This is a genomic window from Microbispora siamensis, from assembly GCF_016863095.1.
In the GTDB taxonomy this organism is placed as follows: domain Bacteria; phylum Actinomycetota; class Actinomycetes; order Streptosporangiales; family Streptosporangiaceae; genus Microbispora; species Microbispora siamensis.
In genome coordinates this window covers 168,781-225,352 of the sequence record NZ_BOOF01000002.1, presented here as the reverse complement: position 1 = coordinate 225,352, position 56,572 = coordinate 168,781, and the positions used below count along the sequence as shown (strand labels likewise).

48 protein-coding genes (2 of these 48 running past the window's edge) are annotated in these 56,572 nt (G+C 72.1%); 28 read left to right on the top strand and 20 right to left on the bottom strand.

Annotated elements, in window-relative coordinates; translation table 11 throughout:
- Both Msi02_RS42930 and Msi02_RS02785 read right to left on the bottom strand, forming a co-directional pair.
- Positions 1-237, bottom strand: partial view of a serine/threonine-protein kinase gene (locus tag Msi02_RS42930; RefSeq protein ID WP_239108061.1) — the 5' portion only. The gene continues 1,635 nt to the left of window position 1, outside the view; only the first 237 of its 1,872 coding nucleotides appear in the window; it begins with the start codon at positions 235-237; the stop codon falls past the left edge of the window.
- Positions 238-265: 28 nt separating this feature from the next.
- The gene (locus tag Msi02_RS02785) at positions 266-1,942 is read right to left on the bottom strand and encodes a zinc ribbon domain-containing protein (RefSeq protein WP_204046900.1); all 1,677 of its coding nucleotides are present in this window, start codon (positions 1,940-1,942) and stop codon (positions 266-268) included.
- Between the two features lie 193 nt (positions 1,943-2,135).
- Here Msi02_RS02785 and Msi02_RS02780 point away from each other — a divergent pair, with 193 nt between their 5' ends.
- Together Msi02_RS02780 and Msi02_RS02775 are read left to right on the top strand one after the other, a co-directional pair.
- The gene (locus tag Msi02_RS02780) at positions 2,136-3,320 is read left to right on the top strand and encodes a sensor histidine kinase (RefSeq protein WP_204046899.1); all 1,185 of its coding nucleotides are present in this window, start codon (positions 2,136-2,138) and stop codon (positions 3,318-3,320) included.
- On the top strand, positions 3,317-3,979 hold the full coding sequence (locus Msi02_RS02775; RefSeq protein ID WP_079314277.1) for a response regulator: 663 nt from the start codon (positions 3,317-3,319) through the stop codon (positions 3,977-3,979). The genes Msi02_RS02780 and Msi02_RS02775 overlap by 4 nt, the downstream gene beginning before the upstream one ends.
- Here Msi02_RS02775 and Msi02_RS02770 read toward each other — a convergent pair.
- On the bottom strand, positions 3,919-4,629 hold the full coding sequence (locus Msi02_RS02770; protein ID WP_204046898.1) for a hypothetical protein: 711 nt from the start codon (positions 4,627-4,629) through the stop codon (positions 3,919-3,921). The two genes, Msi02_RS02775 and Msi02_RS02770, sit on opposite strands and share 61 nt — an antisense overlap.
- A gap of 173 nt (positions 4,630-4,802) precedes the next feature.
- Here Msi02_RS02770 and Msi02_RS02765 point away from each other — a divergent pair, with 173 nt between their 5' ends.
- From Msi02_RS02765 to Msi02_RS02755, 3 genes are all read left to right on the top strand, one after another.
- Positions 4,803-6,893: a DUF6421 family protein gene (locus Msi02_RS02765; protein ID WP_204046897.1), complete on the top strand. Its 2,091-nt coding sequence runs from the start codon at positions 4,803-4,805 to the stop codon at positions 6,891-6,893.
- A 23-nt stretch (positions 6,894-6,916) separates the two neighbouring features.
- Entirely contained in the window at positions 6,917-7,570 is a 654-nt protein-coding gene (locus Msi02_RS02760; protein ID WP_079314274.1) for an SDR family NAD(P)-dependent oxidoreductase, read from the top strand.
- Positions 7,571-7,634: 64 nt separating this feature from the next.
- Positions 7,635-8,723: a threonine aldolase family protein gene (locus Msi02_RS02755; RefSeq protein ID WP_204046896.1), complete on the top strand. Its 1,089-nt coding sequence runs from the start codon at positions 7,635-7,637 to the stop codon at positions 8,721-8,723.
- A 63-nt stretch (positions 8,724-8,786) separates the two neighbouring features.
- Here the strand turns inward: Msi02_RS02755 and Msi02_RS02750 are convergent, their stop codons facing one another.
- Entirely contained in the window at positions 8,787-9,665 is an 879-nt protein-coding gene (locus Msi02_RS02750; protein WP_239108060.1) for a helix-turn-helix domain-containing protein, read from the bottom strand.
- Positions 9,666-9,754: 89 nt separating this feature from the next.
- Between Msi02_RS02750 and Msi02_RS02745 the strand changes: the two genes are divergently transcribed.
- The gene (locus tag Msi02_RS02745; RefSeq protein ID WP_204046895.1) at positions 9,755-10,606 is read left to right on the top strand and encodes an alpha/beta fold hydrolase; all 852 of its coding nucleotides are present in this window, start codon (positions 9,755-9,757) and stop codon (positions 10,604-10,606) included.
- A gap of 27 nt (positions 10,607-10,633) precedes the next feature.
- Here the strand turns inward: Msi02_RS02745 and Msi02_RS02740 are convergent, their stop codons facing one another.
- Complete coding sequence (locus tag Msi02_RS02740; RefSeq protein WP_204046894.1) at positions 10,634-11,323, bottom strand: DUF305 domain-containing protein; 690 nt, start codon at positions 11,321-11,323, stop codon at positions 10,634-10,636.
- Between the two features lie 107 nt (positions 11,324-11,430).
- On the opposite strand from Msi02_RS02740, the gene Msi02_RS02735 reads away from it, so the two are divergent.
- Complete coding sequence (locus Msi02_RS02735; protein WP_079314271.1) at positions 11,431-12,114, top strand: thioredoxin-like domain-containing protein; 684 nt, start codon at positions 11,431-11,433, stop codon at positions 12,112-12,114.
- A gap of 21 nt (positions 12,115-12,135) precedes the next feature.
- Here Msi02_RS02735 and ald read toward each other — a convergent pair whose 3' ends face one another.
- The gene (gene ald / locus Msi02_RS02730) at positions 12,136-13,254 is read right to left on the bottom strand and encodes an alanine dehydrogenase (RefSeq protein WP_204046893.1); all 1,119 of its coding nucleotides are present in this window, start codon (positions 13,252-13,254) and stop codon (positions 12,136-12,138) included.
- 177 nt (positions 13,255-13,431) lie between these two features.
- Between ald and Msi02_RS02725 the strand changes: the two genes are divergently transcribed.
- From Msi02_RS02725 to Msi02_RS02715, 3 genes are all read left to right on the top strand, one after another.
- Positions 13,432-15,060 carry a SecDF P1 head subdomain-containing protein gene (locus Msi02_RS02725; RefSeq protein WP_373308233.1) on the top strand — a complete coding sequence of 543 codons (1,629 nt, stop codon included), beginning with the start codon at positions 13,432-13,434 and terminating at the stop codon, positions 15,058-15,060.
- 226 nt (positions 15,061-15,286) lie between these two features.
- The gene (locus Msi02_RS02720; RefSeq protein ID WP_204046891.1) at positions 15,287-15,868 is read left to right on the top strand and encodes a hypothetical protein; all 582 of its coding nucleotides are present in this window, start codon (positions 15,287-15,289) and stop codon (positions 15,866-15,868) included.
- Between the two features lie 92 nt (positions 15,869-15,960).
- Entirely contained in the window at positions 15,961-16,659 is a 699-nt protein-coding gene (locus Msi02_RS02715) for a hypothetical protein (protein ID WP_204046890.1), read from the top strand.
- Between the two features lie 11 nt (positions 16,660-16,670).
- Here the strand turns inward: Msi02_RS02715 and Msi02_RS02710 are convergent, their stop codons facing one another.
- The gene (locus Msi02_RS02710) at positions 16,671-18,923 is read right to left on the bottom strand and encodes a molybdopterin cofactor-binding domain-containing protein (RefSeq protein ID WP_204046889.1); all 2,253 of its coding nucleotides are present in this window, start codon (positions 18,921-18,923) and stop codon (positions 16,671-16,673) included.
- A gap of 119 nt (positions 18,924-19,042) precedes the next feature.
- Between Msi02_RS02710 and Msi02_RS02705 the strand changes: the two genes are divergently transcribed.
- The gene (locus Msi02_RS02705) at positions 19,043-20,566 is read left to right on the top strand and encodes a PucR family transcriptional regulator (protein WP_204046888.1); all 1,524 of its coding nucleotides are present in this window, start codon (positions 19,043-19,045) and stop codon (positions 20,564-20,566) included.
- 18 nt (positions 20,567-20,584) lie between these two features.
- Here the strand turns inward: Msi02_RS02705 and Msi02_RS02700 are convergent, their stop codons facing one another.
- The gene (locus tag Msi02_RS02700; RefSeq protein ID WP_275414073.1) at positions 20,585-23,488 is read right to left on the bottom strand and encodes an AfsR/SARP family transcriptional regulator; all 2,904 of its coding nucleotides are present in this window, start codon (positions 23,486-23,488) and stop codon (positions 20,585-20,587) included.
- Positions 23,489-24,467: 979 nt separating this feature from the next.
- On the opposite strand from Msi02_RS02700, the gene Msi02_RS02695 reads away from it, so the two are divergent.
- From Msi02_RS02695 to Msi02_RS02685, 3 genes are all read left to right on the top strand, one after another.
- Complete coding sequence (locus tag Msi02_RS02695; protein WP_204046886.1) at positions 24,468-25,760, top strand: helix-turn-helix domain-containing protein; 1,293 nt, start codon at positions 24,468-24,470, stop codon at positions 25,758-25,760.
- A gap of 267 nt (positions 25,761-26,027) precedes the next feature.
- On the top strand, positions 26,028-26,594 hold the full coding sequence (locus tag Msi02_RS02690) for a copper resistance CopC family protein (RefSeq protein WP_204046885.1): 567 nt from the start codon (positions 26,028-26,030) through the stop codon (positions 26,592-26,594).
- Positions 26,591-28,585 carry a bifunctional copper resistance protein CopD/cytochrome c oxidase assembly protein gene (locus Msi02_RS02685; RefSeq protein ID WP_239108058.1) on the top strand — a complete coding sequence of 665 codons (1,995 nt, stop codon included), beginning with the start codon at positions 26,591-26,593 and terminating at the stop codon, positions 28,583-28,585. Before Msi02_RS02690 ends, Msi02_RS02685 begins: the two co-directional genes overlap by 4 nt.
- Positions 28,586-28,751: 166 nt before the next feature.
- On the opposite strand, the gene map is transcribed toward Msi02_RS02685, so the two are convergent.
- Positions 28,752-29,600 carry a type I methionyl aminopeptidase gene (gene map, locus Msi02_RS02680; protein ID WP_079319327.1) on the bottom strand — a complete coding sequence of 283 codons (849 nt, stop codon included), beginning with the start codon at positions 29,598-29,600 and terminating at the stop codon, positions 28,752-28,754.
- Positions 29,601-29,643: 43 nt separating this feature from the next.
- Here map and Msi02_RS02675 point away from each other — a divergent pair, with 43 nt between their 5' ends.
- The gene (locus tag Msi02_RS02675) at positions 29,644-29,820 is read left to right on the top strand and encodes a hypothetical protein (RefSeq protein WP_239108057.1); all 177 of its coding nucleotides are present in this window, start codon (positions 29,644-29,646) and stop codon (positions 29,818-29,820) included.
- Between the two features lie 95 nt (positions 29,821-29,915).
- Here Msi02_RS02675 and Msi02_RS02670 read toward each other — a convergent pair whose 3' ends face one another.
- Positions 29,916-30,206, bottom strand: coding sequence for a CBU_0592 family membrane protein (locus Msi02_RS02670; protein ID WP_204046883.1), 291 nt, complete (start codon positions 30,204-30,206; stop codon positions 29,916-29,918).
- A gap of 103 nt (positions 30,207-30,309) precedes the next feature.
- Here Msi02_RS02670 and Msi02_RS02665 point away from each other — a divergent pair, with 103 nt between their 5' ends.
- Positions 30,310-31,266, top strand: coding sequence for a LysR family transcriptional regulator (locus Msi02_RS02665; RefSeq protein WP_204046882.1), 957 nt, complete (start codon positions 30,310-30,312; stop codon positions 31,264-31,266).
- A gap of 59 nt (positions 31,267-31,325) precedes the next feature.
- Here the strand turns inward: Msi02_RS02665 and Msi02_RS02660 are convergent, their stop codons facing one another.
- The gene (locus tag Msi02_RS02660; protein WP_239108056.1) at positions 31,326-32,390 is read right to left on the bottom strand and encodes a helix-turn-helix transcriptional regulator; all 1,065 of its coding nucleotides are present in this window, start codon (positions 32,388-32,390) and stop codon (positions 31,326-31,328) included.
- Between the two features lie 115 nt (positions 32,391-32,505).
- Here Msi02_RS02660 and Msi02_RS02655 point away from each other — a divergent pair, with 115 nt between their 5' ends.
- On the top strand, positions 32,506-33,888 hold the full coding sequence (locus tag Msi02_RS02655) for an FAD-binding oxidoreductase (RefSeq protein WP_204046880.1): 1,383 nt from the start codon (positions 32,506-32,508) through the stop codon (positions 33,886-33,888).
- Between the two features lie 30 nt (positions 33,889-33,918).
- On the opposite strand, the gene Msi02_RS02650 is transcribed toward Msi02_RS02655, so the two are convergent.
- Positions 33,919-34,497, bottom strand: a complete 579-nt coding sequence (locus Msi02_RS02650; protein ID WP_179155441.1) for a hypothetical protein — start codon at positions 34,495-34,497, stop codon at positions 33,919-33,921.
- 131 nt (positions 34,498-34,628) lie between these two features.
- Between Msi02_RS02650 and Msi02_RS02645 the strand changes: the two genes are divergently transcribed.
- The gene (locus Msi02_RS02645) at positions 34,629-35,777 is read left to right on the top strand and encodes a lipase family protein (protein ID WP_239108055.1); all 1,149 of its coding nucleotides are present in this window, start codon (positions 34,629-34,631) and stop codon (positions 35,775-35,777) included.
- 81 nt (positions 35,778-35,858) lie between these two features.
- On the opposite strand, the gene Msi02_RS02640 is transcribed toward Msi02_RS02645, so the two are convergent.
- Together Msi02_RS02640 and Msi02_RS02635 are read right to left on the bottom strand one after the other, a co-directional pair.
- Positions 35,859-36,527, bottom strand: coding sequence for a response regulator (locus Msi02_RS02640; protein WP_204046879.1), 669 nt, complete (start codon positions 36,525-36,527; stop codon positions 35,859-35,861).
- Entirely contained in the window at positions 36,524-37,228 is a 705-nt protein-coding gene (locus Msi02_RS02635) for a sensor histidine kinase (RefSeq protein ID WP_204046878.1), read from the bottom strand. The genes Msi02_RS02640 and Msi02_RS02635 overlap by 4 nt, the downstream gene beginning before the upstream one ends.
- 281 nt (positions 37,229-37,509) lie before the next feature.
- Between Msi02_RS02635 and Msi02_RS02630 the strand changes: the two genes are divergently transcribed.
- The 5 genes from Msi02_RS02630 (at position 37,510) to Msi02_RS02610 (ending at position 41,864) form a co-directional block, all read left to right on the top strand.
- Positions 37,510-38,214, top strand: coding sequence for an ATP-binding cassette domain-containing protein (locus Msi02_RS02630; protein ID WP_204046877.1), 705 nt, complete (start codon positions 37,510-37,512; stop codon positions 38,212-38,214).
- Entirely contained in the window at positions 38,211-38,975 is a 765-nt protein-coding gene (locus tag Msi02_RS02625) for an ABC transporter permease (RefSeq protein ID WP_204046876.1), read from the top strand. The genes Msi02_RS02630 and Msi02_RS02625 overlap by 4 nt, the downstream gene beginning before the upstream one ends.
- Entirely contained in the window at positions 38,972-39,739 is a 768-nt protein-coding gene (locus Msi02_RS02620) for an ABC transporter permease (RefSeq protein WP_204046875.1), read from the top strand. The genes Msi02_RS02625 and Msi02_RS02620 overlap by 4 nt, the downstream gene beginning before the upstream one ends.
- Before the next feature lie 74 nt (positions 39,740-39,813).
- Positions 39,814-40,485: an NADPH-dependent F420 reductase gene (gene npdG, locus Msi02_RS02615; protein ID WP_079319317.1), complete on the top strand. Its 672-nt coding sequence runs from the start codon at positions 39,814-39,816 to the stop codon at positions 40,483-40,485.
- A gap of 86 nt (positions 40,486-40,571) precedes the next feature.
- Positions 40,572-41,864, top strand: coding sequence for an esterase-like activity of phytase family protein (locus tag Msi02_RS02610; RefSeq protein WP_239108054.1), 1,293 nt, complete (start codon positions 40,572-40,574; stop codon positions 41,862-41,864).
- A gap of 22 nt (positions 41,865-41,886) precedes the next feature.
- Here the strand turns inward: Msi02_RS02610 and Msi02_RS02605 are convergent, their stop codons facing one another.
- Entirely contained in the window at positions 41,887-42,567 is a 681-nt protein-coding gene (locus Msi02_RS02605; protein WP_204046874.1) for an alpha/beta hydrolase, read from the bottom strand.
- 113 nt (positions 42,568-42,680) lie between these two features.
- Between Msi02_RS02605 and Msi02_RS02600 the strand changes: the two genes are divergently transcribed.
- Entirely contained in the window at positions 42,681-43,859 is a 1,179-nt protein-coding gene (locus Msi02_RS02600) for a trans-sulfuration enzyme family protein (RefSeq protein WP_204046873.1), read from the top strand.
- A 68-nt stretch (positions 43,860-43,927) separates the two neighbouring features.
- On the opposite strand, the gene panB is transcribed toward Msi02_RS02600, so the two are convergent.
- Complete coding sequence (panB, locus tag Msi02_RS02595; RefSeq protein WP_079319314.1) at positions 43,928-44,773, bottom strand: 3-methyl-2-oxobutanoate hydroxymethyltransferase; 846 nt, start codon at positions 44,771-44,773, stop codon at positions 43,928-43,930.
- A gap of 201 nt (positions 44,774-44,974) precedes the next feature.
- Here panB and Msi02_RS02590 point away from each other — a divergent pair, with 201 nt between their 5' ends.
- Both Msi02_RS02590 and Msi02_RS02585 read left to right on the top strand, forming a co-directional pair.
- On the top strand, positions 44,975-46,273 hold the full coding sequence (locus Msi02_RS02590) for an MFS transporter (RefSeq protein ID WP_204046872.1): 1,299 nt from the start codon (positions 44,975-44,977) through the stop codon (positions 46,271-46,273).
- Between the two features lie 419 nt (positions 46,274-46,692).
- Complete coding sequence (locus Msi02_RS02585) at positions 46,693-48,210, top strand: MFS transporter (RefSeq protein ID WP_079319312.1); 1,518 nt, start codon at positions 46,693-46,695, stop codon at positions 48,208-48,210.
- Positions 48,211-48,223: 13 nt separating this feature from the next.
- Here the strand turns inward: Msi02_RS02585 and Msi02_RS02580 are convergent, their stop codons facing one another.
- Entirely contained in the window at positions 48,224-49,426 is a 1,203-nt protein-coding gene (locus Msi02_RS02580; protein ID WP_204046870.1) for an RNA-guided endonuclease InsQ/TnpB family protein, read from the bottom strand.
- Positions 49,427-49,593: 167 nt separating this feature from the next.
- Between Msi02_RS02580 and Msi02_RS02575 the strand changes: the two genes are divergently transcribed.
- Positions 49,594-50,217 carry a TetR/AcrR family transcriptional regulator gene (locus tag Msi02_RS02575; RefSeq protein ID WP_204046869.1) on the top strand — a complete coding sequence of 208 codons (624 nt, stop codon included), beginning with the start codon at positions 49,594-49,596 and terminating at the stop codon, positions 50,215-50,217.
- A gap of 288 nt (positions 50,218-50,505) precedes the next feature.
- On the opposite strand, the gene Msi02_RS02570 is transcribed toward Msi02_RS02575, so the two are convergent.
- The 3 genes from Msi02_RS02570 to Msi02_RS02560 form a co-directional block, all read right to left on the bottom strand.
- Positions 50,506-53,022, bottom strand: coding sequence for a glycosyl hydrolase family 18 protein (locus Msi02_RS02570; protein WP_239108053.1), 2,517 nt, complete (start codon positions 53,020-53,022; stop codon positions 50,506-50,508).
- A 198-nt stretch (positions 53,023-53,220) separates the two neighbouring features.
- The gene (locus Msi02_RS02565) at positions 53,221-53,940 is read right to left on the bottom strand and encodes a response regulator (protein ID WP_204046867.1); all 720 of its coding nucleotides are present in this window, start codon (positions 53,938-53,940) and stop codon (positions 53,221-53,223) included.
- Entirely contained in the window at positions 53,937-55,400 is a 1,464-nt protein-coding gene (locus tag Msi02_RS02560; RefSeq protein WP_204046866.1) for a sensor histidine kinase, read from the bottom strand. Before Msi02_RS02560 ends, Msi02_RS02565 begins: the two co-directional genes overlap by 4 nt.
- Before the next feature lie 343 nt (positions 55,401-55,743).
- On the opposite strand from Msi02_RS02560, the gene Msi02_RS02555 reads away from it, so the two are divergent.
- A protein-coding gene (locus tag Msi02_RS02555; protein WP_204046865.1) for an ABC transporter ATP-binding protein crosses the window boundary here: on the top strand, positions 55,744-56,572 show its 5' portion. It continues 110 nt past the right edge of the window; the window shows 829 of its 939 coding nt (coding positions 1-829); the start codon lies at positions 55,744-55,746; the stop codon falls past the right edge of the window.

Here is a 56,572-nt window from a genome sequence, read left to right as displayed (position 1 = left end):
GATGATGTTGGGGTGGTCGATGCTCGCCACCATCCGGGACTCGCGCACGAACCGGTCGCGGAAGCGGTCGTCGTGTGCGAGCTGCGGCGCGAGCACCTTCAGCGCCACGGCACGCCCGAGCCGCTGGTCGCGCGCCCGGTAGACCGTCGCCATGCCGCCCCGCCCGACGACCGCCTCGACCGTGTAGTCGCCGAGTCGCCGCCCGACGAGCGCCGGCATCACGGGCCCCTCGGTCATGCGGTCTCCCCCTTGAACGTTCTGTTGATCACGAATCGACCGGGTTCCCGCAGAAGCCGCAGAAGCGGTGCCCCTGGCCCAGCCGCATGCCGCACTGGGTGCAGAACTTCAGCTGTGCCTGTCCTCGCGGGGGCGACGGGTTCGGCGGGTACGAATGCCCGCGCGGCGGTGAGGGGTCGGCCGGATGCGCGTGCCCGTGTGGCGGCGACAGGTCCGCGGGGTACGCCTGCCCGCGGGGCGGCGACGGATCCGCCGGCACAGGAGTCGACGGCACAGAAGTAGACGGCACAGGAGTCGCCGGCGGCGGCCCCACGACCTCGGGAGACCGGGCGGCCTCGGCCCCGAACACCCTCGTCACGGCGTACGGCGGCCAGGAGTTCTCCCCGGGCGGGTAGGACCCGGCCTCGCCCGCGAAGTCCCCCTGCGCGGCGATCCCGGGCTCGGCGACGCTGTGCCCGTCCAGTCCCGGGTCCGTCCGGCCGTCGCCGTCGGCCCGTGCGGCGGCGCTCCTGCGGCGCAGCAGCACCACCCCCACGGCCAGCAGGGCGAGGACCACGACGCCGCCGGCCGCCCACACGTACGGCGGCACCGACGACTTCGGCTGCGCCGCCGTCGTCGGGCGCGCCACCGGTTTGGCTCCGGCGTCCTCCGCCGTGCCGGCCTTGGACTGGGCGACCCGCAGATGGTCGGCCGCCACCGCGTGGTCGGGCCGCAGGTTGAGCACCTGCTGCAGCGCCGGTATCGCGCCGCTGTAGAGCTTGTTGTGGTAGGAGGCGAGCGCGTTCTCGTACACCACGTCGACCGGGCCGCGGCGCGGGGTGACCCCGGCGGCGACCAGCGCGCTGCGGATGTCGTCGGCGGGGGTGATGGTCACCGGCTCGTCGCCGCCCCCGGAGACGAACCCGACCACCTCGCTCCTGCCGTCGTCGATGAGGGCCGCGCCGGACGCGCCGTCGTCCAGCAGCTTGGCGACCTTGTCGCGCTCCTTGAAGGCCCGGCCGCCCGGCGGGTCGAGGTGCGCGGTGTCGAGCTTGGGCGGCAGCTTCGCCGACGGCCTGCCGGGCAGCGACATCACGTCGAGCGACTCGACCGCGGCGCCGAGTGTCGTGCCCAGCGGGACCGTGGGCAGCGACTGCTTCTCACCGCCCTTGGTGACCTTCAGCACGGCCGGGGCCGCGGGGGACGACCCGGTGGTCAGGATCTGCGCGGGCAGGCCTCCGGCCGGCGGCGGATCGAGGTAGGGGTAGACGCTGACGTTCGTCGCGACGTCGGCGATGCACGTCGAGTCGGTCCGCTGCGGCGGGTAGCACGCCTGGAGCCGCCGGTCGAGGTCGGCGTCGTCCAGCGAGTGCCGTTTGAAGTCGGCCGGGATCTTCACCTTGAAGTATTCGGCGAACACCCGGTTGGCGGCGTACACCCGGGGGTCGTCGGCGGCCTGCACGACCTGGGTCGCGGTGACGACCACGCCGTCGGGCGTGACCGTGAAGCCGCTGCCCTTCGCCAGGTCGACGTCGTAGTCCCGGGCCAGCTGCTTGATCACGCCGCGGTCGTCGAGGAGCGTGATGCGGACGTGTGAGGAGGACTCCACGCGTACGGCGCCGGGGGTGACCCGGTCGGTGGAACCGCTGGGATGCGGGTGGAGCATGGGCGCCGCGAGCGCGGAGAGCGCGCCCAGCCCCGCGATAAGGGAGTGCAGGCGGGGCATCTGCTTCTCCTAGGCCTGTTCGGATCGGTTCAAGCGTCTCAGCGCGGACAGTGTTGGACAAGGTGAGTTTCGTGACCGACACCCACTTGATACAGGGCGATGATCGCGCGGTCGCTTGACGTTGACTTGCAGGCCGATTGCGGACGTCTGTCGCCTGATGCGCGCTGTGCCGGGCAGGGATTACTCTGCGCGCATGCGCTTGTCCCCCCTCCGCTCGGTCCCTCGCGTCGACCTCCTGATCGGCCTCGCGATCATCGCGCTGGGCACCCTTGAGGCGTTCACGGACGCCAAGGACTACGGTGCGGCCCAGAATCCCGAGCTGTGGTGGGTCGGGCAGGCGCTGGTCACCGGTGTCCTGGTCTGGTATCGCCGCAGGGCCCCGGTAGCGGTCTTCATCCTGATGATCCTCGCGCAGTACGCCTGGCATCGGCAGGGCAACGAGTCGTGCCCGGTCTGGCAGCTCGCCGCGCTGCTCATCGTCTTCCACACGATCGGCGCGCATCTGCCGTTCAAACCGGGTGGGGCCTGGGCCCTGGTGGGCATCCTCGTCTTCGACTCGGGGGCCGTCGACCACCGGTTCCTGCCGTTCCAGGAGGTCGTCTACCTCACCGTGATGTTCGGCTCGGCGTACGTCACGGGCCTGGCCCTGCGCGGCTACCTCCTGCGCGCCCACCGGATGGCCGAGCGGGCGGCGCGGCTGGAGCTGGAGCGGGAGCGCCGGGCCGCCGAGGCCGTCGCCGCCGAACGCAACCGGATCGCCAGGGAACTGCACGACGTGGTGGCTCACAGCGTGAGCATGATGGTCATGCAGGCGGGGGTGCTGCGCCGCCGGATGGGTACGGCGCAGGAGGACGGCCCCTCTCCGGAGGCCGAGATCCTCGGCGGGATCGAGCAGGCGGGCCGGGACGCGGTGGAGGAGCTGCGGATCATGCTCGGGGCGCTGCGGATGCCGCAGGACGAGGCGCTGCCCCAGCCGGGGCTCGACATGGTGCCCAACCTCATCTCCACGGTCGGGACCTCGGGGCTTCGCGTGACGCTGGAGACCGAGGGCGAGCCCGTGCATCTGGCGCCCGGTCTCGACCTGTCGGCGTACCGGATCGTGCAGGAGGCCCTCACCAACGCGGTCAAGTACGCCGGGGACGCCGACGTACGCATCCGGATCGCCTACCGCCCCGACCGGCTGGAGCTCGAGATCACCGATAATGGCGGGGGCGCCGGACCGGCGCTGTCCACCGGCAACGGGCTCATCGGCATGCGGGAGCGGGCCGAGCTGTTCGGCGGCTCCCTCGACGCCGGGCCGCTGCCGCAGGGCGGCTATCGTGTCCGCGCGACGCTGCCGATCTCCCAGGGAGTGCCCATGAGCGAGGCCACGAATTGACCATCCGCATCGTCCTCGCGGACGACCAGGCGATGATCCGGGCCGGCCTGCGTATGGTGGTCGAGAGCGAGCCCGGGATGGAGATCGTGGGCGAGGCCGCCGACGGCGCGGAGGCGGTCGCCCTGGCCCGCCGGGTGCAGCCCGACGTCGTGCTCATGGACATCTCGATGCCGCGCATGGACGGGCTCACCGCGGCCAGGCAGCTGCTCGACGCGCCACGGCCGCCCAAGGTCATCATGCTGACGACGTTCGACACCGACGAGAACCTGTACGCCGCGCTGCGCGCGGGGACCAGCGGCTTCCTGCTGAAGGTGTCGCCGCCCGAGCAGCTCGTGGAGGCCATCAGGGTCGTCGCGGCGGGTGACGGCCTGCTCGACCCCGCCGTCACCACGCGGGTGATCGCCTCCTTCGCGGGCCGGCACGAGCCGGTACGGCCGCCGCAGCTCGCCGAGCTGACCCCGCGCGAGCTGGAGGTGCTGCGCATGCTCGCCCGGGGCCTCACCAACGCCGAGATCGCCAAGGAGCTCTTCGTCGGCGAGGCCACGGTCAAGACCCACGTCGCCCGCGTGCTCATGAAGCTGAACCTGCGCGACCGCGCTCAGGCGGTCGTGTTCGCGTACGAGTCGGGCGTGGTGACGCCGGGGTCGGCGCTCGGGTAGTACGACGCCCACTCGGCGTTCGTCATGCGCAGCACCTTGAGGCCGAGGTAGCCCATGGCGATGACGGGGGCGCCCCAGAACGGGATCGTCAGCGGGCCGTACGGCACCGGGATCGAGGCCACGTAGCCCACCGTGACGACGGCGGGCACCCACCAGTGGACGAAGCCGGTGCGCGAGACGGCCAGCAGGAGCAGCGGCAGGCCGATCATGCCGAGGTAGATCCACGGCAGCGTGAACCCGAAGATGACGCCGGGCAGGTTGAACACCTCGTCGAACATCTTCTGGCCCTGCTCGACCGGGTAGTGCTGCCCGAACCACCACTCCACGGGGTCCATGAGGAGCAGCGCCGAGACGCTGATGTAGCCGATGATCGTCATGCCCCCGGCGATGTGCCCGAAGACGACGGACTTCTTGCGGACCAGGTGCAGCAGGCCGAAGGCCGCGATCGGGACGAGCATCCAGCTCCAGTGGTAGAGCAGCGACTCCAGCTGGGCCAGGGCCGGGTTGTCGCCGTAGCTGACCATCTCGCGGTCGTCGCCCCAGGTGCCGGGGTCGACGAGGAGCGCGACGAACTGCAGCAGCGGCGCGACGAACAGCAGGGCTCCGGTGATGGTGCGCCGGAAGGCCACCGAGTCGGACAGTTTGAACATCGATCTTTCCCTTCGGGTCTTTCTCCCTACGGCCGGTGACGGTAGGTGAGCGACCCCCGGGGACTCGTCCGCCGCTCGGGTGATGCCTCCTCATCCGCTAGGGCGACTTATCGCCACGAGGCTAGGTATGTGTATATTTTCCGGAAGACGGCTCACAGTACGGGAGATTTTTCATGACGGCTTTCCCGGCGGTCTTGTTCGACGAGGCGCACAGCGAGGCGTGGACGATCCGGCGAGAGGTCGCCGAGGCCATGAATCCCGCCCACCCCGACGACAACAGCTACGCGGAGGCCGCCGGGGCGCTGCGGCGGCTCGGCCACACGGTGCGCGCGCACACCGAGGGCCCGATCACCCCGGCCGTCCTGGACGGGTGTGACGTCTTCGTGGTCGCCCATCCCTCGGCCGAGCGCTGGGAGCGCACCACCGGGGTCGGCAGCCCGGTCTTCTCCGCCGAGGAGATCGACGCGCTGGAGGCGTACGTCGCGGGTGGCGGCGGGCTGATCGTGCTGGCCGAGCACGAGCAGGAGAAGTACGGCAGCAACCTGGGCGAACTGCTCGCCCGGTTCGGGGTGACGGTCGAGCACGCGACCGTGCAGGACCCCGGCAACTGCCACAACACCGTGGCCACCTGGATCCTCGGCGTCCCCACGGCGCAGGCCGTGAGCGAGCCGGGCGGCGTGGCCCAGGACCTGCTGGCCGAGGTGCGCCGCGCCTGCTTCTACCGCGCGGGCACGCTTGTCGCGCCGGCCGAGGCGAGCGTCCTGTTCACGACCTCCGGGTCCGCCGACCCCGCGGACGCCCCGCTCGTAGCCACCGTACGGCACGGCCGTGGCCGGGTGGTCGTGCTGGCCGACTCCGACCTGTTCGGCGACGACTCGATCCGCGACTACGACCACGAGAAGCTGTGGGGCAACCTGGTGACCTGGGCCGCCCGCGTGCCCGAGGCGTCCGGCGCCGCCCGCGCATCCCGCCCCGAGGTGGCGGAGGAGTTCGCCCGGCTGAAGGCCGCCGTGGAGCGGCTGCGCCCGCTCCAGGCCAAGGACGGATCGGTCACCGGCGACCACGACGAGGCCGTGGCGTGCATCAGCGAGATCGTCGACGGCGTCGGACGGCTCGCGCCGCACTTCCCGCATGACGCCGAGTATCTCGACGCGGTGATGAAGGACTTCCGCGCGTGGGTGGCGGCCGGCCTCGGCGTGCCCGACTTCCTCGACTCGCTGAACGCCTTCCACCCCGACACCCAGCGGATCGACGGCCTGGAGCACCTGGTCGTCTTCCCCATGTACACCCAGAACGGCAACCCCAACCGCAACGTCGAGGCGGTCTGGATCCGGGTCGTGTGGCCCGAGTGGCTGGCCGAGCTGGAGCGGGGCGGCTACGACAACCCGATGTTCGTGCCGATCACGTTCGTCGACTTCACCTCCGGCTACGACACCAACTCGGCGGTGCTGTTCCCCGAGACCGTGGTCGTGCGCCAGACCCCGCCGCGCTTCACCTGGGGCGGCATCTTCTGCGACCGCGAGGCCGCCCGGTTCCGCCGGGTCAGCGAGGCCGCCGCGGCCACGCTGAAGCTGGAGCTGCCGCCGGACGCCGCCCGGCTGCTGGCGTCCCAGGACCTCGCCCAGGACACGTTCGTGCTGTGGGACCTCGTCCACGACCGCACGCACAGCCACGGCGACCTGCCGTTCGACCCGTTCATGATCAAGCAGCGCATGCCGTACTGGCTCTACAGCCTGGAGGAGCTGCGCTGCGACCTCACGGCGTACGGCGAGGCCGTGAAGCTGGAGGCGGCCGGCGTGCCGCACGCGCGGTACGTGCAGTACGCCATCCTGTTCGACCGGCTGTTCCGCTTCCCGATCACCGGCGAGCGGGTGCGCAACTACGACGGGCTCGGCGGCCAGCTGCTGTTCGCCTACCTGCACCGGCAGGGCATCGTGCGGTGGACCGACAACCGGCTCACGATCGACTGGTCGCGGGTCGCCGACGGCGTCGCCGACCTGCGCGGCGAGGTGGAGAAGCTCTACCGCGACGGCATCGACCGCTCCAAGCGGGCCCACTGGCTGGCCGCGCACGAGCTGGTCGCGACGTACGTCGAGCCCGACCCGGCCTCGGTCTGGAAGCAGGGCGTGCACGCGCTGCCCACGGAGCAGAAGGCCATGGTGGACGCCGTGCTGCCCGACGAGTTCCCCCTGAGCATGTTCTACGAGGCCCTGCGCCGTAAGCTCACCGACGTGGTGGAGTCGACCCGGGGCATCCGCGCATGAGCGGGGCCGGAGAGGAACGCGCGATGAGCAGGGTGATCCTGGTCACTGGAGCGGGCGGCCCGGCCGGCCGCGCCGTCGTCGGGAAGTTCACCGAGCTCGGGGACACGGTCATCGGCGTGGACAAGTCCGGCGCCGAGGGGTGCCTGGCCGTCGACCTGCTCGACCGGGACGCCGTACGCGGCCTGGCTGAGCGGGTGCGGGCCGAGCACGGCCGGGTGGACGGCGTCGTCCACCTGGTCGGCGGCTGGCGCGGGTCGAAGACCTTCGCCGACACCTCGCTCGACGACTGGGACCTGCTGCACGACCTGCTGATCAGGACCCTGCAGAACGTCTCGCTGGAGTTCGAGCCGCTGCTGCGGGCGAGCGGGAACGGCCGTTTCGCGATCGTGTCGGCCCGGGCGGCCCAGAAGCCGACGCAGGGCGGCGCGGCGTACGCGGCCGCGAAGGCCGCCGCCGAGGCGTGGACGCTGTCGCTGGCCGACGCGCTGAAGGACACCTCGGCCGCCGCGGTGGTCCTGGTGGTCAACGCGTTGGTGCACGATGAGATGAGGGCCGCGAACCCGGACAAGCCGTATCGGACCTTCACCGACGTGAAGGATCTGGCGGCGGCGGTCGCGGGCCTGTGGGACGAGGAGCCCGCGGCGGTCAACGGCCGCAGGATCGACCTCACACCCTGATCTACGCTGCTGATCCGGACCCGCGGCCGGCCCGACCGGGCCGGCCGCGGGGCCTGAAACCGCGATGGGGAGACATCTCGTGACAACCGATGCCGTGCGCCGGCACGACCCGGCGAGCCGGACGTTCGCCAGCGACAACTACGCGGGGGTGCACCCCGAAGTCCTGGAGGCGATCGCCCTCGCCAACGGGGGACACCAGGTCTCCTACGGCGACGACGTCTACACCGAGGCGGTCCGCGGTGTCTTCCGCAGGCACTTCGGCGAGCAGGCCGAGGTGTTCCCCGTGTTCAACGGCACGGCGGCCAACGTCGTGTCGCTGCGATCGATGTGCGCGCGCTGGGAGGCCGTGGTCTGCCCCGAGAGCGCGCACATCAACACCGACGAGGGCGGCGCCCCCGAGGTCACCGGCGGGCTGAAGCTGCTGACCGTGCCGACCCCGGACGGCAAGCTCACGCCCGACCTGATCGACCGGCAGGCGTGGGGGTTCGGCGACGTGCACCGGGCGCAGCCCCGGGTCGTGTCGATCTCCAACGCGACCGAGCTGGGCACGCTCTACACCCCGGCCGAGATCAAGGCGATCTGCGACCACGCCCATGAGCTGGGGATGTACGTCCACCTCGACGGGTCGCGGATCACCAACGCGGCCGCCGCCCTGGACGTGCCGCTGCGCGCCCTGACCACGGACGCGGGGGTCGACGTGCTGTCCTTCGGCGGCACCAAGATCGGTCTGATGCTGGGCGAGGTCGTCGTCGTGCTGAACCCGGAGGCGTCGCGCGGCCTGCCGTACCTGCGCAAGACGAGCATGCAGCTCGCCTCGAAGATGCGGTTCGTGTCGGTGCAGTTCGAGGCCCTGCTCGGGGGCGACCTGTGGCTGCGCAACGCCCGCCAGGCCAACGCGATGGCCCGGCGGCTCGCCGACGCCGTACGGGACCTGCCCGGGGTGAGCGTGCCGCGCCCGGTCGAGGCCAACGCGGTGTTCGCGATCCTGCCGGCCGACGCGGCCGACCGGCTGCGCAAGCGGTTCCGGTTCTACAACTGGAACGAGCAGGTCGGCGGGGGCATGGTCGAGGTGCGGTGGATGTGCGCCTTCGACACCACCGAGGCCGACGTGGACGCGTTCGCCGCGGCGCTGGCCGAGGAACTGCGGGCCTGACGTCGCATCCGAGTCGCGGCGGCCGGTCGCGGGCGTCTCCCCGGCCGGCCGCGGCTCTCGAGATCAAGGACCTGCACCGGCGACCGACGAGAGGCCCGGCTCGGCCGAAGCCTCCCGGCCGGGCCACGCGATGTCGTCGACCGCCAGAAACGGCTCGGCCGCCACGCTCGCCGGGGTCACGCCGGTGAACTCCACGACGTCCCGATGCAGGTGGGACTGGTCGGCGTAGCCGGCCTCGACCGCGACCTGGGCGGCGCTTCCACCCGCGACCAGGCGGTGGGCGGCATGGTCGAAGCGGACCAGCTTCGCGGCGCGCTTGGGCGGCAGGCCGATCTGCGAGTGGAACCGCGACCACAGGCGCTTACGGCTCCATCCCACTTCGGCGGCCAGCCGGTCGACCCGGACCAGGCCGCGGCCGCCGACGATCCGGCGCCAGGCCCAGGCCACCTCCGGGTCCACGGGCGGCCCCGCCTCATGCCGGCGGGCGAGCAGCGCGTCGGTCAGCGCGAAGCGATCCTCCCAGGAGGAGACCTCGCCCAGTCGCTCACGGATCCGCGACGCCTCCCGGCCCCACAGCTCGTCGAGGGCCACCACGGCGCCGTCGAGGCCGGCGGGGGAGACGCCCAGAATCGCGCGTGCGACGACCGGGGACAGGCGCACCTGCACGCACTCGACGTTCTCACCCCGCGCCCGGACCGCGCCGCCGGACCCGAGCCCGGGCCCGGCGACCAGACTTCCCCCTTGCTGCCGCCCCGCGGCGTAGTGCACGACGGGCGAACCGGCGCCGAACTCCAGGAGCAGCGTCACGGCCGGGTGCGGGACCATCCGGAGCGCGTCCATGTCGGCGACGCGGAACCCGGCCATGGTGACACCGGCCACCCGGCTGGGCCGCCGCGGGCAGGCGACGTCCCACACGGCCTCACCGTGCACGAATGTCGACATGGCCTCCAGGCTATGCGGGCACGCGCCGACACGCGGGCGGGGAACATTCGTCCAAGACGGCGGCGCGCACCGGCGGCGACAGTGGGCGCATGACTGTTTCCGACGGCAAACCGCGTGTGGAAGACGAGACCACCGAGAGTTCGATGCTGTCCCTGGACGACGGCGACATCCACGTGTGCCAGGACGGCCCCCGCGACGCCCCGGCACTCCTGCTGATCCACGGGTCCGCCTCCTCGGCCCGCTCGTGGGACCGTCTGGTTCCGCTGCTGACCGGATCGCATCGCGTCATCCGGATCGACCTGCTCGGGCACGGCCGGTCGGCCAAACCGGCCGGCCCGAGCTACGCGATCCCGGACCAGGGACGTCGGGTCGGCGCGGCACTGGACCGGCTCGGCGTCGAGTGCGCGATCGTGGCCGGCCACTCCAGCGGCGGCGCGGTCGCCACCGCTCTCGCCGAGCAACGACCCGACCTGGTGACCGCGCTCGTGCTCATCAACACCGGGCCCGGCATGGACGCCTTCATCGCACCGGAGTCCGCCGCGATCGCACCGTCGCAATGGCCACCGACCGACGAGCAGCTCCGGCGGTTCGCGAGCACCGGTTTCAGCCGCGCGGGTTACCGGATCCCGCCCGAGCTCCTGGACGAGGTGCGCATCATGACCTACCACACGCTCACCGCCACGATGCAGGGCACCCGCGACTACCTGGAGCAGCGGGCGCTTCCGGACCGGCTGGCGGTCCTCGGCAAGCCGCTACTGGTGATCTTCGGCGAGGACGACCGGAGATGGCGGTCCTCGTCCGCCGCCGACTACCGCGTCGTTCCGGGCGCGGAAGTCGAGTTGCTGCCCGGTCTCGGGCACTCACCCATACTCGAGGGCCCGGGGCGGACCGCACGCTCCCTGCTGGCCTTCACCGCGATCCACGCCGTACGGGCGGACTGAACGAGACGGCCGGACAGCCGGAGAGGGTCACGGCGCGGGGAGCGGCCGGGCTCCCCGCTTGGCCAGCAGGTCCGTCATCGTGCGGATCTCGGCGTTCTGCCCGTCCACGATGTGCTGGGCGAGAGCGCGCACCTCGTCGCGGTCCGACAGCTTGAGCAGGCCCTCGGCCATCTCCACGCCGCCCTGGTGGTGGCGGATCATGAGCTGGAGGAAGAGGATCTCGGCGTCCCTGCCGGTGGCCTGGCGGAGCCGGTTCATCTCCTCCTCCGTCGCCATCCCGGGCATCGTGCCGGGCGCCGGGACGGTCGTGGCCGCCCCGCCATGCCCGTGCCCGGCCATCCAGGCCATCGCCGGGCGGGTGGAACTCTGGTCCAGGCCCCACTGCTGCAGCCAGCCCATGAAAATTCCACGCTGGGTGCTCTGCGTGGTGATGATGTCGTACGCCAGGCTGCGCAGCGCCTGGTCGGAGGTCTTGTCCCTGAGGATGAAGGACATCTCCACCGCCTGCGCGTGGTGGACCCCCATGTCCCTGGCGAACCCCGCCTCGGGAGAGGCGTCCCCGAGCGTCGCCTGCCTGGTGAAGAACAGCACGAGCGCCGCCGCCGCGAGGAGGACGACGACCAGCCCGAGGACGGGGAGGCGGCGCCGGGCCGGGGGAGCGGTCTCCGCAGCGGTCTCCACTGTGCCGTCCCCTGGGGCGTCGATGTCAGTGCTCATCGCCCCACAGGCTACTCGCCACAGCCGTCGCTCTGCCCGAAGCAATACCTTTAGCCACTATTCTCCATACGCAGCGGGGGTGTCAGTGATCAGCGGTTGGAGGAGCGATGACCAAGGAGAAGTCGCAGGCGAGGCGTGAGCACCTCGCCCGCATGCGCGCCGAGCAGAAGCGTAAGGAGCGGCGCGCCGCGCTTCTCATGTGGGGGATAGGCGGCCTCGTGATCGTCGTCCTGGTCGCCCTCGTCGCCGTCTACGTGGTCAACGACCGCTCGGCCAAGTCGCTCAGCGCCGTCAAGACCTTCAACTACAAGGGCTCCGACCACTCCTGGAACAAGGTGTCCTACAAGGAGACCCCGCCCGTCGGCGGCCAGCACAACTTCTACTGGCAGAACTGCGGCATCTACGACAAGCCCATCCACAACGAGCACGGTGTCCACTCGCTGGAGCACGGCGCGGTGTGGATCACCTACCGGCCCGACCTGCCCAAGGCCGAGGTGGACAAGCTCAAGAGCCTCGCCTCCGCCGACTACATGCTGCTGAGCCCCTACCCGGGCCTGCCGTCCAAGATCGTCGCCAGCTCCTGGAACCACCAGCTCGCGCTGGACTCCGCGGACGACCCCCGCCTGCCGGAGTTCATCAAGAAGTACAAGCAGAACCCGACCACCACCCCCGAGTACGGCGCCTCCTGCTCGGGCGGCATCGGCACCACCGACGAGCAGCCGCTCCCGCCGGCCCAGCAGGAGACCACGCAGGAGCCGATGCCGAGCACGGCTCCGTCCCCGTCCTCCTGATCCGGACGTCCCCGGCCCGGCTTAAGGAACCAGCACGCGGTCCACGGGCACGGCCTCCAGCCCGTGGGCCTCGGCCACCGGGCGGCTCGTGAGGTGACCCTCGTGGGTGCTCAGACCGAGGGCGAGCGCGGGGTCGGCGGTCAGCGCCTCGCGCCAGCCCAGGTCGGCGATCGCCAGCGCGTACGGCAGCGTGACGTTGGTCAGCGCGTACGTCGAGGTGTGCGGCACCGCCCCCGGCATGTTGGCCACGCAGTAGAACACCGAGCCGTGCACCCGGTAGACCGGGTCGGCGTGGGTGGTCGGCCGCGAGTCCTCGAAACAGCCGCCCTGGTCGATGGAGATGTCCACCAGCACCGACCCCGGCTTCATCCGCGAGACGAGGTCGTTGCTCACCAGGGTCGGCGCCTTGGCGCCCGGCACGAGCACCGCGCCGATCACCAGGTCGGCGTCCACCACCGCCCGCTCGACCTCGTACGCGTTGGACGCCACGGTCTGGCAGCCGCCACGGAAGACGAGGTCGGCGTGGCGCAACCGGTCGACGTCGCGGTCGAGCAGCAGCACCTGCGCCCGCATGCCCACGGCGACCGCGGCGGCGTTCATGCCCGACACCCCCGCGCCGATCACCGCCACCTTGGCCGGATAGGTGCCGGGGACGCCGCTCATCAGCACGCCGCGCCCGCCGCCCTGACGCATGAGGTGGTAGGCGCCCACCTGCGGCGCCAGCCGCCCGGCCACCTCGGACATGGGCGCGAGCAGCGGCAGCGTGCGGTCGGGTTTCTGCACGGTCTCGTACGCGATGCCGGTCACGCCCGACTCCAGCATGGCCCGGGTGCAGGACTCCGAGGCGGCCAGGTGGAGATAGGTGAACAGCACCTGGCCCTTGCGCATCCGGTGATACTCGTCCGGCACCGGTTCCTTGACCTTCAGGATCAGGTCGCCCTCGGCCCACACCTCGTCCGCCGTGCCGATGATGACGGCCCCCGCCGCGGCGAAGTCCTCGTCCGGGATCGCGGACCCCTGGCCCGCCCCCTTCTCGACGAGGACCCGATGACCCTTGCGTACGAACTCGTTGACCCCCGCGGGTGTGAGCGCAACCCGGTACTCGTGCGTCTTGATCTCTCGGGGAACTCCCACCTTCATGTCTCAACTGTCTGCTTCCGACGTCCGTGGCGACATCGGGCAACGGGCAACCATTTGGCGGATATTCATGACAAATTGTCAATAAAGGAGGGTGTTGAGCGTTCCATGGTCGGCCGGTTACCCGCGGTTGGCAGACCTCGGTAGGCTCTGCGAGCGGTGTAAGGGATCGAGGTGGGAATGCACAACGCGCCCGTGCCGGGAGACGAGGAACTCGGCCCGCGGCCCGGCGGCCTGACATCGGGAGCCGAGACGGCGCCCATGCCCAAGCCGGTCGGCCCCGAGGACCGCGGCGGCGTGCCCGCCGAGGCGTCCGGCGGGTGGGGCGGCTGGTTCGGCGACATGTCCGGCGGGGCCGGTGCCACGGGAGAGACGACGGTCCTGCCCGCCGCCGGCGGCGGGCAGGGTGACACGTATGGGCCCATCGGCGGGCCGGGCGACCCCGGCGGAGGTCCCCTTCCGCTCGGTGCCCACGGTGAGCGCGCGGGGCTCGGCGATCCACTCGGCGGTCCGGGTGGTGCGCGGGGTGAGCCCGGTGGGCTCGGTGGGCTCGGCGGGTTCGACGACCCGCTCGGGGTGCGCGGTGAGCCGCCGGGCGGGCCTGTCGATCCGCTCGGTGACACGATCACTGGACCGGTCGGTGTGCCGGGTGAGCCCGCGGGGCCTGCCGGGCTTGGCGACCCCCTCGGCGTGCCGGGCGTGCCGGGCGTGCCGGGTGGATCGGGTGACCCGCTTGCGGTGCCGGGTGGACCCGCTGATCCGCTGGGGGTTCCCACTGGACCGGGTGACCCGCTTGGCGCCCCCGGTGTCGCCGGTGCCCCTGGTGCCCCTGGTGTCGCAGGTGCTCCCGTCGCGCCCGGCGAGCCGGTGGAGCCCGCCGTGCCCGCCGTGCCCGGCGTACCGGGCGCACCCGACGGCACGCCCGCGGACGGGGGCGCAGGACCGGGTGACGGGCCGCCCGCCCCGGCCGGCCCCACCGTGCCGAGGGCGGCCAGGGGGACGACGATCGCCCTCGTCGTGGCCCTCGTGCTGGTGGTCGTCATGTCCGGCGTCCTCGGCGCCGTCGCCGTGGTGATGACCCGCAACCCGGACGCCCCGCCGCTCAAGCAGACGCCCGTACGCACCCTGCTGACGCCCATGCACTTCGCTCCGGTCACCGGGGTGGGGCCGGCGCCCTGCAGCGGAACGGACGCGATCCCGGACGACAAGGGCGCCTCCTGCTACCAGCTCGACCCGGGGGTCACGGTCACGACCGTGCAGAAGATCGAGGAGGTGCCGGAGAACGACGGCACCTACTCGATCAGGCTCGTGCTGTCCCCCTCCAGCCAGGAGCAGATCGCCGCGCTCACCCGCGAGACGGTCAAGCAGCAGCTCGCGATCGTGGTGGGGGAGAAGGTGGTGGCCGCCCCGCGGGTGGCCCAGGAGATCACCCAGGACAGCCTCGGCATCGCGGGCTTCGACAAGGCCCAGGCCGACGCGATCATGGCGCTGCTGACCGGATCCGCCCCCGCGGGGCAGCCGAACCCGGCCGCCTCACCCGCCGCCACCGACGCCGGCCAGCCCGCCGGCACGCAGCCCGACGGAACCCAGCAGGGTGGCACGCAACCGACCGGCACCCAGACCGGTGGCACGCAGCCGGGCGGAACGGTGTACGAGGGCGGCCAGCCGGGCGGGTCGCAGCCGGGCGGCACCCAGCAGGGCGGCGGCACCCAGCAGGGTGGTGGGACACAAGGCGGGACGCAAGGCGGGACGCAACCGGGCGGGGCACAGCCGGGAGGCACGCAGCCCACCCTTGAGGGGTTCCAGTGAGCGCGTGGCACGGTCAGGACCGCCGCTCCCGGACCTGAATCGGCCGGCCGGCGGCCGGGGCGCTCTCGCCCCGGCCGTCCCGCCCCGGCCGTCCCGCCCCGGCTGTCCAGCCCGGCACGAGTCGGCCGCGTGTGACGTCCTCACCGTGATCCAGGGGCCTGGATCACCGAGGGCGGGGCGACGGCCTCCGCTCAGCCGGTGATCGAAATCGCGATAAGGTCACGCCATGCAGCGTATGACCGGTTTGTTGATAGGTGCGGTTTTCGGGGCTGTTTTCGTCTTCGCGAACTCGCATCCACCTCTCGGTCATGCTCTCGCCCTCGTCCTCCGGATCGCCGCGGCCGTCGCCCTGGCCGGCGTCGTCGCCATGTGGTTCCTCGCCGTCGGGCGTGCGAGGTCCACCGGCGCCGAACCTGGCATCGGGGGAGGCGGTGAGTCCGGGAAGATGTTCGGCCTCGGCTTCGCGGTGGTCGTCGTGATCGAAGCCGTCGCGCTGTTCGGCGGCATCGCGGTGCTGCGCGTCCTGGACCGCCCCGAGGAAAGCAACGTCGCCTGGATCGCTCTCGTCGTCGGCGTCCATTTCGTCGCCCTCGGACCGATCTGGAGGGACCGGACGATCATGGTGCCCGGTGTGGTCCTCACCGTGCTCGGGGTCGCCGGGCTCGTCATGACCGCCACCTCCGCCGTGGCGTGGGTGCCCTTGGTGAGCGGGGTGCTGTCCGGTGTGACGCTGCTGGCCGGATGCCTGGCCGCCGCACGGCGCGGCCTGGCCGCCCAGCGGTCCCCGGTCTCGGGCGGACGCCGGTGACGGCTCCAGCGGGGCCGGCCCCCGAGGGCGGCAGCGGTAGGTGCAAGCCGGGGTCAATCCGGGTGCAAGTAGATCCCTGTAGCGTACGGCGCGTGTCAGCACGATGGTTGCGAGGCGCGGCCGCCACGGCCGCGACCGCCGCGTTCCTGGTCCCCGCCTCCCTGCTCGCCGCAGGCCCGGCCCTCGCCCACGCAGCGCAAGCCACTGGGCGAGCGACTGCACAGGCCCCCGCCTGGGCGTCCGCTCACGGCACGGCCGCACCGGCGGCCGTCGCCAAGAAGCTGTTCGGCGCCTGGCTGCGCGCGGACCGCCACGCGGCCTCCCGGGTCGCCACCGCGGGCGCGGTCTCCACGCTCTTCTCCTATCCTTTCCGGGCCCCGGACGAGTTCGCGGGCTGCTCGGGCAACGCCTGCCGGTTCGTCCACACCAGCGTGCGCGTGCCGGGCGGGCTCGACGGCGTCCTGATGGTCGTCTCGGGCTCGAAGGTCACGAAGGTGTACGAGTCCCGTCATCTCACGAAGCCGTCCGCCGCCGCCAAGCACCTGTTCGACGCCTGGCGCGCGGGCGACCGCAACCGGGGCCTGGAGATCGCCTCGACCACGGCGGTCAAGACGCTGTTCCGGACGAAGCACGACCCGAAGGGCGTGAAGTACTTCTTCCAGGGCTGCAACTCCGAGCCCAAGGGCTACAGCTGCGCCTACTCCTATGAGGGCGGCGGCATGTTCATGCACGTGCGGGGCGCGAAGAGCCGCGGCTACGAGGTGACCTCCATCGGCTACATCGCCGACTGATCCGGCGGGGCTCAGCCGGCGACGGGCGTGAGCGCGATGTCCTCGGGCCGGATCGGGACGCGGGGGAGATCCAGCCCGGTCGCGGCCCTGACCGCCGCGGCCACCGCGGGGGTCGACGACAGCGTGGGCGGCTCGCCCGCGCCCCGCAGGCCGTACGGCGCGTGGGGGTCGGGGTTCTCCAGGACCGACAACCGCATGGGCGGCATGTCGAGGATGGTGGGGATCAGGTAGTCGGTGAACGAGGGGTTGAGCACCCGGCCGTCCCTGACCTGGATCTCCTCCATCAGCGCCAGGCCCAGGCCCTGCGCGGAGCCGCCGTGGATCTGCCCTTCCAGGGCCGGCGGATTGAGGATCCTCCCCACGTCCTGCACGGCGGCCAGCTCGACGACCTTGACCAGGCCGAGCTCGACGTCCACGTCGACCACGGCCCGGTGCACGCACAACGCGAGCTGCGTGTGGGAGTCGCCCTGGCCGGTGACGGGGTCCATGGGGAACGTGGGCCGGTGGCGGTACTCCCGCGTCTCCTCGACCGGCCCGAACCGTTCGAGCACCTCCTCCAGCGACAGCTCCGGATGCGCGGCGCGCAGCGCGTCGAGGCGGGCCCGCACCGCCTCGCAGGCCGTCTTGACCGCCCCGCCGGTGACGTACGACTGGCGGGAGGCCGAGGAGGACCCGGCCGAGCCGACCGCGGTGTCCGCCGGGGCGACCGTGACTCTGGCGATCCCGAGTTCCGTACGCGCGATCTGGGCCTGGACGGTGACGAGCCCCTGGCCCACCTCGGCGGCGGCGGTGTGCACGAGCACGTGCGGCTCGTCCCCGGCCAGCTCGACCCGCACCCGGGCCGTCGAGTAGTCGTCGAAGCCCTCGGAGAAGCAGATGTTCTTGATGCCGACGCCGTAGCCCACGCCGCGCCGAACGCCCTCGCCGTGCGTGGTCTGCGCGACGCCGCCCGGCAGGAGGCGCAGGTCGGGCTCGTCCGCCGGTTCCGGCGGCAGCGGCATCGCGGCCAGCTCCGCGAGCATGTCCGCGAGCGGCGCGGGGCTGTCGATCACCTGCCCCGTGGCCAGGCGCGACCCCTGCGACACCGCGTTGCGGACGCGGATCTCGACCGGCGACAGCCCGCAGGCCGCCGCGAGCCGGTCCATCTGCGACTCGTACGCGTAGCAGGCCTGGACCGCCCCGAACCCGCGCATGGCGCCACAGGTCGGGTTGTTCGTGTAGACGCCGTACGCGTCGATCCAGACGTTGTCCACCTCGTACGGACCGACTCCGAGCGAGGCGGCGTTGCCCACCACGGCGGGGGTGGACGAGCAGTAGGCCCCGCCGTCGAGCAGGATCTCCGCCTTGACGTAGACGAGCCGGCCGTCGGCCGTGGCGCCGTGCTCGTAGCGCATCCGCGCCGGATGCCGGTGGACGTGGCCGAAGAACGACTCCTCGCGGCCGTACACCATCTTCACCGGACGGCCCGTCCGCAGCGCCAGCATCGAGGCGTGGACCTGCATCGACAGGTCCTCCCTGGCGCCGAACGCGCCGCCGACCCCGGCGAGCGTCAGCCGCACCTTCTCCTTTGGCAGGCCCAGGCACGGCGCCACCTGGTCCCGGTCGACGTGCAGCCACTGGGTCGCGACGAACAGGTCCACCCCGCCGTCCTCGGCGGGCACGGCCAGGCCCGACTCCGGGCCGAGGAACGCCTGGTCCTGCATGCCGACCTCGTATTCGCCGGTGACGACCACCTCGGCCTCGAAGGTCCCGCCCACCCTCACCGGCTGGTGCCGTACGAGGTTCCCCTCGGGGTGGACGGCGGGGCAGGACGGGTCGAAGGCGGCCCGGCGGGGGTCCGTCACCGCCTCGCGCTCCTCGTACCGCACGACGATCGCGGCGGCCGCGCGGCGCGCGGTCTCCGGATGGTCGGCGGCCACGATCGCCACGGGCTCGCCCTGGTAGCGGACCTGATCGACGGCGAGCACCGGCTGGTCGCGGCGCTCCAGCCCGTAGAACTTCTCGCCGGGCACGTCCTCGTGGGTGAGCACGGCGAACACTCCGGGCATCGCGAGCGCGGGACCGACGTCGATGGAGCGGATCCACGCGGACGGGTGCGGGCTGCGCAGTGTGGCGCCCCAGAGCATGCCCTCAAGCCACAGGTCCGAGGAGTACGCGAACTCCCCGGTCACCTTCAGCGTGCCGTCGGGGCGCGGCGCGCTCTCGCCGAGGCCCGGACGCGTCCCGGTCCTCGTCGGCGCGCCCGCCGTCTCCTCAGTCGCCATCCGCCGCTCCATCTGCGTAGTACAGCAAGCGGGCCGCGGCGGGGCCTATCGGCGCGGCGATGAAACCCGGAGGTGGACGTAGTCGATGCTTGTAGGTATCTCCAAATACGCTGTCTGTCGTGCTATTGCATGATCTGCTCGCCGTCCCGGAACTGCGGCTCACCCTGCTCACGGGCGACGAGCGGCTGGACCGTGAGATCGAGGGCGTGCTCATCACCGACCTGCCCGATCCCCGGCGCTACCTGTCGGGCGGCGAACTGGTGCTGACCGGCCTCATGTGGCGCCAGTCGCCCGCCGACTCCGCCCGGTTCGTGGACGCCCTGGCCGAGGCGGGCGTGGCCGCGCTCGGCGCGGGCGACGCGCGGCTCGGCACGGTCCCCGGCGACCTGGTGGAGGCGTGCCGGGCGCGCGGGCTGCCGCTGCTCGAAGTGCCCGTCGAGGTGTCGTTCGGAGCCGTCACCGAACTCGTCGGCAGGCGCGTCGCCGCCGCCCAGGCGGGCGACCTGCGCGGCGCGCTCGGGCGGCACCGCAGGATCGTCGCGGCGGTGGCCGAAGGGGCCGGGCTCGGCGAGCTGTTCGCCCTGGTCGAGGCCGAGCTCGGCGTCACGGCCGCGGTCGTGTCCGCCTGCGGCGCTGTCGTCGCGGGCGCCCTGCCCGAGGAGCAGGCCGTACGGCTGGCCCACGACTATCTCGCCGCCGCCCGCCTGCCGGTCGTCGTGGACCGCGGCGGGCCGTTCACGCTGTTCGCCGTGGATCGCTCGCACCGGGCCGCCGGCTGGGCCCTGGTCTGCCGGGGCGAGGTCGACGCGGAGATCGGCTACGAGCTGGCGGCGTGCGTCGCGATGGAGCGGACACGAGCGGAGGAGGGCCGCCGGGTGGAGCGCCGGCTGGCCGAGCAGCTCATCGCCCTGGCCTGTGCGGGCGGCGACCTCGCGGAGCTGTCGGCCCGGCTGCGGACCTGCGGCATCGACCCGGCCGAGCCGTACGCGGTGGTCACCGCCACGGCGAGCAGGCGCGGGGCGACCGAGGGCCCCGATCCCGCCCTGCTGGGCGGTCAGGTGACGGAGGAGCTGCTGGACCGCGGAGTGGTGGCCGCCGCGGGCGCCGACGCGTCGGTGGCGCTCGTCCCGCTGCGCGGCGACACCCCCTGGCGCGACCGCGACGGGCTCGCGGCGCTGCTGCGCGCCCGTACGGCGGTGCTCGCCGCCGGGCTCCCCTCGATCACGGTGTCGGCCGGGCTGAGCGGCGCGCTGACCGGGCCGCAGGCCATCCGGGGCGGGGTGGAGGAGGCGGGCCACGCCCGGCGGATGGCCGAGGCGCGCGGCGGGGGAGTGGTCACCAGCGACGAGATCTACACGCACGCGCTGCTGCTGGCGACCGTGCCCGGCGACGTGCGGTCCTCGTTCGCCGGACGGCTGCTCGGGCCGCTGTTCGACTACGACCGGCGGCACGGGGCGGAGCTGGTGCGCACGCTCGGCGCGTTCCTCGACTGCACGGGATCGTGGAACGCCTGCGCAGAACGGCTGCACGTGCACGTCAACACGGTGCGCTACCGGATCAGGCGGGTCGAGGAACTGACCGGCAAGGACCTGTCGTCCATGGCCGACCGGGTCGACCTCTTCCTCGCCCTCCGCGCCGGCTGACCCGCCGCGGGACGTGCCTCAGCGGGCCGGCACCTCTCGGGTCGGTCTCAGCTCGGGGAATGCCGTCTCAATGACGCGCAGTTCGTCTTCCGCCGACCGCGAGAGTTTCTCGTCCCCTGACCGCTGCCGCGCCGCCAGCGCCTCCCGGGCGTAGGCCAGGGCCTGCGCCGGCTCGTTCAAAAGACGGTGCACTCTGGCGAGCATGACGAGGGACTCGCACTCGCCGACCCGGTGGCCGATCTCCCGGGCTCGGCGCAGGCCGCGCTCGAGGTAGGACTTCGCGGTCTGCGGGTCGCCGCGGTCCACGCACAGCTCGGAAAGCAACAAGAGGCCGGCCAACTCGTGGTAACGGTCTCCCGCGGCCTGCGCGAGTGCGAGTCCCTCACCCACCAGGCTCATGGCCGCCGTCACGTCGCCCAGCCTCCGACAGGCGGTCGCCCCGGTCAGCAGCGAATGACGCTCGCCGACCTCGGAGCCGATCTCCCTGGCGATCGCCCGCTGGACCTCCGCCCGCTCACGCGCCTCCGCGTACCGCTCCAGCTTGAGAAGGACGACGCCCAGGTTGCCCAGGGCGCGCATCTCGCCGAACCGGTCGCGCAGGTCGCGTCTCAGATCGAGTTCGGCCTGCTGGTGCGGCAGGGCCTCGGCCGCCCTGCCGAGGGTCAGCAGCGCGTTGGCGATCTGGCCGTGGGCCAGGGACAGGATCTCCTGGTCGCCGGTCCGCTCGCCCACGTCCAGGGCCTGCCTGTTGAGGTCGCGCTGCTCGCGGCGGTGCGCGCCTCTCGTCAGCTGCCAGGTGAGGGAGAACCCGACGTAGGCCCCCAGCCGTGCGACGTCGTCGTCCTCGCTCGGCATCGCCTGTGTGGCGGCGGCGATCACGTCCGGCAGCTCCTCCTCCAGCCAGTCCCTGGCCTGGTCGACGGTCCGGAGCGCGAGCGGGCGCTGCGGCACGGCGGGCCAGGGAAGCTGCACGCGGTGGGGATCGAGTACCGTGCTGGCGTGGCGTGCGGTCGCCCCGTAGAAGCCGAGTGCGCCCATGAGCGCGTCCTTGCGCGCCTCCGGCGTGAGACGGGCGTCCGCGAGCTCGATCATGAAAAGCCGCACGAGGTCGTGGGGGCGGTAGCGGCCCGGTCCCGAGACCTCCAGCAGGTGCGCGCGCGCGAGGCGGTCGAGGGCGCGCTCGGCGGCGTCGACCGGTTCGCGGAGGAGGGCGGACACCAGCTCGGGGGTCAGGCTCGCCACGTGCAGGACGCCGAGGTGACACATCGTCCGCGCGGCCAGCCGATCGAGCTCGCCGCCGTGGGCCAGAACCTCGTAGCTCAGCTCCAGACTGGAGCGGACGGCCCTTCGGCCCGACTCCAGCTCGTGCAGAGTACGCCGCCGGTCCTCCAGCCTCGTGCCCAGATCCCGCACCGCCCAGTCGGGACGTTCGGCGAGGCGGGCGGCGGCCAGGCGCAGGGCCAGCGGCAGCAGGCCGCACAGGTGCGCCAGGCGGTCCGCGGCGGCCGGGTCCGCCGCGATTCGTTCCGCTCCGACGAGCTTCCCAAGCACGGTGACCGCCTCCGACCGCAGCAGTCTCCCGAGCACGAGCTGGACGCAGTCGTCGGTCGCCGCGTGCGACTCGCGGCTCGTGATCAGCACGGCGTTGCCGGAGGGCAGGCCCAGCAGGGCGCGCACCTGCTCGGGCCCCGCCGCGTCGTCAAGCAGGATGAGGGTCCTGCGTCCCTCCAGCCGGTCGCGCAGCACCGCGGCGGCCTCGTCCTCCTCGGACGGCACGGCCTCGCCCGGCAGCCCCAGGGCGCGCAGGAGCCGGCCGAGCACGTCGATCGGCCTCAGGCGCTCGACCCCCGGCGTCGCCCCCTGGAGGTTGACGTACAGCTGTCCGTCCGGGAACGCGTGGGAGGAGGCGTGGGCGGCCTGTACGGCCAGCGCGGACTTGCCCGACCCGGGGGTCCCGGTGATCGCGATGACCGCCTGCGGGGGTCCGCCGTCCCAGGGGGAGAGCAGGGATCGCAGACGGACCAGTTCCTCGGCCCGGCCCACGAAACCGCTCGCCGCCCGCGGCAGCTGGCGGGGAGGCCGCGCCGAGGGCTCGGCATCGCCCGCGCCGTCCTGCACCCGCGCGAGCGAGGGATCGGCCCGCAGGATCAGCTCGTACCGTTCACGCAACGTCTCGCCGGGATCCACGCCGAGCCGCTCCGCGAGCAGCCGCTTGACGTCCATGTACGCCTGGAGAGCGTCGGCCTGCCTGCCGCAGCGGTACAGCGCGAGCATGAGCAGGTCGCGGGCGCGCTCCCTCAGGGGAGCCTCCGCGACCAGCTCGGACAGGGCCGACGCCGCCTCCTGGTGCAGCCCCAGGTCGAGCAGCGCCTTGGCGCGGTCCTCCCGCGCCGACAGCCGCAACCCCTCCAGCCGGGTCCGCTCCACCTCCGCGAAGGGCCCCGGCACGCCGCACAGGGCGGGTCCCGACCAGCACGCCAGGGCTGCGTCCAGAGCGTGCAGGCCGCCGCGGTGGTCGTCCGCGCCGAGCAGCCGGCGGGCCTCGGCCAGGTGGCGCTCGAAGTCCCCCACGTCCACCCGCACCGGCCCGCGTTCCAGTGCGTAGCCGCGCGACCGGTTCACCAGGACGGCGTATGGACCGCGCCTGCCGGGGTGAGGCTCCAGGACCCGCCGGAGGCCGGCGATGTAGGTGTAGACGCTCTGCTCGGCCGTGTTCGGGGGGCGATCCCCCCAAAGACCATTGATCAGGTCGTCCTTCGGGACCACGCGTCCCTCATGTCCGACGAGTACGCACAGTGCAGCCCGCTGCAGCGGCGGTCCCAGCTCGATAAGCCGTCCGCCGCGCCAGCCCGCCGGCGGCCCCAGCAACCGCAGACGGCACGGTAAGTCCTGAGAAGTTTCACACTCATTCGCATTATCCATACGTCTTCGGACTCCATGCGGTGACGGCGTAGACGCGTTGGGTGCATCGCCCGGGCCTATTGGCAGGCTGGTACGCGGAGCCTCGTGACCGGGCCACCCGTGCGTCCCTCGGCGTTCCTCCACAACTCCTGCAATACGAAGTCATCCCCGTGACGCCGGCTATGGGCACACCGTTGGGCCTAGTTCGGCAGAAGCCCCAAATATGCCATCACGTATCTAGATTTTGTCTAGATGGGAGAACATCGAGGTCCCGGTGCGGGAGGCGGGTCGCAGTCGGGGGACCGTCGGCCCGCCGCTCGCCCGAGAGAGTAGCGCGGTCCGTCACGCGCCCGTCGAGCGATGATTCGCGGCCTTTGTGCCGATGTCGGCCTGTCTGGTAGCAGTTGGCCGCTGTGACGGTGGACGGAGCCGTTGGGGGAGAGAGGAACGGACCACCGAGGAGAGCGAGTCGCGAAATATGGCCGAAATCGCGGCGTAGAAATACTGGGGGGGAGGCCCGGGTCCGGTAAAAACCGCCGGATTCCGCTTCCGCGGCGATTGAGAATTCGTCCGGCCGGACGGCGGAACGATTTTCTCCGGCGAATTGTTCGGCGCGGTCCTTGTGTCGGACTATTGCAATTCGGGCCGGTGTGAGAATTCAAATGGAATGCGGTGGCGATGCGATCGCCGTTGATTTTCGATGAGGAGCGCCGGCGTCCGCTGGGCATCGACGAGGGGGGCGGGTGGATGCCGGGTGGTACCTGGAGCGCTGCCTCCGGCGCCCTGGCGTGGGCTGCCGATCGGCTCCCATCAGCAGCAATACCCCTGCAAAATCATATCCCCCTGCACAGGAGACGCGGCGGCACTTGCTGGCGTACCATTGCCGCCAACGGCCAGCACGGCCGAAATGACGACGGTAAGAACGGGCAGGGCGAGGCGGCGCACGGTGGATCTCCCATCAGCTCAGACTGCCGGGCCTACAATACTGCAGGAGTTGCCAATGGCCGCGCAAGATCTGGTCGGACAGCGCATCAAGGCGATTCGTCGTCAGCGTGGGCTCTCTCAAGCGCAGTTGGCACACCCCGAGCTTTCCGACAGTTATGTATCACTGATCGAGAGCGGCAAGCGCACGCCCACCCCCGCCGTCCTGGAACTGCTCGCGCAGAAGCTCGACTGCTCGCTCACCTACCTCGTCAACGGCGTGACGGCCGAGCAGATGGAGGACCTCGAGGTCGGCCTCAGCTTCGCCCGGATGGCGCTGGAGAACGGTGAGGTCGCCGAGGCCCGCCGCCGGTACGCCGAACTGCTCGCCGACGGCAACCTTCAGGGACTCGCCTCGCTGCGGGTGGAGGCGCGATACGGCTACGCGCTGGCCTCCGAGGCGTGTGGCGAACTCGCCGAGGCCATCTCCGTGCTCGAGGAGCTCGACGAGTCCGAAGCGGAGACGATGAGCCAGGAGCGCAAGGTCGCCGTGGCCCTGGCGCTGTGCCGGTGCCATCGTGAGCGGGGCGACTACTCCGCCGCGGTCCAGGTCGGCGAGCGCGCGCTCGGGAAGCTCGCCCGGTCAGGGTGGAACGACGCGCTGGTCGAGCTCGGCTCCACGCTGCTGAGCGTCTATCTGGCGCGGGGCGACCTGCTGCGGGCCGGGCACTTCGCCGCCGAACTGCTGGCGGCCTCCGACGCCCTGGGCACTCCTCGGGCCGCCGTCGCGTCGTGCTGGAACGCCGCCTTCGCGGCCGAGCAGGCGGGACGCGCCGAGGATGCCATCGCCCTGATGGAGCGCGCGCTGGCGATCCAGTCCGAGACCGGCGAGCCGCGCAACCTGGCACGCGTACGGCAGGCGCACGCGAGCATGGTGCTCAGGCTTCACCCCGAGGAGTCGGAGAGGGCGCGCGAGCTCCTGCTCAGGGCGCAGCGGGATATGGAGGCCGCGGCGACCAGCACCTTCGACAGGGCGGAGGTCGCCCTCACCCTCGCATGGGTGGAGATCGTCCTTCAGCACCCCGAGCAGGCCGTGGAGTACGCGCAGACCGCCGCCGAGCTGGTGCGCGGCACCTGGGGGTGGCTGGAGACGCAGGCCACCCTCCTGCTCAGCCAGGCGCACTTCCTGCTCCACCAGGATGAGGAGGCCGCGGCCGAGTTGGACACGGTGAGCCGGTGGCTGGAGACCGTCCCGACAACCCGCAGGGCCGCCGAGGACTGGATGACGATCGCGGAGATACGCCGGCGCATCGGCGACGAGTCGGAGAGCGTGGCCGCCTACCAGCGCGCCCTCGCCTGCGCCGAGCTCTGACCGCGCGCGGGAATCGGGCTCACAGAGACAGGTTCTGCCGGGCCGGAGGCCGCTCGCCTCCGGCCCGGCGCGCGTCCAGCTCGCACAGACGAGTGGACCGCGAGGACGAGTCCGCGAACCGCGGGCGGATCGATCGGCCCACCGGCGCCGCACCGGGTCGCCGGGTGGCAGCCGGGCGCGGCGCGACCGGGCGTGTCCTCGGGGTATCCCCAGTCTTCCGATGCGGGGTATGGACCGGACCCCCGCGTCGGTAGCCTGGGAGGTGCCATGAAGAGACCCTTCCTCGCCGCCTTCGCCGCGCTCGTGGCGGCTCTCCTGCTGTGCGCCGCGCCGGTCCTGCCCGCCCAGGCGCACACCTCGCTCAAGAGTAGCGACCCGCAGAAGAACGCCCAGGTCAAGACCTTGCAAAAGGTCACGCTCGAGTTCGCGGACTCCGTTCAGTTCCCGGTCGTGGTCGTCCGCGGTGAGGACGGCAAGCGCTACGAGAAGGGCGACCCGGTCGTCGACGGGCCCAAGGTCACCGAGGCGGTGACCGAGCCGGTTCCCCCGGGTCGCTACACGATCGCCTGGCGGGTGGTCTCTCCTGACGGGCACCCGCTCGAGGGGGAGATCCCGTTCACCGTGGTCGGCGACCAGTCGGTGGGGGCGGCGACCTCGGCGGCGGCTCCCGGTGACACGGCCTCCGCGCCTGCGGCCGCCGCGCCCGCGACGGCAGCCGCGGTGCAGGCCGATGACGGCGGGCAGAAGGGCGTTCCCGGGTGGGTCTGGGCGGTGATCTTCGGGATCGCCGGCATCGGCATCGGGATGTTCCTGAGCCTGCGGAAGAAGCCGTGAACCGGGCGGTGCGCCTGACCGCCGCGGCGCTCTGCGCGGCCGTCGGCGCACTCGTCGTCGCGATGGTGCTCGGCGGCGCCGCGACGCCGCGGATCATCCCCGGCCTGCCCGACGAGGGCACCCTGACCCGGTGGATGCTGCCGCTGTCGAAGCTCGCGATGGACGTCTCCGGCGTCCTGACCGTCGGTCTGCTGGCCGGCGCCGCGGCGTTCCTGCCCAACGACAAGGGCCTCCTCGGCAAACAGGCGCAGAGTTACGTGAAGGGCGCGTCGTGGTCGGCGCTGGCCTGGGCGGTCGCCGCGGCGGTGGCGCTGGTCTTCAGCCTGTCGGAGACCCTCGGCGCGCCGGTGGGGCAGATCCTCGCCGGCAACGAGCTCACCAGCTATGCCAGCCAGGTGCCGCAGGGCATCGCGCTGACCCTGGTCGTGCTGTTCGCCGTCGCCATCGCGCTGTTCGCCCGGGGGGCGATCACGGCGGGCTCCGCCGGGGGCCTGCTGGTCTTCGCGCTCGTGACGCTCCTGCCGCCCGCGCTCACCGGGCACTCCTCCTCCTCGCCCAACCACGGGCTGGCCACCACCTCGGTCGCCATGCACCTGCTCTTCCTCGCGCTGTGGGTGGGCGGCCTCGGGGTGGTCTGCGTGCACGCGCTGCGCGGGCAGCCGCTCCTGGACGTCGCCGCCGCGCGCTTCTCACGTATGGCGCTGTGGTGCTTCGCCGGGGTCGGCGTGTCCGGGCTCGCCGCCGCCGCCTCGCGCCTCACCTCGATCGGCGAGCTGTTCACCACGAACTACGGCCTGCTCCTGCTGGCCAAGATCGTCGCGTTCGCCGTGCTCGGCTTCGCCGGCTGGCGCCACCGCGGCCGTACGCTGCCGAGGCTGTCGGCGGGGGAGCCGCACGCCTTCCTCCGCCTCGCCCTCGGCGAGGTCCTGCTGATGGGGGCGACGATCGGCCTGGCCGTGGCGCTGTCCCGGACCGCCCCGCCGCCCGTCGACACGCCGGTCGACCGGGCCTTCGAACTGCTCGGCTACCTGGTCCCGCCGCCGCTCACGCTCGCGAACCTGCTGACGCTGTGGTGGTTCGACCTGTTCTTCGCCGTGCTCGCCGTCGTCATGGCCGGTCTGTACGGCGCGGGCGTCGTGCGGCTGGCCCGCCGGGGCGACCGGTGGCCCGTCGGCCGCACGGTCAGCTGGTACCTCGGCGTCGTCATCCTCGTCCTCAGCACGCAGAGCGGTGTGGCGCGTTACTCGCCCGTGCTGTTCAGCGTGCACATGACCGAGCACATGATCCTGTCGATGCTGGTCCCGATCTTCCTGGTGCTCGGCGCGCCGGTCACGCTGGCGCTGCGCGCGCTCAAGCCCGCCGCCCGGCGGGGCGACCGGGGACCGCGGGAGTGGCTCACGGTGATCCTGCACAGCAGGGTCCTGAAGTTCGTCAGCCACCCCGCCATCGCGACAGCGATCTTCGTGGTGTCGACGTTCGCCCTGTACTTCACCCCGCTGTTCGCCGCGGCGATGGAGGAGCACCTCGGTCACATCGCGATGACCGTGCACTTCCTGTTGAGCGGCTCGCTGTTCTTCTGGGTGATCATCGGCGTGGACCCGGCGCCGCACAAGCTGCCCCACGTCGGGCGGCTGCTGCTGCTCATGGTGACCATGCCGTTCCACGCGTTCTTCGGGATCGCCCTGATGAGCATGGGCACCGTGCTCGCGTCCGGTTACTACGACCAGCTCGGGCGCACCTGGGGGGCCTCCTCGCTGGCCGACCAGCAGTCCGGCGGCGGAATCGCCTGGGCCTTCGGTGAGATCCCCACGCTGATCGTGCTGCTCGCGCTCGGCTTCCAGTGGTGGCGCGACGACGAACGCGTCGCGCGCCGGGCCGACCGCCGCGCCGACGCCGCAGCCGCCAAGTCCGGTGGCACCGGAGACGCGGAGCTGGACGCCTACAACGACTACCTGGCGAAGTTGAACAGGCGGGACAGGGCCGCCGAGTAGGCCGCCCGCCTCGGCGGGCCGTGCCCGCAGGTGATCGTCCGCCCGCGCCGGCGGGCCCTGCCACCGCTGATCGTCACCCGCCGAAAGCACGCGGCGCCTCGGCCGAAATCACGCGGCGCCTCGCCGGAACACCGGCGAAGCGCCGCGGTGCGGCCTCGAAAGGCTTCTACGGCAGGGTGAGGATCTCGTGCCCCGTCTCGGTGACCACGATCGTGTGCTCGAACTGCGCGGTCCGCTTGCGGTCCTTGGTCACCGCCGTCCACTTGTCGGGCCAGATCTCGTAGTCGATCGTGCCGAGCGTGAGCATGGGCTCGATCGTGAACGTCATCCCCGGCACCAGCGTCACCGACAGCGAGGGGTCGTCGTAGTGGGGGACGATGAGCCCGGAGTGGAACGAGGCCCCGATGCCGTGCCCGGTGAAGTCGCGGACGACGCCGTAGCCGAAGCGCTTGGCGTACGCCTCGATCACCCGGCCGACGATGTTGAGCTGGCGGCCCGGCGCGACCGCCTTGATCGCCCGCATCGTCGCTTCACGGGTCCGCTCGACGAGCAGGCGGGACTCCTCGTCCACCTCGCCGACCAGGAAGGTGGCGTCGGTGTCGCCGTGCACGCCGCCGATGTAGGCCGTGATGTCCACGTTGACGATGTCCCCGTCGCGCAGCACGGTGTCGTCCGGGATGCCGTGGCAGATCACCTCGTTGATCGAGGTGCACAGCGACTTCGGGTAGCCGCGGTAGCCGAGCGTCGAGGGGTAGGCGCCGTGGTCGCAGAGGAACTCGTGCCCGATGCGGTCGAGTTCGTCGGTCGTCACGCCGGGGGCGACGTGCTTGCCGACCTCCTCGAGCGCCTGCGCGGCGATCCGGCCCGCGATCCGCATCTTGTCGATGGTCTCGGGGGTCTGGATGTCGCTGTCGCCCTTCTTGGGCTCGGCCTTCCCCACGTACTCGGGCCGGGGGATGTGGGCGGGAACCTTACGGGTAGGCGAGATTCGCCCGGGGCGGAGCAGCGTGGTCATGCGGCCAAGTCTAGTTGCGCGTCAAGGGGGCACGATTATGGGCGTGAGCGATCAATGGTGGTTCTGCCTGAAGCACATGAGCGTCGAGCCCGAGAGGGGCTGCCCGAACAAGGACCGGCTCGGTCCCTACGACTCCCGCGACGCCGCCGCCCACGCGCTGCAGACGGCGGCCGAGCGCAACGAGCGCTGGAGGGAGCAGGACAAGGACTGGGACGACTGATCCCCTGACCCCGTCTCCCGGGCCCGGCCCACCGGCGTCTCTCCCCGGGCCCGGTTCTCCCTGTCCCACCGTGCCCTGTCTTACCGTGCCCTGTCTCACCTTCCAGTGGCCGGGGCGGGCGCGGCCGCGTGCCGCCGGGCCGTCGCGCGGCGGGCGACGAGCCGGCCGAGCGTCCACACGCCGATGCCGCTCCACACGAGGTTGAGTATCGCCGAGGGCCAGGCCGAGTGGTACGCACTGTTGATCATCAAGGTGGCCGCCCCGCCGAGGTTGAGCAGCTGGTAGGGCAGCCCGTCCCCGGACATCCTGCCGGACGACACCATCGCGTACGCCAACAGGAGGACGACGGCGCCCGCGGTGCCGATGATCGTGATGAAGGTGGACATCAGGACGGCTCGCCGTCCACGCGAATGCTCATGATCCGATGATCCGCCCATGGAGAGTGAAGAGCAAGTGAAGGATTCTTAATCCGCACGTAAGATCTACTGCATGGAAATCGACCCGCGGCGGCTGCGGATCCTGCACGAGGTGTCCCGCAGAGGCGGCGTCATGAAGGCCGCGCAGGCGCTGCACCTCACGCCCTCGGCCGTCTCCCAGCAGCTCGCCCAGCTCGAACGGGAGGTCGGCCTCGCGCTGTTCGACCGATCGCAGCGCAGGGTCACGCTGACCCCGGCCGGCCGGGTGCTGGCGGCGTACGCCGAGCGCATCGAGGAGCAGCTCGCCGAGGCGAGGCACGAGCTCAACCGCTTCGCCGAGCGGCTGTCCGGGCCGGTCACGATCGCCGCGTACCCCACCGTGATCCGGCACCTGCTCGTCCCCGCCCTGCGCGAGCTGGCCGCACGGCACCCGCGGATCACGCCGGTGATCCACGAGCTGTTCGGGCCGGGCGCGGTGCAGGAGCTGCGCCTCGGCGGTGTGGACCTGGTCGTGACGGAACGGGACATGAGCCAGCCGGCCGCGTCCCTGCCGTCGATGTCCCGGCACCGCCTCTACGACGACGAGTACCGCATCGTCGCCCCGCCGTCGTGGGACGAGGTGCCGGCCACCGTCGCCGACCTCGTGGACCTGCCGTGGGTGGCCGGAGTGCCCGACCAGGCGTGTGGGCAGGCGCTCGAACGGCTCGCCCAGCTCCACGGGTTCGTCCCGCGCCGCGTGCACCTGATCGCGGAGTTCCCGCCCGTGCTCGGGCTGGTGTCGGCGGGGCACGGGGTGGCGATCGTGCCGTCGCTGGCGCTGCTCGACGTCCCGGCGGGCGAGGTCGTCGTCACCGGCATCCGCGGCGTGGGCAGCCGCAGGATCGAGGCGCTGACCAGGGTGAGCCGTACGACGTCGGGAGAGCCCGACCCGATGCAGGCCGTGGTGATCGAGGTGCTGCGCGAGGCGGCAGATGCCGTGGACCGGCGGGTGCGCGAGCTCAGCCGGGCCCCGCTCGGCCCGTCCATGTGACGCCCTGTCCATGTCCTGACGGACCCGAAGGCCGCACCCGCACGGCCCGAGGCGCTCGGTCACTCCGGTGGCGTCGCGGGGTGCCCGTGCAGGAGAGCGGCGAGTTCGGACCGGCTCCGGGCGCCGGTCTTGGTGAAGACGGCCTTGAGGTGGTCCTGCACGGTGAACGCCGACAGGAAGAGGACAGAGCCGATCTCCTTGTTGGTGAGGCCCCGTCCGGCCAGCGCGGCGATCTGCCGTTCGCGGGCGGTGAGCCGGTAGGCGTCGGCGAGCAGCTCCATGATCTCGTGCGGGCGCGTGGCCTCCAGGATGACGGAGACCGAATCCTCCCCGAGACGCTCGGCGTGCGCCGTCAGCCACCGTCCGGTCCGGACGCGCAACCGGACGCGATGCGGGGCGCCGGAGACGGCGCGCCGGTGCGCCGCGTGCACCAGTGACGCCAGCGTGTACGGGAGATCGCCGAGGCGGCCGTCGTCGATCTCGTCGAGCAGCCGCCGGGCGGACGCCGACATGTGCTCGACCACGACGGCGCCGGCCACCCTGCACAGCAGCAGGCCGGGACCGCCGTCGCCGGCCGGCGGCCGTGCGGAGAGCACCGTGGCCCGGCGCAGCCCGTCGGCGACGACGCGGCTGATCCCGCGCAGGACGCCGAGCTCCCGCGCCGTGAAGTCGGGGACGTCGGTGCCCCGCATGAGGACCATCGCACCCCACACCCGGCCGTCCTGCGCCCGGAAGGCGACGCGGACCTCGTGCCCGACGCCGGACGGGCTCAGCACGTCGCGGAAGCGGTGGCTGCGATCGAGGTCGCCACCCGTCGCCTGCGCCAGGGTGCGTGCGACCACGCCGCTGCGGACCAGTTCGCGCATGGTCAGGACGTCCGGGTCGCTCTCCTGCTGCTCGATCTCGGTCAACCGGCCGAGCAGCCGGAACGGCAGTCCTTCGTCGTGGAAGCCGCCGCTGATGTTGTGCGTGTCCGGGTCGATGGTCAGCGCACACCACAGGTCGGCCGGAACGACCCGGGTCACCTGGGCGGCCACCGCTCGCTCGAGCGCCAGCGGGGAGCCCGCCCGGCGAGACAGGTCGGCCACCGCCTCCCGTACGTCTCGCACCGTCGCACTTCTCACCGCGCCAGTATGGGCGCGCTCCCGCGTCCGGACCATCCCTCACATCAGGGATGCCGCCCGCGCGCCGCCCTGCCCCAGGCTTGGCGCGGTCACGACGACAGACAGGAGAACCGACATGACCATCGGCGTTCCCGCTCCCGCCCTCGACGGCTTCACAGGCGAGCTGCTCACTCCGCGCCACGCGGCCTACGACACGGTGCGGCGGATCTGGAACGGTTCGATCGACCGCAGGCCCGCCTTCATCGCCCGGTGCCGTTCGACGGCGGACGTGGCCGCCGCCGTGGTCTTCGCCCGCCGGCACGGCCTCCCTATCGCGGTGCGCGGCGGCGGCCACAGCATCCCGGGCTACTCGGTGGTCGAGGGCGGGCTGATGATCGACCTCAGCCCGATGAAGGGCATCGCGGTGCGCGCGGCGGCTCGCCTCGCGGACGTGGACCCGGGGGTCCTGTGGCGGGAGTTCGACGCGGCGGCGCAGGCGGAGGGACTCGCGACACCCGGCGGTGAGATCTCCGACACCGGAGTGGCGGGCCTCACGCTCGGTGGCGGCATCGGCTGGCTGTCCCGGCTGCACGGCCTCGCCGCGGACAACCTGCTCGGTGTCGAGCTCGTCACGGCGGACGGGGACGTCGTGACGGCCGACGACGACACCGACCCCGAGCTGATGTGGGGGCTGCGCGGCGGCGGGGGCAACTTCGGCATCGTCACCCGGTTCACCTTCCGCCTTCACCCGGTCGCTCCCGCGTGGGCCGGCATGGTGCTGTATCCGGGAGAACTCGCCCGCGACGCCCTCCAGGCCTTCCACGAGGCCGGCGAGCGGGCGCCGCGCGAGCTGTCCCTGGTCGCGGCGCTGGTGTCCGCCCCCGCGGCGCCCTTCGTGCCTGCCGAGGCCGTCGGCAGGCCCGTCGTCGGCGTCGCGGCCGCCTACTTCGGCCCGCACGGCACGGGTCAGGAGCTGACCGCGCCGCTGCGCGGCCTCGGACGGCCGCTCGTCGACACCTTCGGGGTGACCGGGTACGTCGCCCTGCAGCGGATGCTCGACGACGCGAACGTCCCCGGGCGGCAGCAGTACGTGCGTTCCGACTTCCTGCGGGGCCTGCCGGACGAGGCCGTCGCCGCGCTCGCCCACCACGGCACCCACCCGTCGTCGCCCCTGAACCAGGTGCTGCTCCGCCGTCTCGGCGGCGCCGTCGCCGACAGGGACCCGGGGGCGACGGCCTTCGGTCACCGGTCGGCGGACTACATGACGATGATCGCGGCCACCTGGGAGGACCCGGCGGAGGACCCCGAGCGGCACCGCCACTGGGTGAGCGAGACGTGGAACTCCACCCGGCCGTGGGCCCACGGCACCTACGTCAACCATCTGGGCGACGAGGGCGGCGGCCGCATCCGAGAGGCGTATCTGCCGGGCAGCTGGAGCCGTCTGACCCGGCTGAAGGCGCGCATGGACCCGGACAACGTCTTCGCGTCGAACCAGAACATCCCGCCCGCAGGCGCCTGAGGCGCGCCGGAGGGCCGGAACCGGGTGGCCTCAGTCGCTCACGTGGGGGCCGGTGATCCGCTCGGCCAGGCGGGCGAGGCGTTCCCGCAGGCCGAGCCGCCGCACCTCCCCGGCCGCGCTGCTCACCAGGTGCTGCGCCGCGTCGAAGCTCAAGGCGGTCCCCTCGGCCGGTACGGCGATCGCGTCGTGGGCCAGGGCCTCCAGTTCGGGGTCGCCCCCGTCGATGGCGAGGATCGTGGCGCCGGTGCGGCGGGCGTCGTCCACGCGCTCAAGCAGGGGAACGGGCGCTCGTTGCTCGGCGACCACGAAGAGCGTCTCGCCCCTGCCGGCGCTCCGCAGCCGGTCCATCCCGACCCGCAGGTGGGCGGGCGCGCCCGGCGGCGGCGCCCAGCGGACCAGCGTGGGGGAGAGCTGGGCGAGGCCCGACAGCCGGGCCTCGTCGGCGAGATGGGCGGTGACGTGCCACGGCTCCTCCTCGGGGGTGCCGACGACGAGGAGCCCCCCGGGCGACCGGGTGGCCCGCAGGGCCAGGCCGAGCTCCCGGGTGCGTTCGAGCCATCCGGTGGAGGCGAGCACCTCGCGCAACAGGTTCACCGATGCGGCGTCCATGACCGTCATGGTGCCTGACACGAGCGCGTGAAGTCCCGCCAATTGGGTCCTTGACACACCGTTACCGCCGGGTAACGATCAGGCCGCGGCGCCGATTGTGGAACGTGATCCGACAGCCGGAAGGCGGCTTTATGAACCTTCGCGTTCGTGCCACCCTGTCCATGATCGGGGCTCTTCTCCTGCTGCCCGCACTGGGCGGCACCGCACGCGCGACCTCCGCCGGGGACGTCGTCGAAGCCGGCCGTACGACGGTCTACCTCGCGCCCGGCAAGCTGCTGGAGGTGCCGGTGAAGGCCTGGCACCTCCGCTACCGGTCCACCTCGGCGACGGGAGAGCCGAACGTCGTCTCGGGCACCCTGCTCGTCCCCGACTCCCCGTATCCCCTCGGCAAGCGGCCCATCGCCGGGTACGCCGTCGGCACCCACGGCATGGGCGACCAGTGCGCCCCGTCGGCCGCCATGGCGAACGGCACCGAGGCCGAGCTCGCCATCATGAGCCTGATGCTGCTCAAGGGCTGGGCCGTGGCGGTGACCGACTACGAGGGCCTCGGCACGCCGGGCGACCACACGTACATGGCGGGCCTGTCGCAGGGGCACGCCGTGCTCGACTCGATCAGGGCGGCGACGCGGGTGCCGGAGGCGAACCTGTCCACCGGCGCCCCCGTCGTGGTCATGGGGTACTCGCAGGGCGGGTCGTCGGCGGCCTGGGCCGCCCAGCTCCAGCCGTCGTACGCGCCCGAGCTGCGGCTCAAGGGCGTCGCGGCGGGCGGGGTGCCGGCCGACCTGCGGGCGGTGGCCGAGCACCTGGACGGCACCGGCGACTTCGGGCTCGCCGCCGCGGCCGGCATCGGGCTGGACGCCGCCTACCCCGAGCTGCACCTGGACGGCTACCTGACCCCCGAGGGCGCGGCGCTGTTCGGCGACGCCCGCGACGACTGCGTGAGCGACCTGCGGACCAAATTCGGCGGGCGGCGGCTGGCGGAGTTCACCACCGCCGACGTGCTGAACCTGCCGGACTGGCGGGCCCGTCTCGCCGAGAACCGCCTCGGCGCGTCCGCGCCGCGGGTGCCGCTGTTCCTCTACCACGCCAAGGGCGACGAGATCATCCCGTACGAGGTGGGCAGGACCCTGCGGAAGGAGTACTGCGCGCGGGGCGTGAACGTCCTGTGGACCGGCCTGCCGGCCGGCAGCCACGTGCTCGGCGCGGTCGAGGGCGCCCCGCTGGCGGTGGCCTGGCTCGCCACCCGCGTGGCCGGTCTCCCCGCGATCCCCAACTGCTGAGCGTCTCGGAAAGCCACCGCCGGCGCCTTCCAGGAAGGCGGGACCGCCGGCGGTGGCGATGAAGCCGAGCACCCGCGCGCTTCAGCGGCCTACGAGGTCGCCCTCGTAGGCCGCGATGACGAGGTGCGCGCGATCTCGTGCCTGGAGTTTGCTCAGCAGGTTGCCGATATGTGTCTTGACGGTCTTGATCGAGATCGTGAGCCTCGCGGCGATCTCGTCGTTGGAGAGCCCACGACCGACCAGAGTGAGAACCTCGGTCTCCCGCTCGGTGAGAGCGTCCAGACGCGCCGGCTTCGCGCGTGGTGGCTGGGCGATGTAGGCCTCGATCATGCGGGTGAGGACTTGCGGGGCGAACAGCGATTCGCCCCGATGAGTCCGGCGGATCGCGTCAAGGAGCGTGTCGGGGTGGGAATCCTTGAGGAGGAACCCGCTGGCGCCGGCGTGGAGGGCGGCGCGGACATACTCGTCGAGCTCGAACATCGTGAGCACGATGACCTTCAAGGATCCGATGCCTGCGTCGGCCATGACGCGGCGGGTGGCCGCGATTCCATCGGTACCCGGCATCCGGATGTCCATGAGCACGACGTCAGGGCGCAGTTCGGCGCTCAGCCTGACGACCTCGTCGCCGGTGCCCGCCTCGCCGACCACCGTCATGTCGTGATTGGCGTTGATGACGGCGGCAAGGCTGTGACGCAGCAAGGGCTGGTCGTCGGCGATGACGACGCGGATCGGGGTTCCGCGGTCGTTCATGACATTCGAGCCTCAGGAATACGGGCGGTGACGCGAAAGCCGTTCTCGACGTGCCGGGCTTCGAAGGTTCCGCCGATCGCGGTGATGCGTTTCCTCAGCCCCTCGATTCCGTGCCCGGCTCCCGGGTGCGGGGTCCATCCGTCCACCGGGCCTTCGTCCCAGACGCTCGTGACGATCCAGTCGCCGTCGCGACGGACGTACACGTTCGCGCCGGTCGGTCCGGCGTGCCGGGCCGTGTTCGTGAGGGCTTCGCGCACGATGGAGCAGACCGCGAGCTGTGCCCCGGAGCTGATGTCGTCGATCTCCCCGAGCCTGAGCCTGACGGTTGGGCCTGCCCTTTCGGCATCCTCGATGATGGCCGGCAGGTCGTGGAGGGAGTCCGCGGGCCGCAGAGGTGCGGCCGCAGCAGTCGAGTCATGCAGCACGTTGAGCATGCGGCGCAGCTCCGTCGTGGTCTGCCGCCCGATGCGCTCGATATCCGACAGCGCCGTAGAGGTGTCGTCTCCCGTGCCGGGATAGCGTGCGGCGCTCGCCCGAACAGTGATCAGGCCGAGGCCGTGCGAGACGATGTCGTGCAGTTCGCGCGCGATTCGGAGACGTTCGGCCTGCGTCGCGCGTTCGCCGGCCCACGCCGTGAGCCGCGCTTCGTACGCGATCCGCTGCCGACGCGCGCTGAACGCCGCCCACACGGTGACCGTCAACGCCAGTGCGGCGATGACGACGGGAAGGACGACCGCGGCGGTACCCCGCGGCTGACCGCGAGAAGGGCGAGCAGGAGCACGACGTGAACGGCGATGGCCAGTGGCCAGACTCGCCGCCCGCGTCTCGGAAGTGCTTGGTCGACCCCCATGGTCCCAATCTAAGGACGCGCCCCTGAACGGCGCATCGGACCAGGGTCGGAGAGATCTGAGTCCGAGCCGCGCAACCGAGTCCGGTCGTCGGTCCGATGACCGGAGGTGATGCCTCGCGTTCACATGTGGACGTGATTACGATCGACAACCTCGTCAAGCGGCGGGGCTCCAGAGAGATTCTGAGCGGCATCAGCTTCCGGGCCCGCCCCGGAAGAGTGACCGGGTTCCTCGGCCCGAACGGCGCGGGCAAAAGCTCCACACTGCGCATTCTGCTGGGCCTGGATCGGGCGACCTCCGGCGCGGCGCTCATCGGTTCCGTCCCGTTCGCGAAACTTCCTGACCCGCTCGCCATGGTCGGGGCCATGCTGGACGGCCCCGGCGCGCATCGGGCGCGGACGGGCCGGGCGCACCTGCGATGGGTGGCCCGCTCCGCGGGGTTGCCGCGTGCACGTGTCGACGAGGTGCTCGAGGTCGTGGGCCTGACGAACGCCGCGTCCAAGCGCGTCGGCGCTTACTCGCTGGGCATGGGACGTCGGCTCGGGCTGGCGACGGCGCTGCTCGGCGACCCGGAGATCCTCGTCCTGGACGAGCCGGTGAACGGGCTGGACCCCGACGGCATCCGGTGGATCAGGACCCTTCTTCGCGAACGCGCCGCGTCCGGCCGGACCGTGCTGCTGTCCGGCCACCTGATGGGGGAGCTCGCGGAGACAGTGGATGACGTCGTGGTCGTCAACGAGGGCAAAGTCGTGGCGGACGGCACCCTCGGCGAGGTCACCGGCGCATACCGCACCCTTGAGGACGCGTTCTTCGCCCTCACCACCGGTGCTGCGTCATGAGGGCGCTCGCGGCAGAGACCTCGAAGCTCGCCTCGTTGCCGGCGGTGTGGATCGCGACGGCGGCCGGGGTGGTCGTGCCGGGCGTGATCGCCGCGATCACCGCCTCCGCGGCCCTCGGCGCGATCGACCGAGGCCCCGCGGCGATCGCCGCGATCGATACCGGCTATCAGGAGCTGGCTTTCGGCGTGGTCGGAGCGATCATTCTCGGCGTCGTCGCCGTCAGCAGCGAGTACGTCACCGAGAGCGCGGACTCTGGAGGCGGGCGTCAGATCACCACCAGCCTGACCGCAGTCCCCTCCCGCCTCCGATTCCTGCTTGCGAAGTTGTCCGCGATCGCGATCAGCAGCGCGATGCTCGCCATCACCGCGGCAGTGACCACCATGGGCGTCGTCCGGGTGGTGCTCGGCGAGCACGCCCCGGCACTGGGAGCGGACGACGTTCCGCGGCTGGCGGGTGTGGCCTGTTACTGGGTGTACTCCGCGCTCCTCGCCGCCGGAATCACCGTACTCACCCGCCACGGGGTCGTTCCGCTCGCGGTGCTCATCGCGAACACCTCGGTCGTCTCCGTCACCTACCTGCTGACCAAGATCACGCCGCTCGCGAATTACCTGCCCGACATGGCCGGGGTCCGGATGTTCATCCGGAAGCTCGCCGACAGCACCGCCGAGATCAGCCCGCTCACCGGGGGCCTGGTGATGACCGCCTGGGTGACGGTGCTGCTCGTGACCGCCGCGATCTCGTTCACGCGGAGGGACGCATGACGGTCCCCCCGGCGACTCGCACCCGTGGCCGGGAAGCGGCCCAGGCGCTCGCGGCGGAGCTGTCGAAGCTCGCGACTCTTCCGGCGACCTTCCTCACGCTGGGAGGCACTTTCGTAGTGAATCTGATCCTCGCGATCGCGTTCACGAACGCCGGTCTGCGGGATTCGACCGGAACCAGGAGCGCTCCTGACATCGGACTGGCTTCGATCGGCTACGGGCAGGCCGGCTTCGTCATCCTCGGCGTCATGGCCGCGTGCTCCGAGTACGTCGGCGGGCAGATTCGCACCACGCTGACCGCGATGCCTCGCCGCGCCCTCCAGTTCACCGCCAAGCACGTCGCGTTGGCGATCGTCGTGCTTCCCGCGGCGGCGATCACGGCCGCGTCCGGGGTGGCGCTCGCGGCCGGTGTGCTCGGCGACACGGCCGCACCCGTGACCTCGGGCCGTGTCGCGGGGGCGCTGGGCGGCGTGACCGCGTACCTCGCGCTCACGACGCTGATCAGCGCGGCCGTCGGCGCCCTCGTGCGCCGGACGCTCGCGGCGGTCGTCGTGTTGCTGGGGTATCTCTTCATCGCCGGACCGCTCCTGCGCGACCATGTCCCCGCGGCGAGATACCTCCCGGACAGTGCCGGATTCGCCATGTGGTTCCCGCCGGCCGAGGACGCGGGCGCGGTGACACCGGTGCACGGTGGGCTGCTCCTCATGGCCTGGACTGTCGTCCTGATCGCCGTTGTCGTGCTCGGATACCGCCGCTGGGACGTGTGAAGCGCGGTCCTCGGCATCCCGGCGGGGACGCCCCGGAGAGGTCGCGGCGATGACCTGCTGGCATGATCTGACCCATGGTTGAGCACACCACCGTAGATCTGCCCGACGTCTCCGCGCTGACCATCGGCATCCTGGGCGGTACCGGGGATCAGGGCAAGGGACTGGCCCGCCGGTTCTCGCTGGCCGGGCACACCGTGCTGATCGGCTCGCGCAGCGCCGAGCGCGCCCAGGAGGCGGCGCGCGAGATCGGCGTACGCGGGGCCGCGAACGCCGACGTGGCGGCCGAGGCGGACGTCGTGATCGTCGCGGTGCCCTGGGAGGGGCACAAGGCGCTGCTGGAGTCCCTGCGCGAACCGCTCGACGGAAAGATCGTGGTGGACTGCGTCAACCCGCTCGGCTTCGACAAGCAGGGGGCGTACGCGCTGCCGGTGGAAGAGGGCAGCGCGGCGCAGCAGGCGGCGGCGGTGCTGACCGGCAGCCGGGTGGTCGCGGCCTTCCATCACGTGTCGGCGGTGCTGCTGCTCGACCCCTCGGTGGCGGAGATCGACCTCGACGTGCTCGTGCTCGGCGACGACCGCGAGGCCACCGACGTCGTACGCGCGCTCGCGGGCCGCATCCCCGGCGCGCGCGGCGTCTACGCGGGCCGGCTGCGCAACGCCCACCAGGTCGAGGCGCTCACGGCGAACCTGATCTCGATCAACCGCCGATACAAGGCCCACGCCGGCATCCGGGTCACCGACGTCTAGCCATCCGCGCTTCATCCGATCGTCACGTCGGAGACGTGGACGTTCACTACCTTCGGGCGCTGTCATCGCTGTCTGAAAGGTCTCCAGTGCTCCGTCACGTCTCCGCCGGTCTGGCGATCGCCGCCGCGCTCACCCTCACCACCGGTACGGCCGCCGCCGCCCCGGCCAAGGGCCCCGTCGTCGTCGCCGACGTCACGCTCCCCGCCCCCGCGCTGAAGCAGGTGCAGCCGTCCATCGCCGACGACCGCGGCGTGCGGCTCGGCGGCGTCGGCAGCGGCCTGTTCCCGGCCGGCCGTGCCGGGGAGTTCTGGCTCGTCACCGACCGCGGCCCGAACGGCCAGCCGACCGTGGACGGGGAGAAGCGCAGGACCTTCCCGGTGCCCGAGTTCGCCCCGGCGATCGTCCGGGTCGCCGTCACGCACGGCACGGCGAAGATCAAGCAGTACGTCCCGATCGTCGGCGCCTCGGGCAAGCCGGTGACCGGCCTGTCGAACCAGGCGGGGCACGACGAGACGCCCTACACCTGGGACGGCCGCACGGCGCTGCCGTACAACCCGAGCGGGCTGGACGTCGAGGACCTCGTGCGCACCCGCGACGGCGACTTCTGGCTGGTCGACGAGTACGGCCCGTCGCTGGTGCGGGTGTCGCCGGACGGCCGGGTGCTGGAGCGGCACGTCCCCGCGGGGCTCGGGCTGACCGGCGCGGACTATCCGGTGAAGGAGACGCTGCCCGCGATCCTGGCGAGCCGCCAGCAGAACCGCGGGTTCGAGGGGCTCGCGATCTCGTCCGACCAGCGCACGCTGTACCTGGCCGTGCAGAGCCCGCTGGCCAACCCCGACAAGAAGGCCGCGAAGAAGTCGCGGATCGGGCGCATCCTCACCTTCGACCTGCGCGGCCGGAAGGTGACCGGGGAGTATCCGTACCAGTTCGAGGACGTCACGACCTTCGACCCGACGGTGAACGGCGACCAGAGCGAGATGAAGATCTCCGGCCTGGCGTACGCCGGGCGGGACCGGCTGCTCGTGGACGAGCGCACGGACAACGTCGCGCGGGTGTACTCGATCGACCTGACGAAGGCGACGAACCTGCTCGGCGGGCCGTACGACGACCCGAAGACCAGCCCGTCGCTTGAGGAGCCGACCGGCGGGTCCGGCCTCAGGCTGCCCGCCAAGTCGCTCGTGCTGGAGCCGAACGCGCTGGTGCCGTCGCTGCCCGGCAAGATCGAGGGGCTGGCGGTGCTCGACCCGCACACGATCGCGCTGGCCAACGACAACGACTTCGGCCTGGGCGACTTCGGCCCCGACGGCAGGCTGGTGGACAGCGGCGTGCCGAACCGCCTCGTCGTCGTCCGGCTCCCTCGCGCACTCGGCGCCCGCTGAGCGTGCCCGCCCACCGGTGCGGCTATGTGGCGGTGGCGAGCAGCCAGTCGGCCACCGCCTCCGGCGCGACGAGCTGGTGCAGGTGCTCGCCGGGGACGCGGGCGACCGGCCACCCGCGCTCCCCGGCCTCGTCGGCGAGGGCGGCGTACGCGTCCGCGAACCACAGGTAGCCGCTCCTGAGATGGTCCCAGCGGGCCGGCACCGGGATCTCCTCCTGGTAGTACGCGAGGGGCAGCCGCGCCTGCTCGGCCACGACCACCTGGCGGAGCACCGGGTCGGGGAGGAGGGCGGCGACCTCGTCCTCGGGCCACCAGTCGGTCCAGCGGGGCAGGACGCCCGCGTCGTCGGCGAGGGAGCGCAGGAAGCCGAGGTGCTCCGGCTCCGCCGCCCGGCACGCGCCCCTGCGCGGCGGCAGGGCGGCGTCGACGAACAGGCACGCGGCGACCTGCCCGGCGAGGGCCTGCGCGATCAGCGGCACGAACAGCCCGGCGTTGCTGTGCGCCACGACGGCCAGCGGGCCGCGCGGCGCGCTCGCCGCCACCTCGCCCACCACCCTCGGCCAGTAGGGCGGCGGACCGGCCGTCACGTCGGTCAGCCGCGGCACCACGGCGGTGTGCCCGCGCGCCCGCAAAATCTCGGCGACGGGGGTCCAGGTCGAGGGGCCGACGGAGGGGCTGTGCACGAGGAGGAAGCTGACGTCCATCTCTTCATCCTCACCATGGGCGGCGGCGCCGGACGCCTTCTCCGCTCGCCGCGTAACCGATCGTCGGCCGCCCAACCTGACAAGAGTGCAGTTTCTGGGTAATTCTGGACGGCATGAGCTCCCTGCATCCGGAAACGCGCGTCGTCCACCTGCCCCGCCCCGTGCCGGAGGCGAGCACCCCGATCTCCATGCCGATCTACCAGACCTCGGGGTTCGTCTTCGACGACCCGGCCGTCTTCGCCGACGGCATGGGGCGGCCCGACGGGGCGTACGTCTACGGCCGGCTCTCCAACCCCACCGTGCGCGCGCTGGAGGAGGCGGTCGCCGGCCTGGAGGGCGGCGTGGCCGCCGTGGCCACCGGCTCGGGCATGGGCGCGATCAACGCGGTGCTGCTCGGCCTGCTGAAGTCGGGCGACCACGTGATCGCCCAGTCGGCGCTGTACGGCGCCACCGCGCAGACGCTGGCCGACCTCGCGGAGCGTTTCGGCGTCGAGGTCACCCGCGTGCCGCAGGACGACCCCGCGGCCGTGCGCGCCGCCGTGCGGCCCACGACGAAGCTGCTGTATCTGGAGACCATCGCCAACCCGATGACGCAGGTGGCCGACCTGCCGGGGATGTGCGCGGCGGCGCGCGAGGCCGGGATCCTCACCGTGGTCGACAACACCTTCGCCTCGCCGGTCCTGTGCCGGCCCATCGAGCACGGTGCGGACATCGTGGTGCACTCCGTCACCAAGTACCTGTCCGGGCACACCGACGTCGTCGGCGGGATCGCCGTGTTCGCCTCCGAGGAGGTGTATCGCACGGTGTGGTCGTACGCGGTGGAGCTCGGCACGACGGCCGACCCGTTCGCCGCGTGGCTGACCCTGCGGGGGATGCAGACGCTGCCGCTGCGGATGGAGCGCCACTGCGCCAACGCCCGCGTGCTCGCGACGCGGCTCGCCGGGCATCCGGCCGTGGCCGCGGTCCACTGGCCGGGCCTGCCCTCCCACCCGTCGCACGAACTCGCCACGAAGCTCCTGCCCGACTTCGGCGGCGTGTTCTCCTTCGACCTCGCCGCAGGGCGTCCCGCCGGCGAGGCGTTCATGCGCAACGTGCGGCTCGCGCTGCTCGCGCCCTCGCTCGGCGGCGTGGAGACCCTGGTCCTCCACCCGGCCACCACGTCGCACCGCTCGGTGAGCGCGGAGGGCCTGGCCGCGGCGGGCATCGGCGAGGGGACGGTCCGGGTGGCCGTGGGCATCGAGCACGCCGAGGACCTGTGGGCCGACTTCGCCCAGGCGCTCGACGCGATCTGAGGCGCCTCCACGAGGAGACGCCGGTCACGGGCGGCCGCCGCGCGTCGCGGCGGCCGCCCGCCGGGGCGTCAGCGGTAGCTGTGCTCGGGCCTGGGGAAGACGCCGGAGACGACCTCGTCGGCGTACGCGCGGATCGCCCGGTCCATCTCCCCGGCCAGGTCGAAGTACTTCTTCACGAACTTCGCGGGCTGCGGGGTCAGGCCCATCAGGTCCTGCCAGACGAGGACCTGCGCGTCGGTGTGCGGCCCCGCCCCGATGCCGATCGTGGGGATGCTCAGCGAGGTGGTGACCCGCTGGGCGAGGTCGGCAGGAACGCATTCGAGCACGACGGCGAAGGCGCCCGCGTGCTCGAGCGCCTTGGCGTCGGCCATGATCTCGTCACCCGCCTGGCCGCGGCCCTGCACCCGGTAACCGCCGAAGGCGTTGACCGACTGGGGGGTCAGGCCGAGGTGGGCCATGACCGGAATCCCGGCCGACACGAGCATCTCCACCTGCGGGAGGACCCGGTGGCCGCCCTCCAGCTTGACGGCGTGCGCGCCGGCCTCCTTCACGAAGCGGGCCGCGGTCTCCAGGGCCTGCTGGGGTGAGGCCTGGTAGGAGCCGAACGGCAGGTCGGCCACGACCATCGCCCGCGACGAGCCGCGTACGACCGCGGCGGTGAGCGGGATGAGGTCGTCGACCGTGACGGGCAGCGTCGAGTCGTAGCCGTAGACGACCATGGCGGCCGAGTCGCCCACGAGCATCACCGGGATGCCCGCCTCGTCGAACACCCTCGCGGTCATCGCGTCGTACGCCGTCACCATCGGCCACTTCTCGTGGCGCTCCTTGGCTGCCGCGATGTCGCGGACGGTGACCCTGCGTCCCGCAGCCCCGCCGTAGAGGGCGGGCTTGGACACAACGGAAACAGAGGACATGGCTACCTCCAGGCCTCGTGGCGCCCCTGTGGCGTCCCCGGACAGTCAGATCATTGCATGCCGCCATGGGCTGGAACACCCCCATACGGGCGCCGTAATCCTGGCCTGCGGCGAGTGGGACCAAAGGGACGAATGAGGCGACCCGGCCGCAGGAATGTCGGAGGCACCCGGCACAATGCCGTGCGGAGGTAAGGAACCACAATGGCTTTTGATCGTTACCGGCGGGTGCTCGCCCTGCCGGGTGTGCGGGCGTTGCTGCTGGTCGGCATGATCGCGAGAATTCCCCTCACCGGCACCGGCATGACGCTGACCCTGCACGTGGTGAACGACCAGAAGCTGGGTTTCCTCCAGGCGGGTCTGGTCGGCACCGCCTCCATGGCGGGCGCCGCGATCGGCTCGCCGCTCGTCGGCCGGTTCGTCGACCGGCGCGGGCTGCGGCCGGTGATGGCCGTGACGACCATCGTGCAACTGTGCCTGTGGTGCGCCGCGCCGGCGATGCCGTACGCCGTGCTGCTGCCGGGCGCGCTGATCGGCGGGCTGTTCAGCCAGCCGGTGTTCGGGGCCATCCGGCAGTGCGTGGCCGCGATGGTGCCGGTGGAGAACCACCAGACCGGCTTCGCCCTCGACTCGATGGGCGTGGAGTTGTCGTACATGGTCGGCCCCGCCCTCGCCGTCGCGAGCGTGACGGCGTTCGGCAGCACCGCGACGATGTACGGCGTGGCCGCCGGTCTGGCCGGCTCGGGGGTGGCGCTGTACCTGCTCAACCCGCCCACGCGGTCGGCCGAGGAGGCCGAGGAGGCCGCGGGGGCCGTCCCCCGGCGGCAGTGGCTGCGGCCCGGCCTGCTCGCCCTGCTCTGCCTGGTGTCCGGGCTGACCTTCGTGCTCACCACGACCGAGTTGAGCGTCGTGGCGATGCTCAAGGCCGACGGCGCGACCGCCTGGACCGGGCTGGTCCTCGCGCTGTGGTGCGCGTACTCGCTCGTCGGCGGATTCGTGTACGGCGGGCTGTCCCGGGGGCTGTCGCCCGGGCTGCTCGCGGGCGGCCTGGCGCTGCTGACCGCGCCCGTGGGCCTGGTCGGCGGGGGCTGGGGCTGGCTGTGCCTGGCGCTGGTGCCGGCCGGGCTGCTGTGCGCGCCGGCGCTGTCGTCCACCGTGGACGCGGTCAACAGGCGCGTCCCCGCGGCGGCGCGGGGTGAGGCGATGGGCCTGCACGGCACGTCGCTGACGATCGGAGGAGCCCTGGCCGGTCCCCTCGCCGGCGGGCTCCTGGACGCCCACGGCCCCGCCTGGGCCTTCGCCGTGTCCGGAGCGGTCGGCGTCGCGCTGGCCCTGCTCGTCGCCCTGGTACGGCGCGAGGCCCCGGCCGCTGCCCTCGCCCCGGCCGGATCGGGCACGGCGAGCGAATCGCAGGGCGTGAGCGGTTCCGGCGCGGCGACCGGATCGGACGTGGCGGCCGGGCCGGACGCCGCGACGCCCCTGCCCGCCTCCGTCGCGGAATAGGACCGGGCAGGGGAATCGATTCCGCCCGGACCGGGAATAGAACCGGCCCCCGCGCGGATGTACAGGGGGTGCGGCTGTCCCTCGGGGCCGCCGCGCGGAGGGCGTCCGCCGCCTGCTCCGGGTGGCCGCGCGAGACGCTACGGCGTCCCGGCGCTCTGTGGCCCGTGGCGTGCCGGGATGCAGGTGCATCGGAGGCGGGCGGTGCGCGGCCCGGCGCCTCGGCCGAGCGATTTTGTCCAGCTGACCAGCGGATACGGCGGTACCGCCCGGATTATGAAACGGTCCCGTTGCGTATCGGAATGAAGTAGCGCTACGCTTGCGTTGCGAAACACAACCGTATCGAAATCATGGGGGAATCCGTGGAAGCTCGTCCAGAAGCTCATACAGGTCACCCACGCCGATGGCAGGTCCTCGGCGTGATGGTGTTCAGCCTGCTGGCCGTCGTCCTCGACAACACCATCCTCAACGTGGCGATCAAGACGATCGCCGATCCCGTCCACGGGCTGGGCGCGACCCAGAGCGAGCTCGAATGGGCGATGAACTCCTACACGCTGGTGTTCGCCGGCCTGCTGTTCACCTTCGGGGTGCTGGGCGACCGCTACGGGCGTAAGCGGATGCTCATGGTCGGCATGGTCCTGTTCGGCCTGGCCTCCCTGGCCAGCGCGTACGCGCAGGACCCGATGCAGCTCATCGCGGCGAGGGCCCTGATGGGCCTGGGCGGCGCCGCCATCATGCCGGCCACGCTGGCGATCATCTCGAACGTCTTCCCGATCCACGAGCGGGGCAAGGCGATCGGCATCTGGGCCGGCGGCGTCGGCATCGCCGTGGCGATCGGCCCGATCACGGGGGGCCTGCTGCTCGAGCACTTCTGGTGGGGCTCGGTCTTCCTCGTCAACGTGCCCATCGTGCTTGTCGGCCTCGTGCTGATCGCCACGATCGTGCCCGACTCGAAGGACCCCAACAAGGCCGGCCTCGACCCGGTCGGCGTGCTGCTGTCCATCCTCGGCCTGATCAGCCTCGTCTACGGCATCGTCCGGATCAGCGATCTCGGCACCGTCGCCGACGTCTCGGTCATCGTGCCGTCGCTGCTGGGTCTCGCGATCCTCGCCGCGTTCGTCTGGTACGAGAGCCGGATCGACCACCCCGCGTTCGACGTGCGGAACTTCCGCAACGCCGGCTTCTCCACGGCGATCGCCACCGTCGGCCTCGTGTTCTTCGCGGCCATGGGCGTGATGTTCTTCCTGGCCTTCTACTGGCAGATCGTCCGGAACTACTCGCCGCTGCAGTCGGGGGCGCTCGTGCTGCCGTTCGCGGCCGCTCAGCTGATCTTCGCGCCGCAGAGCGCGCGCATGGTGCAGAAGTACGGCGCCCGGGCCGTCGGCACGGTGGCCATGCTCGTCATCACGCTGGCCCTGACGTCCTACGCCTTCGTGCAGGTGGACACCCCGATCTGGATGCTGCTGGCCCTCGGCTTCGTCCAGGGCGCCGCGATGGCCAACATCATGCCCCCGGCGACCACGGCCATCATGAACGCGCTGCCGCGTGAGAAGGCCGGTGTGGGCTCCTCGATGAGCAACGTCGTCCGTCAGGTCGGCGGCACGCTGGGCATCGCCATCCTGGGCGCGATCCTGTCCGCCAGCTACCGCAGCGACATGGAGGGCAAGGTCGCCGCTCTGCCGGAGCAGCTCCGCCACGTCGTGACCGAGTCCATCTCGGGCGCGGCCGGCGTCGCCGGGCACCTGGGCCCGCGGGGCGCGAGCCTGCTCGACGCCGCGAACGCCGCGTTCGTCACCGGCATCCACTGGGCGGCCCTCGGCTCGGCCTTCGTCGCCCTCGTCGGCACCCTCGTGGTGGCCCGCTGGATGCCGGGCAAGGCTGCTTCGGTCGACGCCGCGGTCATCAAGGCTGAGACCGAAAAGGAAGCAGCGGTAGTTTGACTTCCTTCCCCGCCTAAGGGCGGGGGAGTCCATCCCTCACGGGCTTGGTTTCCTGCTTCACCGCCGACCGCCGAAGGGAGGACCCTTGCGGACTCACGTCAGCTCCACAGGCAGACACCGCTCGACCAGCGGCCAGGATGTTCTTGGCGGCGTTGACGTCCCGGTCGTGCCGGGTGCCGCAGCCCGGGCACGTCCAGTGCCGGGTGGACAGGGAGAGTGCGGCGAGCAGGTGTCCGCACGCCGAGCAGGTCTTGGACGAGGGGTACCAGCGGTCGATCACGACCAGGCGGCGGCCGTGCCGCTGGGTTTTGTATTCGAGCTGGCGGCGGAACTCCCCCCAGCCACAGTCGGAGATGGCCCGCGCCAGGGAACGGTTACGGACCATGCCGCGCACGTTGAGGTCTTCGATCACGATCAGATCGTGGTCGCGGACCAGCCGGGTGGAGGTGCGGTGCAGGAAGTCGGCGCGTGCGTCCCGGACCTTGGTGTGGGCGCGGGCGACCTTCGCCCTGGCCTTGGCCCGGTTGCTGCTGCCGCGCTGTTTTCGGGCCATCCGGCGCTGGTAGCGGGCCAGGTTTTTGGCCTTGCGCTCCAGATGGCGCGGGTTGGGGATTTTGTCTCCGGTGGACAGGACGGCGAAGTGGGTCACGCCGAGGTCGATGCCGACCTGGCCGCCGGTGGCGGGCACCGGCTCGGGTCCGGTCGCGGTCTCCACAGCGAGGGAGGCGTACCAGCGGCCGTCGCTGTCGCGGGAGACGGTCACCGTGGTCGGGTTGATCGTGGCGGGGTCGACCTCGGGCCAGGACCACGCAAACGCGATCGGGTCGTTCATCTTCGCCAGCCACAGTCGGCCGTCGCGCCAGCGGAACGCCGAGCGGGTGTAGGTGGCGGACTGGCGGCCGTGGCGGGACTTGTAGCGTGGGGAGCGGGCGCGTCCGGCGAAGAAGTTCGCGAACGCAGTGTGCTGGTGGCGCAACGCCTGCTGCAGGGGGACACTGGAGACCTCGTACAGGAAGTCGTGGCCGCCGTCGCGTTTCAGCTCGGTCAGGTACCGGTCGGTCCGCGCGTAGGAGGTTGTGGCACCCTCGGCGTGGTAGCGGGCCTGCCGCCATGCGAGGACTATGTTCCAGACCAGGCGTACGCAGCCGAACGTGCGGTTCAGCACCGCTGCCTGTTCGGGGGTGGGGTAGACCCGCACCTTGTACGCCGTACGCATGTTCGGATTTTACTGTCACTTTGTTCGCTTGGTCGGCGAAAGGAGCAAGGTCGTGAGCGCTTCGGGCTTTGGGCTGTCCCGGCTTCGCCGGGCCACCCCTGACGTGGTCCGGCTTCCTCCCGGCCCTGAAGGACCGGGCTTCCTCCGGAGGTTGCGGTGAACTCGTCATGAAGACGCAGCAGACGGCTGAGGGGGTGGCCCGCCCGGCGGGCCGCCCGCGCAGCGAGAAGGCGGAACGGTCGATCATCGAGGCCACTCTCGAACTGCTCGGTGAGGGCATCGGGGTGTCGGAGCTGTCCATCGAGTCGATCGCCAGCCGCGCCGGTGTCGGGAAGACCACGATCTACCGCAGGTGGTCCAACAAGGAAGACCTGGTGGTGGACGCCCTGGCGACGCTCAAGCCGCCGATCCCGCTGCCACAGGGCGGAACCGTGCGGGACGACCTGGTGACCTACCTCCGGGTGATCCAGGAGGAGGCCCTCCACCACCGCACCCGTTGCATCATGAACATCGCCATGAGCGACTCCGAGCGGCATCCCCGCCTGGCGGAGCGGTTCCGCGAGCTGGCCGTGGAGCCGCGCAGGGCGGTGGTCGCAGCGGTCCTGCGGCGGGGCATGGAGACCGGGGAACTGCGCGCGGACCTCGACATCGACATGGCGCTCGCGCTCCTCAGCGGGGCGGTGATCTGGCTCACGAAGTGGTCGCACCCCGGCGACTCCCATGCCGGCCTTCCCGAGCGGATCGTCGATGAGGCGCTCAAGGGCTTCCGCCCCCGCCCCTCCGAGCCGTGACCCGTCCCTCCACCCCCGAGCTGTGACCCGGCTCTCCACGCCCAGGCCGTGATACGGCCCTTCACCTCCGACGCCGTCGTGACCGCGGGCTCCTCGCGGGAGCCCTGCGGTCGGGCTGCGCCCGGAGCGGCGTACCGTGCTGGGCGTTCTGGAGGGAGCCGGGTACCACTGGCGGGAACGGAGGAGAGGGCGGGCGGCCGTCTGCCGGCGAGGCCGCACCCGATGACCCCGTCCCCATCGACCCCGTGACCGGTGCCGGACGCCTGCCCGGCACCGGTCACGGCGTTCTCATTTCAGGCCCGCGTCGAGCGCGCCCATCAGGGTGCCGGTGTCGCCGGACATCTCCCAGATCATCGCCCCGAGCAGGCCCTTGCTCCGCAGCCAGGCCGCCTTGCGCCCGATCGACCAGGCGTCGTCGAAGCTCCACCACTGGCCGCCGTTGCCCGTGTAGCAGGAGGTCGCGACCGCCTGCTCGTCATGGCTGACCGTGCAGTTCGGCACGCTCGCCACCAGGTTGGAGTAGCCCCGGGTGCCGGCCTCCTCCTGGAACTGGCCGGGCGCCGCGCCGTTGGCCTGCTGCCACTCGCCGCCCTTCCCGCCGTCGGTCACGCCCTGCCAGCCGCGTCCGTAGAACGCCAGGCCGATCGTGAGCTTGCGCGGGTTCACCCCCGCCTGCAGGTAGGCGTTCACCGCGTTCTCCACGCTGAAGTGGAACGAGTAGGGGTCGTCGACGTCGGTGTAGAGGTTGCCCTGGTGCCCGGTCCGGTTCGGCTCCCACGAGTTGTCGCTGCCCGAGCCGTGGAAGTCGTAGCCCTGGATGTTGAACACGTCGAGATACTTGGCCACCTGGGGCAGGTCCCAGCCGGAGGCGATCTTCGCCGGGTCGGCCGGGGTGAACGCGCTGAGCAGGTAGTACTTGCCCGTCGTGGCTCCCAGCGCGTCGAGCTGCCGGCGGAACTCGGCGATCAGCGCGGTGTTGTTCGCCTTGTCGTTCGGGCTGACGTGGTTGCCGGCGTGGCCTTCGGCGCCGGGCCACTCCCAGTCGAGGTCGATGCCGTCGAAGATCCCGGCGGCGCTGCCCGGGCCGCCCGCGCTGTTGTAGACGGGCAGGTTGCCCTTGATGTACATGTCGATGCAGGAGCTGACGAACTTCTTGCGCGACGCGTCGGTGGCCGCGACGTCGGAGAAGTACTTCGAGTACGTCCAGCCGCCGATCGAGATGAGCACCTTGAGGTCCGGGTGCTTCGCCTTGAGCTTGCGCAGCTGGTTGTAGTTGCCGCGCAGATTCTCCCAGCCGGTGTCGCCGACGCCGTCGACCGACTGCGCGGCGCTCATCGGCCGCCCGTAGTCGGCGTCCGCGTCACCCGCGCCGTCGCCCTGGCTCGGGTCCTGCGGGTTGGACGTGGTTCCCTTGGTCACGCCGTTGAGGCAGGTCAGGTTGACCGGGTCGATGTTGGCGAAGGCGTAGTTGAGGTGGGTCAGCTTCGCCGCCGCGCCGGTCGTTTCGAGGTTGCGCACGAAATACTGCCTGCCGTAGATGCCCCACTGGACGAAGTAGCCGACCCGGGCGTAGCCGTTCCCGACGATGTCGGCCGTGCTCACCTTCACCGGATCGCTCGCGGCCGACACGTTGTCGTACAGGTCGCGTGCCCGCACCATGAAGGTGTACTCGGTGGACGGCGACAGGCCCGTGACCTTGGCCGTGGTGCTGGTCACCGTGGTCGCCAGGTCGTTCCCGGTGTACACGTCGTAGGCCGCCACGCCCTTGTTGTCGGTGGAGGCCGTCCAGGCGAGCGAGACGCTGGTGGCGTCCTTGGCGGTGCTGCGCAGACCGGCCGGAACCGTGGGCGGCTGGGTGTCGTCGGCGGGGTCGTTGGTCGTGACCGTGAGGGCGCCGCTCGCCGGTGACGGGTTGCCCTTGCGGTCCTTGGCCTTGACCGTGAACGTGTACGTGGTCTTCGGCGTCAGCCCGGTGATCGTGGCGCTCGTCCCGGTCACCGTGGCCGCGAGCGCCGAGCCGTTGTACACCTCATAGGTGGTGACGGGCAGGCTGCCGGGGGTCGCGGCGTCCCAGGCCAGCATCGCCGTCTTGGTGGTCTTGGCGGTGGCGCGCAGGTTCGACGGCGCACCCGGCGGAGTGTCGGCCGAGCCGTCGCACCTGACGTCGTTGACCCGGCAGCTCGCCGGCTCGGCCGCCGCGCTGAGCGTGAAGGAGGGGCTGTACGGCTCCGTCGACCCGTGCGCCGCGATGGTGGTGTTGTAGAAGGCCGGGGTGAGGGTGACCTGCCGCCCGCTCTGGTTCAGCGTGCCGTTCTGGGCATTGCTCGCGGTCACCCCGGCCGGCAGCTCGAACACGATCGACCAGCCGTTCAACGCCGTGTCGGAGTTGTTGTTCACCACGAACTTCCCCTGCGTCCCGCTGCCGGTGAAGGTCGCGGTCAGCGGCGCGGGCGGGGGAGGCGGGTCGCCGGTCCCGTCGCAGTTGGCGCCGTTGATCGTGCAGTTGGCCGGCTGGGCGGCGGCGCTCAGCGTGAAGGAGGGGCTGTACGGTTCGGTCGTGCCGCCCGCCCGGATCGTGTTGATGTAGTAGGCGGGGGTGAGCCTGACCTTCGTCCCGCTCTGGCTGATGGTCGCGTTCTGCGGGTTGCTCGCCGTGACGCCGGCCGGCAGGTCGAACTGGATCGACCAGCCGGTGACGGCCGTGGAGCCGGAGTTGGTGACGACGAACTTGCCCTGGGTGCCGGTGAGCGTGAAGACGGCGGTGAGGCCGGTGGCGGCCCGAGCCGGTACGGCGAGAGCGGACATCAGCAGGAGTGTCACAAGGAAAACGGCTGTTCGGCGCATCCGGCCTCCATTAATCGTTAGGAAAGTTTCCTAAGAATTAGCCGGAGCGTAGTTCCGCGGCGCGACACGGGCAAGGCCCAATTTCCATCGATCCCGCTGAGGACGGGACGGCCGGCTCAGACGCGGCCAAGTCAGGCGGGGCCAGGTCAGCGGGACCAGTCAGGCGGGGTCAGCCAAGCTCGGTCCCTGGGGCCCGGGGCCCTGTCGTCCCGGAGAACCCGTGGAGCGGGGCACGACCAGCCCGGTCTCGTACGCCATGACGACGGCCTGGGTCCGGTCGCGCAGCCCGAGCTTGCCCAGCACCCGGCTCACGTGGGTCTTGACCGTCTCCTCGGTGACGGTCAACCGGGCGGCTATCTCCGAGTTGGACAGCCCCTCGGCCATCAGCCGCAGCACCTGCGTCTCGCGTGGAGTGAGCGCGGCCGGGACGGCGGGCTCGGGCATCGGCCGCAGCCGGGCGAACTCGCCGATGAGGCGGCGGGTGATCGCGGGAGCCAGCAGCGCATCGCCCGCCGCCACGACGCGGACCGCGTCGAAGAGGCGCTCGGCGGTGACGTCCTTGAGCAGGAAGCCGCCGGCCCCGGCGCGCAGCGCGTCGTAGACGTACTCGTCCAGGTCGAAGGTCGTCAGGATGAGGACCCGTGTTCCTGAGCCGGCGAGCCGCCGGGTGGCCTCGATGCCGTCCATGACCGGCATGCGGATGTCCATGACGACGACGTCGGGGCGCAGTTCCCGGCACACCCCGACGGCCTGCGCTCCGTCGGCCGCGGTCGCGACGACGGAGAAATCCGGCTGGCTGCCCAGCAGTTCGGCGAAGCCGGTGCGGACGACCAGATGGTCGTCGGCGACGACGACGCGGATCGGCGCGGCGCCGGTCACAGGTGCCCTCCCACGGGGTCGGCGGGTGCGGCAGGACCCCAGTGGTGGGGAGGACTGTGGCGGGGAGGGCCATCAGGGGTGCCGGAAGCCCGGGAATCATCGGCACCCGGGAGGCGGGGGAGCCGCGCCTCCACGACGAATCCGCCGCCGGGCGCGGAGCCGATGCGCAGGTCGCCGCCGACGGCGGCGGCCCGCTCCCGCATCCCGGCCAGTCCGTGACCGGCCGCGCCCCCGGACATGCCCGCGCCTCCCCATGTGCCGCCACCGCCGGACACGCCTCCACCTCCCGGTACGCCGGTGCCGGTCGTGGCGCCGGGGGAGAGCGGGATGCCGGGGCCGTTGTCCCGTACGCGCAGCCGCAGCGCGTCGCGGGTGTAGCGCAGCTCCACGTCGACGGCGGCGCCCGGCGCGTGCCGCCGGGCGTTGGTGAGCGCCTCCTGGACGATGCGATAGGCGGCGAGTTCGACCCCGGGGTCGAGCACGGCAGGGGAACCGCTGAGAACGAGCCGGACGGCCGTTCCCGCGGCGTCGCGCGCCTCGTCGAGCAGCGCGTTCAGCTCGGCCAGCCGGATGCCGGGCTGCGGGCGCAGGTCCGCCGCCCGTTCCCGGGCGTCCTCGCGCAGCACGCCGAGCAGGCGCCGCATCTCGGTCAGCGCCGCACGGGCGGTGTCGCCGATCGCCCGCAACCGCTCCGCCCCCGCGGACGGCATGCCCGGCACGGCGACACGGGCCGTCTCCGCCTGCACGGCGACCATGGAGATGTGGTGGGCGACCACGTCGTGCAGTTCCCGGGCGATGCGTGCCCGCTCGCCGCGCGCGGTGTGCTCCAGCAGGGCGCCGGCGATGACCTGCCGGGCGGCCAGGTTGTCCGCGGCCTCGCCCGCGGCCCGCCGGGCGACTCCGGCCAGGGCCGCCGCCGGGGCGGTGCAGGCCAGCAGCAGGACGAGGACGCGCGTCTCACCCTCGACCGGGACGAGCGTCTCCATGCCGCGGGGCAGCGGCCAGGCGGGCAGGCCGAGCAGCGCCGCCACGACGTACGGTGCGGCGAGTGAGAGGCCGAGCCACCGCGCTCCGGTACGACCGAGCCGGTAGACGCAGACCACCACGACGGCCGCGCCCGCCACGGTGAGCGTCCGGAAGGCCGTGAGCGACAGCAGGCCCGCCGCGCAGACGACCACGGCGGCGGCCGGCTGGGCCGGCAGGAACACGGCCGGCAGCGTGGTGGCCAGGCCGAGCAGGGCGAACGCGACCAGACGCAGCGAGGCCCCGGCGGGATCGGCGCCCGGACCGGCGGGCGGTGTGATCGTCGAGCCCGCGGCCGTGCCCACCGGCACGGTCACGCCGTGCCCGAACACTGGCGGCGGCATCGCGCCGTGCCCGAACGCGGGCAACGGCGTCGCGCCGCGGGCGTGCGCGACCGACTCGGCCAGCGCGAGCAGGGCCGCGAGCACGCCCAGCACGACGGGCGCGTGCGAGGCACGGAGGACGGACGTCCAACCATACGCACGGAGGACGGACGTCCGGCCATACGCACGGAGGACGGACGTCCGGCCATACGCACGGAGGACGGACGCCCGGCCATATGCCCGGCCACGCATGCGGAGTGCGGATGTCCGCGTGCGCGGGGCCCGCCCCCGCATGTCCCTCCGGCTGTCCGCTCGCTCCACGGGAGGTCATTGTCCCAGGCATTCCCTTTCCGGACATCCCTCACAAGAGGGATGGAAGGTCCCTCACGCCGGGGACGGCGAAGATGGCTCCGTGCCGTGACGCCCTGCCTTTCCGCCGCCGCCTAACCTGCCGGGCATGCACGCCACCATCGAAGTCATCGGGTTGCGCAAGCGCTACGGCCGCACACTGGCGCTGGACGGGATGTCCTTCACCGTGCTGCCGGGGCGGGTCACCGGCTTCGTCGGGCCCAACGGCGCGGGCAAGTCCACCACGATGCGGGTGATCCTCGGCCTGGACACGGCCGACGAGGGCTCCGCGCTGATCGGCGGCCGGCCGTACCGGAGCCTGCGGGCTCCGCTGCGCCAGGTCGGCGCCCTGCTGGACGCCGCCGCGCTGCAGCCGTCCCGTACGGCGCGCAACCACCTGCTGTGGCTGGCCCACTCGCAGGGGCTGGGCGCGCGGCGGGTCGACGAGGTGATCGACCAGGTGGGGCTGGGGGCCGTGGCACGGCGCAGGGCGGGCGGGTTCTCGCTCGGCATGCGGCAGCGTCTCGGCATCGCCGCCGCGCTGCTCGGGGATCCGCCCGTCCTCATGCTGGACGAGCCGGTCAACGGCCTCGACCCGGAGGGCATCGTGTGGATCCGCGGCCTGCTGCGGGCACTGGCCGCCGAGGGACGGGCGGTGCTGGTGTCCAGCCACCTGATGAGCGAGATGCAGGACATGGCCGACCACCTCGTGGTGGCGGGCCGGGGTCGGGTGGTGGCGGACACGAGCGTCGCCGGTCTGATCGCCGCCGCCTCCGACGGGCGGGTCACGCTGCGCACGACCGCGCGTCCCGAGGCGATGGAGGTGCTGGCCCGCGCCGGCGCCAGGGTGGCCGTCCAGGACCGCGACACGCTCACCGTCTTCGGGCTGGCGGCCGAGCGGATCGTCGCCCTGCTCGGCGCGAACGACGTGCCGTTCT

Bases quoted from the DNA above. Each gene is read 5' to 3' on its own strand.
- Msi02_RS02600 (WP_204046873.1), top strand. From the start codon at position 42,681: ATGAGCTCCCTGCATCCGGAAACGCGCGTCGTCCACCTGCCCCGCCCC.
- Msi02_RS02695 (WP_204046886.1), top strand. From the start codon at position 24,468: ATGGCCGCGCAAGATCTGGTCGGACAGCGCATCAAGGCGATTCGTCGT.
- Msi02_RS02665 (WP_204046882.1), top strand. From the start codon at position 30,310: ATGGAAATCGACCCGCGGCGGCTGCGGATCCTGCACGAGGTGTCCCGC.
- Msi02_RS02785 (WP_204046900.1), bottom strand. From the start codon at position 1,942: ATGCCCCGCCTGCACTCCCTTATCGCGGGGCTGGGCGCGCTCTCCGCG.
- Msi02_RS02780 (WP_204046899.1), top strand. From the start codon at position 2,136: ATGCGCTTGTCCCCCCTCCGCTCGGTCCCTCGCGTCGACCTCCTGATC.
- Msi02_RS02720 (WP_204046891.1), top strand. From the start codon at position 15,287: ATGCAGCGTATGACCGGTTTGTTGATAGGTGCGGTTTTCGGGGCTGTT.
- Msi02_RS02645 (WP_239108055.1), top strand. From the start codon at position 34,629: ATGAACCTTCGCGTTCGTGCCACCCTGTCCATGATCGGGGCTCTTCTC.
- Msi02_RS02585 (WP_079319312.1), top strand. From the start codon at position 46,693: ATGGTGTTCAGCCTGCTGGCCGTCGTCCTCGACAACACCATCCTCAAC.
- Msi02_RS02590 (WP_204046872.1), top strand. From the start codon at position 44,975: ATGGCTTTTGATCGTTACCGGCGGGTGCTCGCCCTGCCGGGTGTGCGG.
- Msi02_RS02760 (WP_079314274.1), top strand. From the start codon at position 6,917: ATGAGCAGGGTGATCCTGGTCACTGGAGCGGGCGGCCCGGCCGGCCGC.
- npdG (WP_079319317.1), top strand. From the start codon at position 39,814: ATGGTTGAGCACACCACCGTAGATCTGCCCGACGTCTCCGCGCTGACC.
- Msi02_RS02690 (WP_204046885.1), top strand. From the start codon at position 26,028: ATGAAGAGACCCTTCCTCGCCGCCTTCGCCGCGCTCGTGGCGGCTCTC.
- Msi02_RS02580 (WP_204046870.1), bottom strand. From the start codon at position 49,426: ATGCGTACGGCGTACAAGGTGCGGGTCTACCCCACCCCCGAACAGGCA.
- panB (WP_079319314.1), bottom strand. From the start codon at position 44,773: ATGTCCTCTGTTTCCGTTGTGTCCAAGCCCGCCCTCTACGGCGGGGCT.
- Msi02_RS02650 (WP_179155441.1), bottom strand. From the start codon at position 34,497: ATGGACGCCGCATCGGTGAACCTGTTGCGCGAGGTGCTCGCCTCCACC.
- Msi02_RS02725 (WP_373308233.1), top strand. From the start codon at position 13,432: ATGCACAACGCGCCCGTGCCGGGAGACGAGGAACTCGGCCCGCGGCCC.
- Msi02_RS02625 (WP_204046876.1), top strand. From the start codon at position 38,211: ATGAGGGCGCTCGCGGCAGAGACCTCGAAGCTCGCCTCGTTGCCGGCG.
- Msi02_RS02735 (WP_079314271.1), top strand. From the start codon at position 11,431: ATGACCAAGGAGAAGTCGCAGGCGAGGCGTGAGCACCTCGCCCGCATG.
- Msi02_RS02770 (WP_204046898.1), bottom strand. From the start codon at position 4,629: ATGTTCAAACTGTCCGACTCGGTGGCCTTCCGGCGCACCATCACCGGA.
- Msi02_RS02745 (WP_204046895.1), top strand. From the start codon at position 9,755: ATGACTGTTTCCGACGGCAAACCGCGTGTGGAAGACGAGACCACCGAG.
- ald (WP_204046893.1), bottom strand. From the start codon at position 13,254: ATGAAGGTGGGAGTTCCCCGAGAGATCAAGACGCACGAGTACCGGGTT.
- Msi02_RS02575 (WP_204046869.1), top strand. From the start codon at position 49,594: ATGAAGACGCAGCAGACGGCTGAGGGGGTGGCCCGCCCGGCGGGCCGC.
- Msi02_RS02750 (WP_239108060.1), bottom strand. From the start codon at position 9,665: ATGTCGACATTCGTGCACGGTGAGGCCGTGTGGGACGTCGCCTGCCCG.
- Msi02_RS02740 (WP_204046894.1), bottom strand. From the start codon at position 11,323: ATGAGCACTGACATCGACGCCCCAGGGGACGGCACAGTGGAGACCGCT.
- map (WP_079319327.1), bottom strand. From the start codon at position 29,600: ATGACCACGCTGCTCCGCCCCGGGCGAATCTCGCCTACCCGTAAGGTT.
- Msi02_RS02670 (WP_204046883.1), bottom strand. From the start codon at position 30,206: ATGTCCACCTTCATCACGATCATCGGCACCGCGGGCGCCGTCGTCCTC.
- Msi02_RS02655 (WP_204046880.1), top strand. From the start codon at position 32,506: ATGACCATCGGCGTTCCCGCTCCCGCCCTCGACGGCTTCACAGGCGAG.
- Msi02_RS02570 (WP_239108053.1), bottom strand. From the start codon at position 53,022: ATGTCCGCTCTCGCCGTACCGGCTCGGGCCGCCACCGGCCTCACCGCC.
- Msi02_RS02710 (WP_204046889.1), bottom strand. From the start codon at position 18,923: ATGGCGACTGAGGAGACGGCGGGCGCGCCGACGAGGACCGGGACGCGT.
- Msi02_RS02605 (WP_204046874.1), bottom strand. From the start codon at position 42,567: ATGGACGTCAGCTTCCTCCTCGTGCACAGCCCCTCCGTCGGCCCCTCG.
- Msi02_RS02620 (WP_204046875.1), top strand. From the start codon at position 38,972: ATGACGGTCCCCCCGGCGACTCGCACCCGTGGCCGGGAAGCGGCCCAG.
- Msi02_RS02765 (WP_204046897.1), top strand. From the start codon at position 4,803: ATGACGGCTTTCCCGGCGGTCTTGTTCGACGAGGCGCACAGCGAGGCG.
- Msi02_RS02755 (WP_204046896.1), top strand. From the start codon at position 7,635: ATGGGGAGACATCTCGTGACAACCGATGCCGTGCGCCGGCACGACCCG.
- Msi02_RS02700 (WP_275414073.1), bottom strand. From the start codon at position 23,488: ATGGATAATGCGAATGAGTGTGAAACTTCTCAGGACTTACCGTGCCGT.
- Msi02_RS02640 (WP_204046879.1), bottom strand. From the start codon at position 36,527: ATGAACGACCGCGGAACCCCGATCCGCGTCGTCATCGCCGACGACCAG.